The sequence below is a fragment of the Paucilactobacillus wasatchensis genome (genome assembly GCF_000876205.1).
Classification (GTDB): domain Bacteria; phylum Bacillota; class Bacilli; order Lactobacillales; family Lactobacillaceae; genus Paucilactobacillus; species Paucilactobacillus wasatchensis.
Genome location: NZ_AWTT01000003.1, coordinates 1 through 57,671 on the forward strand (window position 1 = coordinate 1; position 57,671 = coordinate 57,671).

General features: G+C 40.4%; 52 protein-coding genes and 1 pseudogene. 44 read left to right on the top strand and 9 right to left on the bottom strand.

Annotation, left to right across the window (positions count from 1 at the left end; all coding sequences use genetic code 11):
* Positions 1–509: 509 nt before the first annotated feature.
* The 3 genes from brnQ (at position 510) to WDC_RS00930 (ending at position 4,357) form a co-directional block, all read left to right on the top strand.
* A complete protein-coding gene (gene brnQ / locus WDC_RS00920; protein WP_044009935.1) occupies positions 510–1,877 on the top strand; it encodes a branched-chain amino acid transport system II carrier protein in 1,368 nt (455 codons plus the stop codon).
* Between the two features lie 161 nt (positions 1,878–2,038).
* Positions 2,039–3,238 carry a cation:proton antiporter gene (locus tag WDC_RS00925; protein WP_044009936.1) on the top strand — a complete coding sequence of 400 codons (1,200 nt, stop codon included), beginning with the start codon at positions 2,039–2,041 and terminating at the stop codon, positions 3,236–3,238.
* Positions 3,239–3,349: 111 nt separating this feature from the next.
* On the top strand, positions 3,350–4,357 hold the full coding sequence (locus WDC_RS00930; protein ID WP_044009937.1) for a nucleoid-associated protein: 1,008 nt from the start codon (positions 3,350–3,352) through the stop codon (positions 4,355–4,357).
* A 406-nt stretch (positions 4,358–4,763) separates the two neighbouring features.
* On the opposite strand, the gene helD is transcribed toward WDC_RS00930, so the two are convergent.
* Positions 4,764–7,064 carry an RNA polymerase recycling motor HelD gene (helD, locus tag WDC_RS00935; protein ID WP_044009938.1) on the bottom strand — a complete coding sequence of 767 codons (2,301 nt, stop codon included), beginning with the start codon at positions 7,062–7,064 and terminating at the stop codon, positions 4,764–4,766.
* 404 nt (positions 7,065–7,468) lie between these two features.
* On the opposite strand from helD, the gene trpS reads away from it, so the two are divergent.
* The 7 genes from trpS (at position 7,469) to WDC_RS00970 (ending at position 14,103) form a co-directional block, all read left to right on the top strand.
* Complete coding sequence (trpS, locus tag WDC_RS00940; protein WP_044009939.1) at positions 7,469–8,485, top strand: tryptophan--tRNA ligase; 1,017 nt, start codon at positions 7,469–7,471, stop codon at positions 8,483–8,485.
* Positions 8,486–8,983: 498 nt separating this feature from the next.
* A complete protein-coding gene (locus WDC_RS00945; protein ID WP_044009940.1) occupies positions 8,984–9,910 on the top strand; it encodes a Ppx/GppA family phosphatase in 927 nt (308 codons plus the stop codon).
* A gap of 15 nt (positions 9,911–9,925) precedes the next feature.
* Positions 9,926–11,197: a hydroxymethylglutaryl-CoA reductase, degradative gene (locus WDC_RS00950; RefSeq protein WP_044009941.1), complete on the top strand. Its 1,272-nt coding sequence runs from the start codon at positions 9,926–9,928 to the stop codon at positions 11,195–11,197.
* Entirely contained in the window at positions 11,184–12,137 is a 954-nt protein-coding gene (locus WDC_RS00955; protein ID WP_044009942.1) for a hypothetical protein, read from the top strand. Before WDC_RS00950 ends, WDC_RS00955 begins: the two co-directional genes overlap by 14 nt.
* 6 nt (positions 12,138–12,143) lie before the next feature.
* Positions 12,144–12,842, top strand: a complete 699-nt coding sequence (locus WDC_RS00960; protein ID WP_044009943.1) for an NAD-dependent protein deacylase — start codon at positions 12,144–12,146, stop codon at positions 12,840–12,842.
* Between the two features lie 54 nt (positions 12,843–12,896).
* Positions 12,897–13,220: a hypothetical protein gene (locus WDC_RS00965; RefSeq protein ID WP_044009944.1), complete on the top strand. Its 324-nt coding sequence runs from the start codon at positions 12,897–12,899 to the stop codon at positions 13,218–13,220.
* A gap of 22 nt (positions 13,221–13,242) precedes the next feature.
* Positions 13,243–14,103 (top strand): DUF72 domain-containing protein, encoded by an 861-nt coding sequence (locus WDC_RS00970; RefSeq protein WP_044009945.1) that lies wholly within the window; start codon positions 13,243–13,245, stop codon positions 14,101–14,103.
* Positions 14,104–14,166: 63 nt separating this feature from the next.
* Here WDC_RS00970 and WDC_RS00975 read toward each other — a convergent pair whose 3' ends face one another.
* Positions 14,167–14,754, bottom strand: coding sequence for a GNAT family N-acetyltransferase (locus tag WDC_RS00975; protein ID WP_044009946.1), 588 nt, complete (start codon positions 14,752–14,754; stop codon positions 14,167–14,169).
* Positions 14,755–15,213: 459 nt separating this feature from the next.
* Here WDC_RS00975 and metG point away from each other — a divergent pair, with 459 nt between their 5' ends.
* The 17 genes from metG to WDC_RS01060 all read left to right on the top strand — a co-directional run bounded on the left by metG (position 15,214) and on the right by WDC_RS01060 (position 31,943).
* Positions 15,214–17,229 (top strand): methionine--tRNA ligase, encoded by a 2,016-nt coding sequence (gene metG, locus WDC_RS00980; protein WP_044009947.1) that lies wholly within the window; start codon positions 15,214–15,216, stop codon positions 17,227–17,229.
* A 35-nt stretch (positions 17,230–17,264) separates the two neighbouring features.
* Complete coding sequence (locus tag WDC_RS00985; protein WP_044009988.1) at positions 17,265–18,050, top strand: TatD family hydrolase; 786 nt, start codon at positions 17,265–17,267, stop codon at positions 18,048–18,050.
* Positions 18,037–18,606 (top strand): ribonuclease M5, encoded by a 570-nt coding sequence (gene rnmV, locus WDC_RS00990; RefSeq protein ID WP_044009948.1) that lies wholly within the window; start codon positions 18,037–18,039, stop codon positions 18,604–18,606. The genes WDC_RS00985 and rnmV overlap by 14 nt, the downstream gene beginning before the upstream one ends.
* A complete protein-coding gene (gene rsmA, locus WDC_RS00995; RefSeq protein WP_044009949.1) occupies positions 18,599–19,492 on the top strand; it encodes a 16S rRNA (adenine(1518)-N(6)/adenine(1519)-N(6))-dimethyltransferase RsmA in 894 nt (297 codons plus the stop codon). Before rnmV ends, rsmA begins: the two co-directional genes overlap by 8 nt.
* Before the next feature lie 93 nt (positions 19,493–19,585).
* Complete coding sequence (locus WDC_RS01000) at positions 19,586–19,840, top strand: Veg family protein (protein ID WP_044009950.1); 255 nt, start codon at positions 19,586–19,588, stop codon at positions 19,838–19,840.
* 164 nt (positions 19,841–20,004) lie between these two features.
* Positions 20,005–20,856, top strand: coding sequence for a 4-(cytidine 5'-diphospho)-2-C-methyl-D-erythritol kinase (gene ispE, locus WDC_RS01005; protein ID WP_044009951.1), 852 nt, complete (start codon positions 20,005–20,007; stop codon positions 20,854–20,856).
* A 675-nt stretch (positions 20,857–21,531) separates the two neighbouring features.
* Positions 21,532–22,443 (top strand): PLP-dependent cysteine synthase family protein, encoded by a 912-nt coding sequence (locus WDC_RS01010; RefSeq protein WP_044009952.1) that lies wholly within the window; start codon positions 21,532–21,534, stop codon positions 22,441–22,443.
* Positions 22,444–22,458: 15 nt separating this feature from the next.
* A complete protein-coding gene (locus WDC_RS01015; RefSeq protein WP_044009953.1) occupies positions 22,459–23,598 on the top strand; it encodes a trans-sulfuration enzyme family protein in 1,140 nt (379 codons plus the stop codon).
* Between the two features lie 34 nt (positions 23,599–23,632).
* The gene (epsC, locus tag WDC_RS01020) at positions 23,633–24,163 is read left to right on the top strand and encodes a serine O-acetyltransferase EpsC (RefSeq protein ID WP_044009954.1); all 531 of its coding nucleotides are present in this window, start codon (positions 23,633–23,635) and stop codon (positions 24,161–24,163) included.
* 63 nt (positions 24,164–24,226) lie between these two features.
* Complete coding sequence (locus WDC_RS01025) at positions 24,227–25,162, top strand: alpha/beta hydrolase (protein WP_082040881.1); 936 nt, start codon at positions 24,227–24,229, stop codon at positions 25,160–25,162.
* A gap of 171 nt (positions 25,163–25,333) precedes the next feature.
* Positions 25,334–26,236, top strand: a complete 903-nt coding sequence (locus WDC_RS01030) for a metal ABC transporter solute-binding protein, Zn/Mn family (RefSeq protein ID WP_044009955.1) — start codon at positions 25,334–25,336, stop codon at positions 26,234–26,236.
* Complete coding sequence (locus WDC_RS01035) at positions 26,236–26,928, top strand: metal ABC transporter ATP-binding protein (RefSeq protein ID WP_044009990.1); 693 nt, start codon at positions 26,236–26,238, stop codon at positions 26,926–26,928. The genes WDC_RS01030 and WDC_RS01035 overlap by 1 nt, the downstream gene beginning before the upstream one ends.
* Positions 26,921–27,709, top strand: coding sequence for a metal ABC transporter permease (locus tag WDC_RS01040; RefSeq protein ID WP_044009956.1), 789 nt, complete (start codon positions 26,921–26,923; stop codon positions 27,707–27,709). Before WDC_RS01035 ends, WDC_RS01040 begins: the two co-directional genes overlap by 8 nt.
* 121 nt (positions 27,710–27,830) lie before the next feature.
* On the top strand, positions 27,831–28,676 hold the full coding sequence (gene purR / locus WDC_RS01045; protein ID WP_044009957.1) for a pur operon repressor: 846 nt from the start codon (positions 27,831–27,833) through the stop codon (positions 28,674–28,676).
* Positions 28,677–30,044 carry a bifunctional UDP-N-acetylglucosamine diphosphorylase/glucosamine-1-phosphate N-acetyltransferase GlmU gene (gene glmU, locus WDC_RS01050; protein WP_044009958.1) on the top strand — a complete coding sequence of 456 codons (1,368 nt, stop codon included), beginning with the start codon at positions 28,677–28,679 and terminating at the stop codon, positions 30,042–30,044.
* 75 nt (positions 30,045–30,119) lie between these two features.
* Positions 30,120–31,100, top strand: coding sequence for a ribose-phosphate diphosphokinase (locus WDC_RS01055; protein ID WP_044009959.1), 981 nt, complete (start codon positions 30,120–30,122; stop codon positions 31,098–31,100).
* 159 nt (positions 31,101–31,259) lie between these two features.
* The gene (locus tag WDC_RS01060) at positions 31,260–31,943 is read left to right on the top strand and encodes a hypothetical protein (protein WP_044009960.1); all 684 of its coding nucleotides are present in this window, start codon (positions 31,260–31,262) and stop codon (positions 31,941–31,943) included.
* 104 nt (positions 31,944–32,047) lie between these two features.
* On the opposite strand, the gene yidA is transcribed toward WDC_RS01060, so the two are convergent.
* From yidA to WDC_RS01075, 3 genes are read right to left on the bottom strand one after another with little or no spacing between them, the layout of a single operon-like run.
* Positions 32,048–32,869: a sugar-phosphatase gene (gene yidA, locus WDC_RS01065; protein WP_044009961.1), complete on the bottom strand. Its 822-nt coding sequence runs from the start codon at positions 32,867–32,869 to the stop codon at positions 32,048–32,050.
* A gap of 9 nt (positions 32,870–32,878) precedes the next feature.
* Positions 32,879–34,231 carry an HD domain-containing protein gene (locus tag WDC_RS01070; protein ID WP_044009962.1) on the bottom strand — a complete coding sequence of 451 codons (1,353 nt, stop codon included), beginning with the start codon at positions 34,229–34,231 and terminating at the stop codon, positions 32,879–32,881.
* Position 34,232: 1 nt separating this feature from the next.
* The gene (locus WDC_RS01075) at positions 34,233–35,066 is read right to left on the bottom strand and encodes a lipoate--protein ligase family protein (RefSeq protein ID WP_044009963.1); all 834 of its coding nucleotides are present in this window, start codon (positions 35,064–35,066) and stop codon (positions 34,233–34,235) included.
* A gap of 131 nt (positions 35,067–35,197) precedes the next feature.
* Here WDC_RS01075 and WDC_RS01080 point away from each other — a divergent pair, with 131 nt between their 5' ends.
* From WDC_RS01080 to WDC_RS01100, 5 genes are all read left to right on the top strand, one after another.
* Positions 35,198–35,641 carry a DUF1934 domain-containing protein gene (locus WDC_RS01080; RefSeq protein ID WP_052497760.1) on the top strand — a complete coding sequence of 148 codons (444 nt, stop codon included), beginning with the start codon at positions 35,198–35,200 and terminating at the stop codon, positions 35,639–35,641.
* Positions 35,642–35,686: 45 nt separating this feature from the next.
* Positions 35,687–36,280: a DNA-directed RNA polymerase subunit delta gene (gene rpoE / locus WDC_RS01085; protein ID WP_318238865.1), complete on the top strand. Its 594-nt coding sequence runs from the start codon at positions 35,687–35,689 to the stop codon at positions 36,278–36,280.
* 179 nt (positions 36,281–36,459) lie between these two features.
* Complete coding sequence (locus WDC_RS01090) at positions 36,460–38,058, top strand: CTP synthase (RefSeq protein ID WP_044009965.1); 1,599 nt, start codon at positions 36,460–36,462, stop codon at positions 38,056–38,058.
* Positions 38,059–38,243: 185 nt separating this feature from the next.
* On the top strand, positions 38,244–39,524 hold the full coding sequence (locus tag WDC_RS01095) for a UDP-N-acetylglucosamine 1-carboxyvinyltransferase (RefSeq protein WP_044009966.1): 1,281 nt from the start codon (positions 38,244–38,246) through the stop codon (positions 39,522–39,524).
* Positions 39,525–39,622: 98 nt separating this feature from the next.
* On the top strand, positions 39,623–39,871 hold the full coding sequence (locus WDC_RS01100; protein ID WP_044009967.1) for a type B 50S ribosomal protein L31: 249 nt from the start codon (positions 39,623–39,625) through the stop codon (positions 39,869–39,871).
* 77 nt (positions 39,872–39,948) lie between these two features.
* Here WDC_RS01100 and WDC_RS01105 read toward each other — a convergent pair.
* Positions 39,949–41,177, bottom strand: a pseudogene (locus WDC_RS01105) (MFS transporter).
* Between the two features lie 115 nt (positions 41,178–41,292).
* Here WDC_RS01105 and WDC_RS01110 point away from each other — a divergent pair.
* A complete protein-coding gene (locus WDC_RS01110) occupies positions 41,293–42,003 on the top strand; it encodes a class A sortase (protein WP_044009968.1) in 711 nt (236 codons plus the stop codon).
* Here the strand turns inward: WDC_RS01110 and WDC_RS01115 are convergent.
* Positions 42,000–42,467, bottom strand: coding sequence for a low molecular weight protein-tyrosine-phosphatase (locus tag WDC_RS01115; protein ID WP_044009969.1), 468 nt, complete (start codon positions 42,465–42,467; stop codon positions 42,000–42,002). The genes WDC_RS01110 and WDC_RS01115 overlap by 4 nt on opposite strands.
* Before the next feature lie 117 nt (positions 42,468–42,584).
* Here WDC_RS01115 and WDC_RS01120 point away from each other — a divergent pair, with 117 nt between their 5' ends.
* The 7 genes from WDC_RS01120 to WDC_RS01150 all read left to right on the top strand — a co-directional run bounded on the left by WDC_RS01120 (position 42,585) and on the right by WDC_RS01150 (position 49,467).
* On the top strand, positions 42,585–43,148 hold the full coding sequence (locus WDC_RS01120) for a LemA family protein (protein ID WP_044009970.1): 564 nt from the start codon (positions 42,585–42,587) through the stop codon (positions 43,146–43,148).
* Positions 43,149–43,169: 21 nt separating this feature from the next.
* Complete coding sequence (htpX, locus tag WDC_RS01125) at positions 43,170–44,069, top strand: zinc metalloprotease HtpX (protein ID WP_044009971.1); 900 nt, start codon at positions 43,170–43,172, stop codon at positions 44,067–44,069.
* Positions 44,070–44,261: 192 nt separating this feature from the next.
* A complete protein-coding gene (locus tag WDC_RS01130) occupies positions 44,262–45,638 on the top strand; it encodes a UDP-N-acetylmuramoyl-tripeptide--D-alanyl-D-alanine ligase (protein ID WP_044009972.1) in 1,377 nt (458 codons plus the stop codon).
* Positions 45,639–45,775: 137 nt separating this feature from the next.
* Positions 45,776–47,314, top strand: coding sequence for a DEAD/DEAH box helicase (locus tag WDC_RS01135; protein ID WP_044009973.1), 1,539 nt, complete (start codon positions 45,776–45,778; stop codon positions 47,312–47,314).
* Positions 47,315–47,448: 134 nt separating this feature from the next.
* On the top strand, positions 47,449–47,808 hold the full coding sequence (gene acpS, locus WDC_RS01140) for a holo-ACP synthase (protein WP_044009974.1): 360 nt from the start codon (positions 47,449–47,451) through the stop codon (positions 47,806–47,808).
* Positions 47,809–47,813: 5 nt separating this feature from the next.
* A complete protein-coding gene (gene alr, locus WDC_RS01145) occupies positions 47,814–48,932 on the top strand; it encodes an alanine racemase (RefSeq protein ID WP_044009975.1) in 1,119 nt (372 codons plus the stop codon).
* Positions 48,933–49,071: 139 nt separating this feature from the next.
* Entirely contained in the window at positions 49,072–49,467 is a 396-nt protein-coding gene (locus WDC_RS01150) for a type II toxin-antitoxin system PemK/MazF family toxin (protein WP_044009976.1), read from the top strand.
* 101 nt (positions 49,468–49,568) lie between these two features.
* Here WDC_RS01150 and cbpA read toward each other — a convergent pair whose 3' ends face one another.
* Positions 49,569–50,210, bottom strand: coding sequence for a cyclic di-AMP binding protein CbpA (cbpA, locus tag WDC_RS01155; protein WP_044009977.1), 642 nt, complete (start codon positions 50,208–50,210; stop codon positions 49,569–49,571).
* A gap of 263 nt (positions 50,211–50,473) precedes the next feature.
* A complete protein-coding gene (locus WDC_RS01160; RefSeq protein WP_318238866.1) occupies positions 50,474–51,427 on the bottom strand; it encodes an L-lactate dehydrogenase in 954 nt (317 codons plus the stop codon).
* 242 nt (positions 51,428–51,669) lie between these two features.
* Here WDC_RS01160 and pth point away from each other — a divergent pair, with 242 nt between their 5' ends.
* From pth to WDC_RS01180, 4 genes are read left to right on the top strand one after another with little or no spacing between them, the layout of a single operon-like run.
* Positions 51,670–52,227: an aminoacyl-tRNA hydrolase gene (gene pth, locus WDC_RS01165; RefSeq protein WP_044009979.1), complete on the top strand. Its 558-nt coding sequence runs from the start codon at positions 51,670–51,672 to the stop codon at positions 52,225–52,227.
* A gap of 47 nt (positions 52,228–52,274) precedes the next feature.
* Positions 52,275–55,793: a transcription-repair coupling factor gene (mfd, locus tag WDC_RS01170; RefSeq protein WP_044009992.1), complete on the top strand. Its 3,519-nt coding sequence runs from the start codon at positions 52,275–52,277 to the stop codon at positions 55,791–55,793.
* On the top strand, positions 55,768–57,351 hold the full coding sequence (locus WDC_RS01175; RefSeq protein ID WP_044009980.1) for a putative polysaccharide biosynthesis protein: 1,584 nt from the start codon (positions 55,768–55,770) through the stop codon (positions 57,349–57,351). Before mfd ends, WDC_RS01175 begins: the two co-directional genes overlap by 26 nt.
* Positions 57,352–57,367: 16 nt before the next feature.
* Positions 57,368–57,646, top strand: coding sequence for an RNA-binding S4 domain-containing protein (locus WDC_RS01180; protein ID WP_044009981.1), 279 nt, complete (start codon positions 57,368–57,370; stop codon positions 57,644–57,646).
* Positions 57,647–57,671 lie beyond the last annotated feature (25 nt).

Below are 57,671 nucleotides of genomic sequence, written 5' to 3' on the forward strand. Positions count from 1 at the left end.
TGTCTAGGGCTAAGCCAGAAATGATAATCAAACAATCCAAGTTCGATTGTTCAATTATCAGTTTCTAACTTAGCCTACGAACATCTGAACGCCTCCACTCACACTCTGGTTTTCTGAAACGTGTTCGCGGAGGCAAATGTCTAGGGCTAAGCCAGAAATGATAATCAAACAATCCAAGTTCAATTGTTCAATTACCATTTCTAACTTAGCCTACGACATCTGAACGCCTCTGATCACACTCTGGTTTTCTGAAACGTGTTCGCGGAGGCAAATGTCTAGGGCTAAGCCAGAAATGATAATCAAACAATCCAAGTTCAATTGTTCAATTACCATTTCTAACTTAGCCTACGACATCTGAACGCCTCCACTCACACTCTATTCTTAATGATTTTAAATTAGAAAGAAGGCTTGAACATGCAAAATAATTATGCGAGTAGCAACGGCGGTATTATTCGAGTCAGTATCTCTTAATAGTCGCAGCCACTGGATTAAACAAAGGAGATACAAATATGAAAACAGAAAAATTAACCACCAAAAACTATATTTTTATTGGATCAATGTTGTTCGGCATGTTCTTTGGGGCCGGTAATCTTATTTTTCCAATTCACCTAGGTCAATTAGCGAGTAGCAACTGGTTTCCATCCGCAATCGGGTTGCTCATCACCGGAACTTTATTGCCACTGTTAGCAATTATTGCAATCAGTATTACCAAAGCAGGCGGAATTTATGATTTAGCTAAGCCGATTGGTCAAAAGTACGCCACTATTTTTATGATTTTAATGTGTGCAACGCTGGGACCGCTGTTTGCGACGCCACGGACAGCAACAACACCATTTCAAATTGCTTTTGGCCAACATTTAACTGCTAGTCAAACTCCAATTGCACTGTTCATCTACTCATTAATTTTCTTTGGGATCACCTGGTGGTTTTCGCGGAAACCCACGGGGATTATTGATTCAATTGGTAAATTATTGAATCCGGCATTTTTAATCTTACTAGCCATTATTTTTGGATTTGCCTTCACCTTGCCAATGGGTCATGCCGCTAGCCAAGCTACTACCAGTCTCTATCAACACGATGCATTTTTAAATGGATTCCTGCAAGGCTACAACACAATGGATGCATTAGCCGGATTGTTATTTGGAATTGCTATTGTTACGATTATCAAGAGTTTAGGCGTTAAACGGCCAGGTAACATTGCCAAAGCAGCTGCCAAATCAAGTTTAATTAGTATTTCGTTAGAAGCACTGATTTACTTAATCTTAATTTGGATTGGTGCAACCAGCTTACAGTACTTCAAACTGTCAGCAGATGGTGGCATTGCCTTTAGTCAAATTGCTAATCATTTCATGGGCTTACCCGGAGAAATTATTTTAGGCATTATGGCAACATTGACCTGCTTGACAACTGCAATTGGATTATCAACTTCATTTGCAGAGGCCTTGCACACGAAGTTCCCCAAAATTAGCTATGCGCTTTGGAATGGCCTAACTTGTGGCTTATCGTTGATGATTGCGAACATCGGTCTTGATCAAATTATTGCTTGGTCAACGCCAATGCTGATGTTCTTGTATCCACTAGCCATCACTCTAATTGCACTATCGATTTTGTCACCACTCTTTAAACAAGCACGGATTGTTTATATAATGACAACGATTTTCACTATTATTCCAGCCATCATTGATGGAATTGCTTCAGCGCCTGCAATTATTTCTGGCAGCGCCTGGGCAAAAGCAATCTTAAATTTAGATCAAGCAATTTTACCATTTGCAGGTTATGGGATGGATTGGGCAATTCCAGCATTAATTGGTTTGATTTTAGGCTTAGCAATTTATGGTCTACAAATGTTAAAGCAACGTAAACTAGTAACGCAGTAATATCAAGTTGGTGGGCGACTTGAAATAATTAACACATATAAATAAGTACTCCGACAAAACGAACACATAGACTAAATTTGACAACACATAGAAAAAAGATTAACACATAGAATAACGCACATATTACGTATTTAACACATAGAAGGAAAGGAGCTGCCATCATGATATTTATTGCCACACTTGCCGGATTATTATTGTTAACCCAACTAGTCGCACATCTCTGCCATCGAATTGGCATTCCAGGTGTGATTGGCGAAATTTTGATTGGTGTATTAGTGGGACCAGCAATGTTAAATTGGGTGCACTTAAACGCCATGATGAACGAATTTCAAACAATCGGTGTGATTTTATTAATGTTCATTGGTGGACTGGAAAGTGACTTAGGGTTACTACGAAAATATTTAAAACCAGCAATTATTGTGGCAGTCATTGGTGTGTTGTTTCCAGTTACCATTATGGGAGCGACCAGCTATCTATTTGGTTTTACCGTGATGGAAGCTCTGTTTATTGGCGTTATCTTTTCCGCGACTTCGGTCAGTATTTCAGTAGCGGTGTTGAAAGAATTTCACTACTTAAATACTAAGGAGGGGGCCACCATTTTAGGGGCTGCCGTGGCTGATGATATCATTGGTGTGATTTTACTCAGTATCATGATTAGTTTGATGCATGGCACAGGTGCTGCGGCTGGTAATGCCAATAATTTAGGCATTATTTTGCTTGAACAATTAGCCTTCTTTGGCGGTGTTTACTGTCTGGTAAAATGGTTGGCGCCATATTTAATGCAACTTAGCGAGAAACTACTAACAATTGCGGCGCCGACCGTGATGTCGATGGTGATTTGTATGAGTATGGCTGCAGCCGCAGATCTTGTTGGCCTAAGTGGTGCTGTTGGAGCATTTTTCGCCGGAATTGCCGTGGCACACACCAAAGAGAGAAAAACCGTGGATCAGAGTGTTGAACCGATTGGTTACGCCATTTTTATCCCGTTGTTCTTTGTTAGTGTCGGGTTAAATATGAATTTTGCGCATTTGAATCAGTCACTGTTGTTTGTGGTTGTGATGACGGTATTGGCTTGTATCACGAAACTATTGGGATGTGGGCTGGGTGCTGCATTGAATGGGTTTAGTTTGAATAGTGATTACATCGTTGGCGCGGGGATGATTTCCCGTGGTGAAATGGCGTTAATCACGGCTCAAATAGGATTTGATGCTCATCTATTGTCTGGCACGTACTATTCAGATATTATTCTGGTGATTATTCTCGCAACAATAATTGCACCATTCTTGTTGAAACATGCGATTAGACATCAGCAGGTGGACAAGGCAGCGGTCCGGCAACATAATCTGCAGATGAATAATTAAAAAAGTTTCCTGGTAAATATATCAGGAAAACTTTTTTTGTTAGAGCCGCCTGACATTAAAAATAGTATAATAAATAATCGACGGCAGAGACAGCAAAGGATAGGTTTAAAAATGGATATTCGATTAAAACAAGCAATTTTACATGTGGTTGACCGTGAACTTGGTGACCCGGTCGTTTCACAAGTTGGGTTAGATTTAACGAGTGTTTTTGTACGAGATTATTTAACTAAAAAAATTGAAAAATTATCATCAGAAAAAGCTAAAACGGGAACACTTGTACCAACATCAACAATGGCAACCCTTGTTAAAACAAGTGAAGACAATTTCACAACGATGAGCCAAGAAATGGTTGCTAAGTGGTACGAAGTTTATCAAACCAGTGAAGATGCCCCGAGTGCTGATGTGATTGTGGCCTTATTTGAACAAGATGAACAACTCAATGTTGCATTTTTGAAGTTGAATTACCATCAAGCTTATACGCATCTCGTGAATACCGATGGCCAAGGACAGTTGGCCAATGAATTAATTGTGCATAAGTCGATTTTGGCTGGTAAAACGCAAAAAGCAGACGAGGGTTTTAGAATCAATGTTACTGACTTGAGTTTTGAATTAGATGAGAAAAAGTATACTTTCTCGGGTGACCGTGCATTTTATTTATCAACTAAAGTGATTGAAAGCGAGCCATTACCGTCATTAGAAGAAAATGTTAAATTAGTGACGAAAACAGCCAAAAAAATCGGGAAAAATTTTGATGTCCCAGATCGCGAAATTGTGGCGAATGTCAAAGAAGCGATTCAAGAAAATATTGAGGAACATAGTAGCCTAGACACACAACAAATTGCGCAAAAGGTATTCAAAGACAATCCGACAGCTCAAACTGATTTTAAAGAAACCGTAGTAGAGAAGGGGTATATTGACCAAGGCCCGATGTCTAATGAAATTAAAGAAATTGCCACTAAAAAATATGGTAAGCAAAAGCTAAAATTATCCAATGGCATTGAATTAATTGTCCCGCTGGACGTTTATCAGGATTCAAATTTGATTGAATTCATTAATAATCCTGATGGGACTATCTCAGTGACGATTAAGAATGTGGAAGATGTGATTAGTAAGTTGTAGGTTTCGTTGGTGTTTTAGATTGTTTAAATGTGTTCACAGTCACAGAAGTTTTCTTGTGACAACAAAAAACTTAGCACCTTTCCAAAACCGAAGGATGCTACGTTTTTTATCGTTACACTCCAACTTCTATACGTGGCTGTTCACATTCTGTTTTGAAACGTGTTCACAGCCACAGAAGTTTCCATGTAACAACAAAAACGTAGCACCCTTCCAAAAACGAAGGATACTACTTTTTTTATCGTTACACTCCAACTTCTGAACGTGGCTGTTCACATTCTGTTTTGAAACGTGTTCACAGCCACAGAAGTTTCCATGTAACAACAAAAGCCATAGCACCCTTCCAAAAGCGAAGGATACTATGGCTTTTATCGTTACACTCCAACTTCTGAACGTGGCTGTTCACACTCTAAATACTATGTTCAATCTGCAACAACTTTTCCTGTTCATCAGAAATCATTGGGCAGGTCGCTCCAATACTTAAAAGAATTAACTGGTGCATTGCCCGCGATGCAATAGTATATAAAATCCCAGTAGAGCGGGGATCTGAATAATTGTTAACTGACACGTCATATGCAATCACAGTGTCAAACTCAAGCCCTTTTGCCAGATAAATGGGCATAACTAGAATACCGGTTGGTAAGGTGCGGTCTGTATCTGTTAACAATGTTATATCTGTTGATTGACGTAGTTGTTGATAGACTTCATGTGCCTGAGTTGCATTTTTAGTGAGAATGGCAACTGTTTCAGATGATTTTGCCTGGTTATCAACTTCTTCAAGCAAAGCACGGATAGCATCTGGCATTGAATAACGCAAAATAATCCGAGGCAAATCACCATGCCGATTGAATGGTAGAATTTGATCTCCATCTGGCAAGAGTGATTTGGCAAAATTAGTAATTTCCGTAGTAGAACGGTAGCTGCGATTAAGTGTAATTAAGTTCGGTCTTTTCGATTCTAACGCGGTGCTTAGCCGTTCAAGCAGTTGCTGGGGGGCTTCAATTTCTTTGAATAAGGCTTGTTCACTATCTCCTAAAATGGTGAATTTGGCTTTTGGGAAAACGTGTTTCAGATAAATCAAGGCAGCGGTTGAATAATCCTGCATTTCATCAATAAAAACATATTCCAACTGGCGGTTTTGTCCTGAACCAGAAACCAAGTCCCGCAGATACAGCAATGATGAACAATACATTAGTGAAATTCGATGGTATTCAATTTCCTGCTTAAAATTAGCTACAATCTGGTTCCATGAATCGATTGGGACAATGGCAGGACGATTTTGCGTCAAAAAATCAGCGTATTGTGCATATGGGTCAAAAAAGTAATTGTTGTAGATTGCATCATAAACAATTCGTAAGCGCTTAGTTGCCAGTCGATCCGAAACATAATCAAGTTGTTCATCTTCAGTTTCGAAATCTTCACTTTTTTTCTCGCCCAGCAGGCTATGAAGGTCCTCACCATTTAGTTGACTGACTGCTTCTGACACCCAGTCAGATTTAGCCTCTTCTTTAACTCGTTGCTTGAGTTCTTTGATTAGCCCATTTTTAGTTGCTAAAATTTTATCTGCAATTGCCATCTTTTGTGGTAATTTTGCAAAAATATCACGTACATGGGTTGCTGTAAAAAAGATTCGACCATCAAACATTATATTCGAAAATTTTAGTTGTTCAGTGGTCAGAGATTGACAATAGTCATTAACAGCTTTCATACAAGCGGCACTTTCTAAGTATGTTTGTGCGGCTTGATTGGCAATGCCATGAGTCTGCTCGACTTCGTAACGTTCGAACAATGTCTGTACATCTAGTCCTTCAAAACGCCGTGATAAAAATTCGGCCAATGTAACCTGACGCATATTACGCTCACCTAGGCTTGGCAGAACTTCAGAAATATAGTGGCTAAACAAGCGATTGGGTGAGAACAGTACAATTTGATCAGCATTGAGAGACGCACGACTGTGGTATAGCAAATATGCGATGCGCTGCAAAATTGCTGAAGTTTTGCCACTACCTGCAACTCCTTGCACAAGTAGTAAATCACTAGTCGTATCACGAATAATATCGTTTTGTTCTTTTTGAATCGTAGCCACGATGTTTTGCATATACTGGTCATTTTGTTCGCCCAGCGCTGCCTGCAACATTTCGTCACCAACCGTTTCGTTAGTATCAAACATGTTGGTGATGTGGCCATCTTTGATGGTAAATTGACGTTTCTTGACTAATTCAGTCGTTTGAGTGCCAGCAGGAGTCGGATAGGTGACATTGCCGAGATTACCATTGTAGTAAATCCCAGCAATTGGCGCACGCCAATCGTAAATAATAAAGTCTGACTTATCCTCATTCATTAAGGAAGCAACACCGATATAAAGTGACTCAGGAGTGGTTTCACCAGGATCTTTGATATCAATTCGGCCAAAATATGGAGATTTTTTGAGGTTTGATAAAGTATCTAATTGGTGCTTTAAAATGGTTTCACTTTCGTAAGACCGGGCAACTAATTGACGTTGCTGCTCGATCATCGCGTTAGTTTCCATGGCATCATCAACTTCATACAAGTTGACAGAAGCGTTATCGCTGTAATTTTGGTCAACCATTCTGGTTTCGTGGTGCGCCTGTTCAAACAATTGTTGATTAGTTTTAATTTGATCGGCGACCTGTTTGGTAACATAATCAACCCGTTTTTGTTCAGTTTGCCGTTCGTTTTGTTCAGTCAACTGTGATCCTCCCGCTTAAAATTGTCTATCTATTGTAAATCCATACCATATTAATGACAAGTAATTAGTGTTTACAATTGGATTAATTTCAATTTCACTATTTACATTCTCAATTTTGCTGGTTACACTAGAGTCTATACGAGTAGCGCAAGTTAAGCGAGAAGTGTAGTTGGTGCAAGGACTTCCAAACCGCGAACTGGATTAAAGGACTACCCCGCCTTAAGGGATTTAAAGGGACAGTGATAACTGTAATTTAGGTGGTACCGCGCAATTAGAGTGTGCCAAAAGATGTTAGGTTCTAAGCATTAACAAAAACCAGTCTTTTGAAACACGTTTCAATGATGGCGTCCTATTGTATTTCAATACAATAGGACGCTTTATTTTTTAGCAATGGAGGAATTAACATGACAAAGAAGGTAATTTTGACTGGTGATCGTCCCACAGGCAAGCTACATATCGGTCATTACGTTGGTTCATTAAAGAATCGAGTAGAGCTACAAAATTCTGGCGACTATGACACGTTTATCATGATTGCTGATCAGCAGGCTTTAACGGACAATGCCCGTGATCCAGAAAAAATTCGACATAGCTTAATTCAAGTTGCTTTGGATTATCTGGCAGTGGGCATTGATCCGGCCAAGTCGACTATTTTAATTCAGTCACAAATTCCAGCTCTAAATGAATTGACAATGCATTATTTGAACATTGTTTCAGTAGCACGATTAAACCGTAATCCAACCGTCAAAACTGAAATAAAGCAAAAAGCGTTTGGCGAAAGTGTGCCGGCTGGGTTCTTTATTTATCCAGTAAGTCAGGCAGCCGACATTACAGCATTTAAGGCTGATACAGTCCCGGTTGGGGATGACCAAGAGCCAATGTTGGAACAGACACGAGAAATTGTGCGTTCATTTAATCATATTTATAATCAAGATATTTTAGTGGAACCGACTGGTTATTTTCCTCCAAAGGGAATGGGTCGTATTCCTGGGTTAGATGGTAATGCTAAAATGAGTAAATCATTGAATAATGCAATTTATTTATCCGATGATGCCGATACAGTCGCTAAGAAAGTCATGTCAATGTACACTGACCCTGAGCATATTCAGGTAAGTGATCCAGGGCATGTCGAAGGCAATACTGTTTTTACCTATCTTGATATTTTTGATCCAGATAAAAAACAAGTGGCACAATTAAAGGAACAGTACCAGGCGGGCGGCTTAGGCGATGTCAAAATCAAACGCTATTTGAATGAGGTACTGGAATCAGTATTAGCACCAATTAGAGAACGACGCACAAAATATGCGCAAAACCTAGACTACGTATATCAAGTACTGCAGGAAGGCTCACAAAAAGCAAATCAAGTCGCTAACCAAACCTTGGATGAGGTTAGGGGAGCAATCGGGATTAATTACTTCAAATAGAGCACGAACGACCACGGTTTGACTCCGTGGTATAAGCACACAAAACCCCAGGTCAACTGAAAGTTGACCTGGGGTTTTTGTGTGCTTATACAATAGGAGTCAGTGGTCGTTCGTGCGTTTCATCAATCAAACAAATTTATAACTTAAGATAAGAAGTTGGCCTGGGGTTTTTGTGCGTTTATGCAATAGGAGTCAGTGGTCGTTCGTGCGTTTCGGCAATCAAATTAGGAAGCGATCCTGACCGACTTCAGCCTTAAATATAGCAGTAGAAGTCGCAATTCCAAATTCAAAAATAAGTAAAATGGTCTCAATTGATTTCAGTAACTAAAATTTTGACCTAAACATCACTTTTCCTACGATAAAACCAACTCAATTCATTAAATTTTCAGTGATAGCACCGTGTTAAAATGGTATGATAAAAAGGAATAAATTTTAATGATTAAGTCATCTGACCCCTTAGATGATAAATAAGAAAAAACTAGGATTGGAGGTACAATAATGGAGAACCTGGCAATCGTCGATTTAGGTTCTAATTCAGTCCGGATGGCCATCACTGAGATTCAAACAGATGGCAGTTTCAAAGAAGTGAAACGAGTAAAGGAAGATTCACGAATTTCTGAGGGAATGGGCCGCGAAAAAATATTGCAGCCGGTCGCAATGGACCGTACCATCGCGGCGCTAAAACGATTTAAGAAGCTATATGTTGGGTTGCCAAATCTAAAAGTACGCGCTATTACCACAGCGGCAGTGCGGCAAGCCAAAAATCAACAAGAATTTTTACAACGAGTCAAACAAGAATTAAATTTAGATTTGCAAGTACTGACAGGTTCAAAGGAAGCGTATTATGACTATCTTGGTGTGGTGCGGTCGTTGGATCTGGACCACTGCTTGATTTTAGATACTGGTGGGGCAAGTTGTGAAATTATTTTGGTACAGCATAAAAAGGCACGCAATTTAATTTCAATTCCGATTGGCGCCGTCAATTTGTCTGAACAATTCCACCTGGGCGGTTACGTTAAGGCGGTCGATTTGTTTAAGGCACAAGTATCAATTAACGAACGTCTAAATAAGATTCCGTGGTTACGGTATGCTGAACATGTGCCCATTGTTTTGTTAGGCGGGGCCAACCGCACTTTGGCACGAATGAGCCGTAATTATCGTCACAGGGGGCGTGGTAGCATCCATGGTTACCATTTATTAGCACGAGCTGTTTACGCCACGTTTCGCGAATTAATTAGTCGCAATCTAATGCAACGAAAAAAAATTTCTGGACTGGAACCCGAGCGAGCAGATATTATTGTGGGTGGGATGTTGCCATTATTGGCATTATTACAAAAAACAGATGATGGCCGTGTGATCTTTTCGGAAAGTGGAGTTCGTGAGGGCATTATTGCTGAGTACGTTCAGGAACGCAAGCACAATTAAATTTCGAGGTTTAACATGGAAGACTGGCAACATGGGTTTTACAAATTAAAGCGAGCAAAACGGCAGCAATTAATTGCGCAACAATTTGATTTATCCAAAAAACAAGAAGAATTGTTGGATACTCAGCAAGATCCCATCAACGAACAAATGGTGGAGAACTATTTGACTAGTTTTCATTTGCCCCAGGGGTTAGCTGTAAATCTGGTTGTTGATCATCAATCCTACGTGGTTCCAATGGTCACAGAAGAACCATCCGTGATTGCAGCGGCAAGCAATGGCGCTAAACTGGTGGCAGCAAATGGTGGTTTTAAAGTTTCACAATCACGGGCAATGAGAACTGGTCAGATTGTGCTGACTGGTATTAGTGATTTTAACAAAACTAGTGAGTGGCTTACACAGCGAGAAAATCAAATTCTGTCAATTGCAAATCAAGCAAAGCCGTCAATGCAGCGGCATGGTGGTGGTGCTACAAAAGTAACAATGCGCCTGTTGAAAAATGGCTGGCTCTCGGTAGATTTATTAATTGATACAGCTGCAGCAATGGGCGCTAATACCATTAATACAATGTGTGAAGCTGTTGGTGAATGGTTGACGACACAACATTTCCATGTTTTGACCGCAATTTTAAGCAACCTAGCAACGGACAGCTTACAAACGGCTAGTTGTACCATCGATGTGGCTGATCTAGCCAGCACAACGAGTTCTGGGCCAGAGGTAGCACAAAAAATTGCCCAGTTAAGTGATTTGGCGCAGTTAGATCCATATCGTGCTACCACACATAATAAGGGCATCATGAATGGAATTGATGCTGTTTTAATTGCCACGGGTAACGACTGGAGAGCAATTGAGAGTGGCGCACATGCATATGCGGCTAGCGACGGGAATTACAAGGGGCTTAGTACCTGGAGCGTTGCTGGGACAAAATTGATCGGTTCACTGACATTACCACTACCAGTGGGAATTGTTGGCGGCTCAATCGATATCGTTGGATTAGTACAGCTTAATCAGCAAATCATGAAAATTAAATCAGCCCAACAATTAGCACAAATAATTGCTAGCATCGGATTAGCACAAAATTTGGCTGCAATGAAAGCATTAGCGACAGATGGGATTCAAGCCGGGCATATGCAGTTGCAGTATCGCGCCCTAGCTTTGTCGATCGGAGCTACTACGGCAGAGATCGAAACTCTGATTGCCAAGTTAAATCAGCTACCGCATGTGGATCGACAAAGTGCAAGGACGGCATTGAAACAATTACGAAAGGAATCACCTCATGGAAAAAATTAAACTAAATGACACCACGCAAAGCCTGTTGAACCAAGTTAACCAGCTCTACCCAGGGCCGGTGCTGGTGCGTTTTGGTGAAGCCAAAGCTGGTTATTTGCGCCATGATCAAGCAAAACAAGAGGCCTTACCAGATGGATTAATCATTACAGTGACGGATGTGACCGCACCTGATTACACGGCATCGCATGAGTTATTGCATTTATTAATGTTACTCCAGGGCTTTCCACAGATCTTTTTCAATGTTTCGTTTGGGGATCCAAAATTGGACGAACAACTAATGGTAATGTCAACTGATTTGTATGATATTGCCATGCATTTAGTTGTGGTGACAGAACAACGCAAACACGGTTTGATTGACGAACAAATTGAGCAATTATATCTTAAAGGAATTGATGAAACAATCTCAGTTGAGAGTGACAAAGATGACGATGAACGGACCTTGCGGTTGCTGACATTGCTAGATGCATTAGTGTTCTACGGTGAGCACGGTGAGCAAGTGGTAGATCATTTGACTAAACGTTATCCCAAGGCGATGCAAGCTGCGCGACAGCTGTACCAACAGTTAATTTTAAAGCCAATTGATTCACCATTTGCCATGCGCCGCACAATTGTGAAGTTGTTCCAACAATTTGACGAACAGCTTTCAGTTTGGGGGCTACCAGAGTTGCATAACACTGAATTTACCACATTATCTAGTGTCTTAAGTGAGCGACAATTACGCCTTGAAGTCCGGCAAATGTTTGAAATTTTTCATTCGGATATGGATGACCGTGAGACACATGATAAGGCGTACGTGGGACTTAATCGTAATGACCGGCAAAACTCATTTGTTCTAACACCACCGCAAAAAGATTCAGCTAATTTCTTTAAAGATATTTATGGTAAAACCGTCCAAGAATTATTTGACCAATTGAAGATGCCCTACATTGTGAGGAAGTGATTTAAAATGGAACCACAAATTCAAACACAGTTTGATCAGGCTAAGCATATCGTGTTTTTGACGGGTGCAGGCGTTTCAACTGCATCTGGTATTCCGGATTTTAGATCGGCTAACGGGTTATATACACAAAATAAAAATGCTGAGTACTATTTAAGCCACGCCTATTTTGCTTCTGATCCGGTTGGCTTTTATCAATTTTGTAAGCAAAATTTGTATTTTCCAGATGCCAAGCCAAATGTGATTCACGAAAAGCAAGCGGCATTGACCAATGCCGGCCGTGGTGCGGTCATCACGCAAAATATTGATAACTTGTATGAAGCAGCTCACACGACTAATTTAGTCGATTTTCATGGCAACTTATTTAATGTGTATTGTACTAAATGTGGTCAAACGGTTGATTGGCATGAGTATTTAGCGAATCGAATTCACCAAAATTGTGGTGGTGCGCTTCGCCCAGATGTCGTGCTATATGATGAAGGAATCAAACTAGATTCAATTTCACGGGCAATCAACTACATGGCGCAAGCCGATTTAGTAGTAATTGTAGGCTCATCGATGCGCGTGTATCCATTTGCTGGTTTGTTAGATTATCGTAATCCACAGGCTAAAGTTATTGCGATTAACCAAGAAAAATTACAATTTGGTTTTAAATTTGAAATGGTGCAGGAAGATGCTGTTCATTTTTTCAACGAGCTAACTGTGTAAATCAGTGTTAATTCTCATCTCGATCGTTTACAATTAAGGTAAGAGGTGAGAGTTATGACACGCGAAGAAATTATTCAACAACTAACGCAAACCGTTAAGTCCATGCGCCGATTACGCATGATTCAAGCGTTCTTTGATTTTGCAATGATTTATGGTGTCATTCGGATCCTAATGAGCGGCTCAATGGTGACAATGTTTAACGCGACCTTTACACAAAATAATGCTATGACAGTGGTTTTTTTGATTTCACTAATTGATTTGTGTTTTGCGTTTATTCGTCGTAATCATCGTCGTGATGGCATGAATTTAATTGCAGGATTGACTGGTCAGCTCAACGATCAAGAAGCTCGTTTGGTTCAGTTATTACACCGATTCTAGAATTAATATTGGAGTGAATTAGATGATTACAATTGGGTTAACAACGTGGAGTGATCATCCAAGTTTAATTAAACAACAGCGGCCGGTTCAGTTAACTGAATACGCCGCTTTTTTTCCGGTTGTAGAAATTGATAATCCATTTTATGGTTTACCAACAAAAGCAACGATAGCAAATTGGCAAAGTCAGGTACCGGACAAGTTTCAATTTATTTTGAAGGCAAATCGTGAAATGACCAAACATCCAGCTGACGATAAATTGGCACCCCCGGTAACTGATGCAAAACGACGGGAAATATTCAATCGATATCGTCAAATGGTGACACCATTAATAAAGCAGCACCAACTTAAAACTGTTTTATTTCAGTTTCCACCATTTTTTAATGCGACGACTGAAAATATTGAGTATCTACAACAAGTGCGGGCGTTGCTACCAGATTTGCCAATTGCAGTAGAGTTTCGCAATCAAACTTGGTTTGATGATGCCATTTTTAAGGTGACGAGAAATTTTTTGCAAGAACTGGCGATGACACTGGTGATCGTTGATGAACCGCAGCAAGGTGCTAACTCTGCACCACTTAAATTAGCAGTGACTAACCCCAATTTGGTCATGTTCCGTCTCCATGGGCAAAATACAAAGGGGTGGGCAAATCCTGATAAAAGCTGGCGTAAGACCAGAACGCTCTACCGGTACGATGAAGCAGAATTGCAACAATTTAGCGAACTGATTACTCAAGTAAAATCGCGTGCAGAAGAAGTATGTGTGATTTTTAATAATAATTCTGGCGGAGATGCAGCCGACAATGCATTACAGTTGCAGGATATGTTAGGGATAAAATTTACGGGACTGAGTCAACGGCCACCACAACAACTGAACTTGTTCTAAGACAGGCTGATGTAAGTAATTTGCTTCAGCTTTTTGATTGGTCGCATAGATAATATAATATTTTTATTTTGTGTATTTCATATATAAATAAAAGTTAATACCACTTTGTCGTTGATGCTTTTCTGGCACTTTTTTGAACACTCGGTAGCCTAGCTTTTCGTACAACTTAACAGCTGCAATATTTGTATCCGCTACTTCCAGCACGTAATCTCGAAATGGCGTGTTATTGTGGAGATAATTTAATAATTTTGTAGCGACACCACGACCGCGAAACTCGCGGCCAGTGGCGACAAATTCGATGGCGCCCATGTGTGGCCCGATAGCAAATGGGTACGGTTTTTCTTCAAACTCTTTCCGCAAAATTTGATAGGCCATTGTGCCCCGAACAAAGCCTAAATAATGGCGGAATTCATGTTGCTTTAGTTTGACCGAGGGAACACTTCCGTCTGTACATGCCGCAAACCCCTGTACAATCCCGTTTTCTATTGCAATGTAGAAAACGTCTGGATTAAAGGTATGGGTAAATGCACGCGTTAATTTGAATTTATCTTTGGAAAAAAATTTGATCCATTCATAAAATCCATCAACAAAAATTGCACTAACATCTGGTCGTAGGTCACGGTGGGCTTGGTTCAGTTTAATGATTTCCATCGGTGGTCTCCTTTTTTGGGTGACATTTTTTCTGATTGGTTAGTATTTAGCGTAGCATTTTAGGTAAATAGATGACAATTTTAAAGCACTTTTTAAGTAGATGAAACGTGCGAGCAGCCACAAAAGCCGCCGTATAACAATATATTAAAACTGTGGTTTAGCGCGTCCGTGATTTAAATAGATAAAACGTGCGAACAGCCACAAAAGCCGCCGTATAACAATATATTAAAACTGTGGTTCAACGAGTCCGTGATTTAAATAGTTGAAACGTGCGAACAGCCACAAAAGCCGCCGTATAACAATATAATTATTACCATGGTTCACACTGCGAACCATGGTAATAATTATACCGTTATACTACGGCTTTTTAGCGTGGCTGTTCGCACTCTGCTGTGCTATACTGTCAATTAATGTATTTGTTAAACAATACTAATTTTATGCAAGAAGGGAAGGCCTCATATGGCTGATCAAAAACCAACATTTTATATTACTTCACCAATTTATTATCCATCCGGGAAATTACATATTGGTAATTCATACACTACCATTGCCTGTGATGCAGAGGCACGCTTCAAGCGGCTCATGGGATACGATGTATTCTATCTCACAGGAACTGACGAACATGGGCTTAAAATTGAAGAAAAAGCCGAAAAGCTTAACATGCAACCCAAGGAATACGTTGACCAAATGGCCGATGGCATTAAAAAATTGTGGAAATTGTTAGATATTTCCAACACAAAATTCATCCGAACAACGGACGACTATCATGAAGCCGCAGTACAAAAGATTTTTCAAAAGTTACTCGATCAAGGTGACATTTACCTTGGCGAATACGAAGGTTGGTATTCAGTTTCTGATGAAGAGTACTTTACTGAAACACAACTGGCTGAAGTCTATCGTGATGATAATGGCAAAGTGATTGGTGGTAAGGCGCCTTCTGGTCACGAAGTCGAATTAGTCAAAGAAGAATCATACTTCTTTAAAATGAGTAAATACGCTGATTGGCTGTTGGATTACTACCATGCACATCCAGAATTCATTCAGCCCGCTGCACGCATGAACGAAATGATTAATAACTTTATCAAACCTGGTCTAGAAGACTTGGCTGTCTCACGAACTACATTCAACTGGGGTGTCAAAGTTAAAAATAATCCAAAGCATGTTGTGTATGTTTGGATTGATGCTTTAACCAACTATATTACCGCCCTAGGTTATGGCAGTGATGATGATGGTAATTTTAAAAAATATTGGCCAGCCGATGTACACATGGTTGGAAAGGAAATTGTCCGATTTCACACAATTTATTGGCCAATTATTTTGCATGCACTAGGATTGGAATTGCCTAAAGAAGTCTTTGGCCACGGGTGGTTATTGATGAAAGACGGCAAGATGTCTAAATCTAAGGGCAACGTTATCTATCCAGAAACACTAGTTGAACGTTATGGTCTAGATGCATTGCGTTACTATTTGTTGCGGGCAATGCCATATGGCAACGACGGTATTTTTACTCCCGAAGACTTTGTGGCCAAGGTTAATTTTGATCTGGCTAACGATCTAGGTAACTTGCTCAATCGAACTGTTGCAATGATTAACAAGTATGAAGGCGGTCATGTGGCAACGAATACTACCGCAACCACTGAATTCGATGCCGATTTACAACAGGTTGCTACAAGTGCAATTAATGAATTCACAGCCTTAATGAATCAAATGCATTTTAGTGATGCGCTCCAAGCAGTTTGGAAATTGGTTTCACGTGCCAATAAATATATTGACGAAACTCAGCCGTGGGTACTAGCTAAAGACGAGAGCAAGCATGCCGAATTATCAGCAGTAATGGGCAATTTGGCCAAAAGCTTACGGGTAATTGCTGTGCTGTTACAGCCAATTATGACTAAAGCACCAACAGAAATTTTACGTCAATTAGGTGTTAGTGGTGACAAACCAGCAATTAATGAGTTACGATTTGATGATTTTCCTGCTGGCGCCCAGGTTGTAGCTAAGGGAACGCCTATTTTTCCACGGCTAGACGTCGACCAAGAAGTCCAGTTTATCCAAAATAAAATGACCAAAGATGAAAAGAAAAAAGGTCGCGCTGCAATGGAGGATGCCAAAAAAGAAGCACAATCAACGGTTAATGAAGGTAAAAAACCAATCAGAATTGAAGCTTTCGACAAGGTGGAACTTAAAGTGGCTCAAATTAAGGCGGCTGCACACGTTGAGGGTGCCGATAAATTACTAAAATTCACCCTCGATGATGGGACTAAAGATGGTCGGCAAATCTTATCAGGCGTTGCACAGTGGTACCCCGAACCAGACCAATTAGTTGGCAAAAAGGTATTAATTGTTGCTAATTTAAAGCCACGCAAAATGCGCGGTGAACTCAGTCAGGGGATGTTATTGTCAGCTGAACATGAGGGGAAAGTTGAATTAGTCATTGTTCCTGACGCCTTGGTCAATGGTTCTGGGGTCGAATAAGGAGAAAAAGTGTGGCAATTTATAATCACGAAGAAATGTTAAATATTTTTGATTCGCATACTCATTTAAATGACGATGCCTTTTTTGATGAAGTGCCAGCCTATATGGCTCGGGCAAAACATTTTGGTGTTAATCAAATGAATATTGTTGGGTCTAATTCAATCTTAAATGAGCGTGCAATCCAATTGGCGCATCAATATGATAATTTGCATGCACTCGTTGGTTGGCACCCAGAAGATGCGAAGGACTATGATGCAGATGTCGAAAAAAAACTAATTGAGCAGTTAGCTGATCCCAAAGTGGTGGCCATGGGCGAGATGGGCTTGGATTATCATTGGGATAGTTCGCCTAAAGACGTTCAAAAAAAGGTGTTTGCTCGTCAGGTGGCAATTGCAAAGGAACTACACTTGCCAATTTCCGTTCACGATCGCGATGCTTTTGAAGACACTTATGCAATTTTGAAAGCTGCAGACGTTCGTGATATTGGTGGTGCCATGCACAGCTTTAATGGTAATTCTGAATGGTTAAAAAAGTTTTTAGATCTGGGAATGCTCATTTCTTATAGTGGTGTTGCTAGTTTTAAAAATGCCAAAGAAGTCCATGAGTCTGTGCTTCAAACGCCGCTGGACAAGATGTTAGTTGAAACGGATGCACCATATTTGACCCCTGTACCATATCGCGGTAAGCAAAACGAACCCGGATTCACTAAATTTGTGGTCGAAGCGATTGCCGATCTGCGTGATGTAGCTGCTAAAGAAATTGCTGAACACACATATCAAAATGCAATGCAGCTATTTGGAATTAAACATGAAGAAAATTAAAGAAATTATCGTGGTTGAAGGTAAGGATGATACCAAGAGAATTGCACAGGCAGTTAATGCAGACACGTTTGAGACAAACGGGTCTGCTTTGTCGTCTGCTGATATTGCGCGGCTAAAACAACTGCAGCAAAAACGAGGTCTGATTGTATTTACGGATCCCGATTTTAATGGAGAACGGATTCGCAAGATGATTGCAGACGCAATTCCAGGCGTGAAACATGCGTTTATCAAACGCAGGGAAGGTGTACCAGATGTTGCCGGTGGTAGTTTAGGAGTTGAACATGCCTCTGCCACTGTAATTTTGGCCGCGTTACAAAATGTTTATACTCAGGAATTAATTCCACATGAGCAAACATTTTCTGCGTTGGATTTACGGACGGCACAGTTGATCAATGATAATCATGCCCGATTAAGACGGGAACGTTTGGGTGAAATTTTAGGTATTGGTTATGGCAATGGAAAACAGTTATTGAAACGGTTGAATTTATTTCAAATCTCACAAACACAATTTGCTGATGCAATTAAGCAATTAGATCAGGAGGAAAACAATGAGTGAACATTTAGAAGTTGCTAATCCGTTACGGACTAAGGCAATTATGGAACGATATGGATTGCACGCTAAAAAAAGTTTGGGTCAAAATTTTCTGACAGATTTAAATGTGCTCAAAAACATTGTTAGCGCGGCTAAAATTACTAAACAAGACAATGTAATCGAGATTGGTCCAGGTATTGGGGCCTTGACCGAACAATTAGCTTTAGCGGCCAACCAAGTCGTGGCGCTGGAGTTAGATGATAATCTAATCCGAGTACTTGATGAAGTTTTGATTGGTTATTCCAATGTAAAAATTATCAATCAGGATGTATTGAAAGCTAATTTGCCTCAAATAGTGGCGGAAAAATTTGATGATAATAGTCGTCCCGTAAAGGTGGTCGCTAATCTGCCTTATTACATTACTACGCCAATTTTAATGCAGTTACTGAGTTCAACGGTTAAGTGGGACTCAATCGTAGTGATGATGCAAAAAGAAGTTGCTCAGCGGCTAGCAGCTGTACCTGGCACGAAAGCATATGGATCGTTGTCGTTGGCAGTTCAATACCAAATGGATACACATGTTGCGTTTGATGTTTCGCGCAAGGTGTTTATTCCTTCACCTAACGTAGATTCAGCAATTGTCGTATTAGAACCGCGTCAGCAGGAACTAGTAGTGAAACCATTTGATGAACGGAGTCTATTTCGGTTGATTAAAGGCTGTTTTAGTCACCGGCGCAAGAGCCTTTATAATAATTTACAGGCAGTTTTTGGTAAAGCACCGGAAATTAGAGCACAAATTAATTCCGTGCTAACTAAAATTAATATTGATGCCCAGATTCGACCGGAACAATTATCGTTGGAACAATTTATCCAGTTAACCAATGCATTTCATACACAAAAGTTAATTTAATAGATTTGCTTGCGCTTTCAGGACAAGTGTGGTAGAAACGTTGAATTTTTCGTGAAAAGGGCGTATAATACTCGCTATAGTGAGGTGAATTGGATGCCAGTAACGTTAGCTAGCATCAAGGCGAAACTTGATCAAAGAATTGGTGAAAACCTATTAGTAATTGCACAAGCTGGACGTAAGAAAATCACTAAGCGTCATGGTGTTTTGAGTGAAACTTATCCAGCAGTCTTTGTGGTTGAATTGAACCAAGACGAAAATTCGTTTGAACGTGTTTCGTATAGTTACACCGACGTTCTAACCAAAAATATCGAAATTGATTTCGAAGAAGAAACTGAGCAATCAGTTTAACTAAAAAAGTGCTAATGGCAATTGTGTCATTAGCTTTTTTTGTGACAAGGTAAAATGACGGCTGCTAGTTACTGATGTTGCTAAATATATAATATTGCCGGATACTGTGTAAATTAGTATAATTACAATAATTCGGTAAATATTCGTGCGAGGAGGCGTGGCAGTTGAAAATATTGGAAAAAGCACCAGCTAAAATAAATTTGGGCTTAGACACGTCTTTTCGTTATCCGGATGGTTCGCCACAATGGAATATGGTGATGACTTCAGTTGATTTAGCAGATTATGTTAGCATTCAGACATATGCTAATTCTAATAAAGTTTCCGTTGCAACTGATAGCGGTTTTTTACCGAATGATCAACGAAATCTGGCCTATCAGGCTGTACATATATTAAAAAGTCGATTTCATCAAACTGATGGTGTCAATGTGACAATTAAGAAACAAATTCCAGTGGCCGCAGGTTTAGGCGGTGGTTCAGCGGACGCAGCGGCTGTATTGCGCGGTCTCAATCAAATGTGGTCACTTGGTTTATCACTGGAAGAACTAGCGAAAATTTCGCTTACGATTGATTCGGACGTACCATATTGTATTTATAATCAAACCGCACACGTAACCGGGCACGGCGAAAAAATAAAGCTAATCGATTCTTCTCCACACTATCCAATTGTCATTGCCAAACCCAAAGTGAGCGTCTCAACGCCAGTTATTTTGCGTCAAATTGATTATGATTCACTAAACCATTTGAATATTAATCAGCTAATTAATAGTTTAACGCATCGTGATACAGATGTGATGTTTGCTTCGATGGGCAATGTCCTAGAGCCAATTACTGCTAAAGCCTACCCAGAAATAGATGAGTTAAAACGTAAAATGCTCTCGCTCGGTGCCGATGTGGCTCAAATGAGTGGCACAGGGCCATCTGTATTTGCCATCTGTCGCAAGCTATCACGCGCAAAACGATTGCAAAATAGCTTACGCGGATTTTGTCATGAGGTTTACTTGGTACGTGCGTTGTAGTTTTTTTGTTTACACCTTTAGATGTGGTTGTTCACACTTTTACTTAGACGTGTTCTCAACCACAAAAGTCTGCATATAACCATAAAACAGACAACATGATTCAAAATGCGAATCATATTGTCTGTTTTACCGTTATATTCCGACTTTTACCCGTGGTTGTTCACACTTTTGCTTAGATGTGTTCTCAACCACAAAAGTCTGCATATAACCATAAAACAGACAACATGCTTCAAAATGCGAATCATATTGTCTGTTTTACCGTTATATTCCGACTTTTACCCGTGGTTGTTCACACTTTTGCTTAGACGTGTTCCCAATCACAAGAACTTCCGTATAACCATAAAAATAGCAACATGATTCATAATTCGAATCATATTACTATTTTTACCGTTATACTCCAGTTCTTACCCGTGGTTGTTCACACTTTTGCTATTGACATCTCTAAGTAAATTAGGTATTCTTAACTCAATCAAATTGGAGGTTTTAGTTGAAATGATTTTAGCACGCACATATGCCAATGTATGTTGCTGTGGATCGCGTCTTATGCGACCCACTAGTTGGTGTGCCTAAAATTAATTAAACTTTGGCCACAATTAAATCGGGATAAATCGCAAAAGGCGCAGATTCTAAAAAGGAATCTGGGCCTTTTTGTTTACCCACGAAAGGATGAATGTGATGTTAGTAAATAATGTGTATGAACTAATTGGACAGACACCGTTGTTAAAATTAAATGTGCCTACTCCCAATCAAAGTCAAATCTACGCCAAACTAGAAATGAATAATCCAGGTGGTAGCGTCAAGGACCGTCTTGGAATGGCGTTAATTGAACGAGGAATTGAGATTGGCGCAATTAAAAAGCAAACGACCATCATTGAACCAACTGCAGGTAATACAGGCATTGGGCTGGCGCTGGCAGCTCAAAAATATCATTTACCAGTTAAATTGGTTGTACCAGAAAAATTTAGTTTTGAAAAGCAAACCTTGATGCGAGCGCTAGGAGCAGAAATTATTAACACCCCATCAGAACAGGGGATTAAAGGAGCAATTGCAACAGCAAAAGAGTTAGCTGCTGGCATTGAAAATTCGTATGTTCCGCTCCAATTTGAAAATTCAGCTAATCCAGCGGTATATCAACGAACACTGGGACCTGAAATCCTGGCAGATTTACATAATCAACGCATTGATGCTTTCGTAGCTGGTGCCGGTAGCGGAGGCACGTTTGTTGGGACTGCCAAAGCGTTGGAGGCAGCCTATCCGCAAATCAGTAAAGTCGTAGTTGAACCAGAGGGCTCAATTTTGAATGGCGGTCAGCCTCACGCACATAAAACGGAGGGGATTGGCGTTGAATTTATTCCACCATTTTTTGATGATTTGACAATTACAGCAATTAAAACGATTAGCGACGACGATGCATTTCATTATGTTAAGTGGTTGGCAAAAAATGAGGGCTTATTTGTTGGTAGTTCCAGTGGCTCAGCCTTAGCTGCTAGCATTCAGTTAGCAGCAAACTTACCAGCAAAATCGACGATTGTTACTATTTTTCCAGATTCAAGTGAACGATATCTCAGTGAAGGAATTTATGACTAATAGGAGGAAACAATAATGAAATTCAATACAAAATTAATCCATGCAGGCATTAGCGAAGATCAAACTACCGGGGCCGTTTCAATCCCCATTTACCGAGCTTCAACCTTTCATCAAAAGCGGGTTGGTGGCCAGCCACAATGGGAATATTCACGTAGTGGCAACCCCACTCGAGCAGCGGTTGAAAAATTAATTGCTGATTTAGAAGAAGGAACAGCTGGCTTCGCCTTTTCGTCCGGCTCAGCTGCGATTCACGCTGTGTTATCAGCTTTTTCAGCAGGTGATCACATTATTGTTGGCAACGACGTTTATGGTGGAACATTCCGCTTGATTAACCAAGTGCTAAAACGATTTGGCCTCACTTTCACCACTGTTGACATGCAAGATTTAGAACAGGTTGAGCAGGCAATTAATGAACATACCGTTGCAATTTATTTTGAAACACCCACTAATCCACTATTAAAAATTACAGATATCAAAACCGTCACGACATTGGCAAAAGCTCATAATATTAAGACAATTGTGGATAATACATTTGCTACGCCGTACAATCAAACGCCACTCACCCTGGGTGCTGATGTTGTGGTGCATTCAGCTACCAAGTATTTGGGTGGTCACAGTGATTTAGTTGCTGGCCTTGCAGTGACTAATGATGAAGAACTGGCTCAACAAATTGGCTTCTTACAAAATTCAATTGGAGCTGTGCTGGGACCTGATGATAGCTGGTTATTACAACGCGGGATTAAAACGTTGGGTGCACGGATGCGGGTCCATCATGAAAATACCGCTGCGATTGTTGATTTATTAAAACAAGATTCACATGTTGCTAAGGTTTATTATCCTGGCGATCCAGATTTTTCTGGTTATGATGTTGCTAAGAAACAGATGACTCATTTTGGCGCCATGATTTCATTTGAATTGCAGGATGGTTTAGATCCAAAGCAATTTGTTGAGCAATTACACTTTATTGATTTAGCAGAGAGTCTCGGTGGTATCGAAAGTTTAATTGAAATTCCAGCAGTGATGACACACGGTTCTATTCCACGAGATGTTCGGTTGGCTAGTGGGATTAAAGATGAACTCATCCGTCTGTCAGTTGGAATTGAGGATGAAGAAGATTTGGTTGAAGATGTGCAACAAAGTTTGAACCAACTTTAGTAAGTTGCTTTGGTGCCTTAAAGGGTTAAGATAAATGTTTTCTGCTGCTAAATATATTTTTAACAATGATCCGGCTGCAAAGAGTGTTTGGGAAGTTATCTTCACTTACTCAGGTTTTCATGCGCTAGGATTTTACCGTGTCAGTCACCGATTATATCGCGCCAAACGCTATTTTTTAGCTGCTCTGATAGCCCACTGGGGTAAACAAATTACGAAAGTTGAGATTCATCCAGGGGCTAAAATCGGACAACATTGTTTTATCGATCATGGTACGGGGGTGGTGATTGGCGAAACAGCGATAATTGGTGATTTTGTGACGATTTTGCACGGTGTCACGTTAGGCTCGCGCTATAATGGCGATGGGCCTCGCCACCCGCACGTTGCCGATCATGTTTTAATTGGTGCTAATGCACTTTTATTGGGAGCAATTAAAATTGGTGCGCATGCCAAAGTCGGGGCTGGTAGTGTGGTCCTAGACAATGTACCACGCTATGCGACGGTGGTTGGTAATCCTGGTAGAATTGTGGCGCAACAAGTTAAGTTAGCAGTAAGAAGCTCGCTTTAGTCTTGGCGAAAATTACGGTTCACATGTATAATAATGCCTGAATTGATTAGGGAGTGAGCGGTGATGAAACAAATAACAAAAAGACAACTGAAATTAATGCGTCGAGCCACGGAATTAGTCGGGTTTAGCGTGCTGGCCAGTTCAGCGATGGTATATAAAATGGCCACTGGGTTTAGTGACAAGCAAAAAATGAATGGTCAACAAGCGGCCATTCAACAAAACCACGAGAGCGATAATGACTGGTATCAGAATTTGCCTGAAGAGCAGTGGCAAATTACGACTGAGGATGGACTTCATTTAGTTGCTAGTTATGTGCACAATCCTGCTGCTAATGGCAAGGTGGTCATTTTAGCACACGGACTTCATCATTCGCGTGAACAGGTACGCCCGTATGCACGTCTGTTTTGTCAGTTAGGCTATAGCTTATTGATGCCGGATGCAAGGGCCCATGGGTTAAGCGAAGGTAACGTCATTGGGCTGGGGTGGTTAGACCGCAGTGATTATCTGGGCTGGATTGATGAATTAATTCGGCGGCGTGGGGCAACCATTAAAATAGTTTTATTTGGCATCAGCATGGGTGCTACTACGGTCATGGCAGTCAGCGGTGAGCAACTGCCAACTAATGTCGCTGCAATCATTGAAGACAGCGGCTATAGTAATGTGTATGTGGAGGGAAAATACCGCTTAGGTCATAAATATCATTTTCCGACAGTGCCGATGGTTTCGATTGCCAGTCGAATCTCTAAATTACGCGACGGGTATGCATTTGAAGATGGTGATATTATTCGTCAAGTGCAGCACAATCATTTACCAATTTTGATGATTCATGGCGCCCGGGATCAAACTGTGCCTGTCAAAAATGTCTTTCAACTGTACCATGAAGCTAATCAGCCCAAGAAGTTGTACGTTGAACCAGAGGCGGGGCATATTGAAACAATTTATGTTAATCCAACAAAGTATCGCAACGTAGTCACTGAATTTTTGGCTCAGATAAATTGATTCTAGGGGGGACTTTAGCAACTTTGATTAGTTGCTGGTCCTTTTTTGTTTAGCATCAGCCATTAATAATTGTTCATTTCGACTAATTTTTGGTTGATTGTTGCCATTTTGGCTGTAGTCTAGTAAACTACTAAATAGTAATTATTACAATTTAGGCAAAAGGAAGTTCACATGCAGCGTAAAATAAAGTTAATTCTGGTAGCTATCTGCGGTAGCTTTTTGTTAGTCCTGGGCGGCTGTCAAACACAGACCAAGCAGGCAAATCAAAAACCAATTAGAATCGTTAGCAGTATCGATTTTTATGGCGATGTTGCTAAACAAGTGGCAGGTAAATATGGTCAGGTAAATTCTGTGATTCAAAGCTCGGCGGTTGATCCACATGATTTTGAGCCTACCACTAAAAATGCAAAAATGGTGTCAAAGGCAAATATGGTTATTCAAAACGGTGCTGGCTATGATCAGTGGATGAGCAAGCTAGTTGGCGCCAATGATAAAAAAATTATTGATTTGAGAGTTAGCGAGGATTTACTTCATATAAGCTCGGAAAGTAATGAACATGTGTGGTATAAGCCAAGCACGATGCCTAAACTAGCAACTAAATTAGCTCAGCAATTTAGCAAGTTAGATCCAAGCCATGCCACGTATTATCAAAAAAATGCTACTAAGTATCGCCAATCGTTGGCACCATTAAACAAGATAATCAGTACCTTGAAGCGCAATGTAGATCAGAAAAATAAATTGGTCGACGTCAGCGAGCCGGTCTTTAATTACGCGCTAACTAATTTAGGTTATCAGATTAATAATGAGCACTTTGCCAAGGCAATTGAGGATGGTAACGATCCAGCACCTGCTGACATTGCTAAAATGCAAGCAGATATTAAGCAACACAAGATTGCATTTTTAGTGGTTAACACGCAAGAAAGTGATCACGTGATTGATAACATGATCAAGCTAGCTCGCAAACATAATGTGCCAATTTTGAAAGTAACGGAATCGTTGCCAAAGGGGTTGAACTACGAACAATGGATGGCGAAACAGTATCGACAATTAAGGAAAATCCAACAGGGGATGTAATTATTAACGAAATTTTGACAATTAAACATTTGGCATTATCATATGGGGCCAAATCAGTTATTAAAGATTTGAACTTTTCACTGCAGAAGGGATCGTTTACGGTTATTTTAGGTGAGAATGGCGTTGGTAAAACAACGTTGGTGCGTTCGCTCCTAGGTCAGTTGACACCTAAAGCAGGTTCAATTAATTTTTTTAATCAGGAACGGGATATCAAATTGGGCTATGTCCCACAATTTAGGAATCTTGATGAGGAATATCCGCTGACCATTAGAGAATTTGTGGCGTTAAATTTATATCACGGATGGATGCCTTGGTTAAATGCGACTGAAAAAAAACGAGTTGATCGGGCAATCAAGCAGACAAACTTAGTCGCGATTCAAGATCGGCCGTTAGGTCAAGCTTCGGGTGGTGAAAAGCAACGTGCTTATCTAGCCCAAGCACTGATTGAACATCCCAATTTATTGATTTTAGATGAGTCAACGGCCAGCTTAGATGTCGGGATGAAGTATGAATTGCTGGCGTTGGTGGCGCAACTACAGGAGCAACAGCAATTAAGCGTGTTATTTGTGACTCATGATTTACCGTTAGCGCGTCAGTTTGCCGATCACTTTTTATTGATGGAACATGATCGTTATCAAACGGGAACAATGGACCAATTAAAGGTGTCAAGAGTGGGGGAAGCACATGTTTAGTTTTGATTTTATGCGGCATGCTTTTATGGCCGGGACGTTTATTGGATTAATTTGTGGCATCATTGGTGTCTTCGTCATCGCTCGGAGTATGTCCTTTTTGACCCATACTTTGTCAGAAATTGGCTTTGCGGGAGCGGCGTTTGGTGTTTTTGCCGGCTGGGCTGCCATCAACGGTATGTTGTTATTTACCATTGTCAGTTCAGTAATTGTGGGTCAGATGAGTGTTAAAGAATCTCGCCGTGAATCGGCAATTACAGCAGTATCAGCATTATTCATTGGTTTAGGAATTTTATTTTTATCACTATCAAATCAAAACGCTAGTTCGGCTACCAGTATTTTATTTGGGAGCGTGATTGGGATTAGCTTGGCTGAAGTCTGGCAAATTATTATGTTATCAGTTGTTGTATTGATTGTTATCTTTCTTTTTTACCGATCATTAAAGTTTGATTCATTTGATGCGGTTGGGGCACGGGTTAATGGGGTTAAATCAAATTTAATTTCAGTAATCTTTTTAGTGCTTCTTGCCTTGAGTGTCAGTGTCGCCGCTCAAATTGTTGGGTCGTTGTTAATTTTTATTTTGCTCACGCTGCCAGCGGCTAGCGCCAAGTATTATGTACATAGCGTTGCAAAAATGATGGCGTTGTCGGTTGTCTTTGCCCTTGTGGGGACTTGGTGTGGCCTCTATTTAGGTTATTTGACCAATTGGCCAGTCAGTTTTTTTATTGCTGCATTGGAAGTTTTAATATATTGTGGTGCCTTGGTGCATGCTAAACGAGCATAGACTAAGGCTTTTTTATTACCTGGATTGATTTTTGAAATATTTTTGGCTGAAATGAATAAAACCCGAACAATTATGTTATTATTTTTAAGGAAGAAAAAATGACGATGAAGAGGTAACGGTGATGAAAGTCAAACGAAGCAACCGGGTTGTAGATATGACCAGATACCTACTTGAACGGCCACGAACGCTCATATCTTTGAAATTTTTCGCACAGCGTTATGATTCTGCGAAGTCTTCAATTAGCGAAGATCTTGGTATCTTAAAGCAAACTTTTCAGGAGCGGGGCACGGGGATTTTAGAAACAATTCCCGGAGCAACTGGTGGTGTGCGTTTTATCCCTTACATTTTACGTGAGGAAGCACAGGAATTTATTGATAGTATTGTTGACGAGGTCAATGATGAAAGTCGACTTTTACCTGGCGGATATGTATATTTATCAGACTTACTTAGTCGACCAGATATTTTACGTCAGGTTGGCCGATTAATTGCGACCCAGTATCTGAATCAAGATGTTAACGTAGTAATGACTGTTGCTACTAAAGGAATTCCAATTGCACAAAGCGTTGCTAACTACCTTAATGTTCCATTTGTCATTGTGCGCAATGATTCGCATATTACTGAGGGCTCCACAGTTAGTGTCAATTATGTTTCTGGTTCATCCAAACGAATTGAGAAAATGGAGTTGTCTCGTCGCAGCCTCCAACAAGGTGCTCGGGTACTAGTAGTGGATGATTTCATGAAGGGTGGCGGCACGCTGAACGGCATGGCGTCACTAATCAAAGAATTTGATGCCACTTTGATTGGAATGACGGTCTTTGCAGAAGGCGAATTTAGTGGCGATCGATTGGTTAAACAATACACGTCACTGATCAAGGTGAATGCAGTAAATCCGAACGATCAGACAATTGAAGCTCAACCTGGTAATTATTTATCAACAGTGTTTGGCACGGAAATGGGGAATAAATAAATGGCAACACGTAATACAATCATTTTGGCAGCTGGTAAGGGAACTCGAATGAAATCCAAACTTTACAAAGTTCTCCATCAAGTATGTGGCAAGGCGATGGTTGACCACGTATTAACACAAATTGAAAAAAATAAAATGGACAATGTGGTCACAGTAGTAGGCTACGGAGCACAGGACGTTGAAGAAGCACTTGGCGATCGGACTAAATATGTGCTCCAAAAGCAACAGTTAGGAACAGGTCATGCTGTACTGCAGACAGAAGATTTGCTTGGTAATCTAGATGGAGAAACACTGATTGTTAGCGGTGATACACCATTATTTACAGCAGAAACTTTGGCGCACTTGTTAGAATATCACGAAGCAAAGCAGGCAGCGGCCACTGTTCTGACATCGATTGCCCCTGATCCAACTGGTTACGGCAGAATTGTCCGCAATGAAATTGGAATCGTTGAAAAAATTGTGGAGCAAAAGGACGCGAGTGCCAAGGAACAAGCAATCTCAGAAATTAACACAGGTGTCTATTGTTTTGATAACAAAACATTGTTTGATGCCTTACATCTACTCACCAATGACAATGCGCAAGGAGAATATTATTTAACCGATGTGATTGGTATTTTAAAACAGCGTGGTGATATTGTTGCGGCTTACCAGATGGATGATTTTGATGAATCCATGGGTGTTAATGATCGTATTGCACTAGCTAAGGCCAACCAAGTGATGCGTAACCGAATTAATACACAATTGATGAAAAGTGGGGTGACCCTACTTGATCCCGAAAATACGTATATTGATGCCGATGTTAAAATTGGCTCAGATACTGTGGTTGAAGGCGGTGTTTCAATTAAAGGAAACACCACGATCGGTTCTGATTGCTTTATTGGTGCTCATTCAGAAATTATTGATTCTGTCATTCATGACAGCGTTAAGGTACTGGCTTCATACATTGAAAAATCAGAAATGCATACTGGCAGTGATATTGGCCCATATAGTCATTTGCGACCGGAAGCAGAGATTGGTGAACGAGCCCACCTAGGTAATTTTGTGGAAATTAAGAAGTCACTGATTGGCAACGGCACTAAAGTGGGACATTTAACCTATGTTGGGGATGCCACCCTTGGTGAAAATATCAATGTCGGTTGTGGAGTCGTATTTGTCAATTATGATGGCACGGCTAAGCATCATACTAACGTTGGTAATCATGCTTTTATTGGTAGTAATTCAAATTTAATTGCACCACTAGAAATAGCTGAAGATTCGTTTATTGCTGCGGGTTCGACGATCACGGATGGCACTGAAAAGTTTGATATGGCCATTGCACGAGCTCGGCAAGTAAACAAACCTGGATATGCCAAAAAATTACCCTGGTGATTGCGGCAGCAAACTTGCATTTTGATGACTAAATCCATATTATTAAATCATAAAGTATGATCATCGGAGGGCCTAATGGAACAATATTTTGATCCCAAATTAAAGATTTTTGCACTTAACTCAAATTTGCCATTAGCTAAAAAAATAGCTGATACGGTTGGGGTTGAATTGGGCAAACTATCTGTTGACCGGTTTAGCGATGGTGAAATCCGGATTAACATTGAAGAAAGTATTCGCGGGGATAATGTTTACGTTATTCAATCGACATCTGCACCTGTCAACGATAATTTGATGGAATTGTTGATTATGATCGATGCACTGCGGCGGGCTAGCGCCAATACCATTAACGTTGTGATTCCATATTATGGGTATGCGCGGCAAGACCGCAAGGCACGCTCGCGTGAGCCGATCACGGCAAAGTTAGTGGCCAATATGCTTGAAAAGGCTGGCGCAACCAGGATTGTGGCACTGGATTTACATGCAGCTCAAATTCAAGGATTTTTTGATATTCCGTTAGATCATTTAATGGGGGCACCATTATTAGCTGATTATTTCATTAATCATGGCATTGCCGACAATGCAGTTGTGGTTTCACCAGATCATGGTGGGGTGACGCGTGCGCGTGCTTTAGCAGAATTTTTGAAAGCACCAATTGCCATCATTGATAAACGGCGACCGAAAGCCAATGTGGCTGAAGTTATGAATATTATTGGAAATGTTGCAGGTAAACGTTGTATCTTGATTGATGATATGATCGATACAGCGGGCACAATTACGTTAGGCTCACAAGCGTTGATTGATGCTGGTGCCACAGAAGTATATGCATCATGTACTCATCCAGTGTTATCAGATCCAGCGATCGAGTTACTGGAACAATCACCAATTAAGCAGGTGGTCGTGACCGATTCAATTAATCTACCCGTTGAAAAACGAATTGATAAGTTGGTTCAGGTTTCAGTTGGTCCTTTAATGGGCGCTGCAATCAAACGAATCAATGAAAATCGTCCGGTCAGCCCACTTTTTAAGAATCGGTTTCGTGCTGATGAAGCACTGTAATTAATCAAATTTTGCCAAGTAATCAGTTTTATTGCTGATTACTTTTTTGATCTGGTACAAGTTATTAAATATTACAAAAGTATTACAAAAAAATGGGGCTGAGAGCTTTATTTTATCCGGATCATGATATAATGAGATTCGTTAAGGGAGGATATATGTATGCAAAAATCTGTGATTAGTAAAAAAATCATGCTGGGTACGTTAACGTTGTTGTCAATTGGGGTTTTGGCAGGCTGTGGTAGTAAAAATACCTCCAATAATGCCAGCTCGAGTAGCTCGTCTGTTGCCAAAGTTAGTGCGGCAACTAAAGCTTATAATGCAGCCAACAAATTAATCAAGGCTGGAAAGTATCAGCAAGCGTTGAATAAACTGCAAGCTGCCACGCACCAAACAAGTAAAATTAAAGGTTTAATTGCCAATCTCAAGACGCTCATTGCTGCAAAGGAAGACTATGGTAATAGTAACTATGCAGATGCTCAAAGTGGCATTGCTACTCTCAAGAGTAACGAATCTGCTTCCAGCACAGAGCTAAAGCAAGAGGCTGCTACCTTAGCCACTAAAGTAACACAAGCCCAAAAAATGCAAAGTTCATCGTCTAGTTCAGCGGTGGCTTCCAGTGGTAGTAGTAGCACAGCCTCTTCGACAGCTGATAGTGTTATTCCTAATTTTGCCAAGGCGGCTGGTTATTATGGCAAATCAGGCTATCAGTTTGATGTAACTGGTCAAACGGGTTCAACGTATACAATCGAAGTACGTCAAAATAATCAGGCAGGTGATGTTGCCAATTTGGTCGGAATTTATCAGTATAATTCAACCACTGGTGGGGTCACCAAGACGTTTTAAGGTGTGACAAGATTGTCCATGTTTAAAAAATATTCGAAAAATAAATAGAGGCTGTCGCAAAAATGTAGTTTTACGGCAGCCTCTATTTTTTTGTTTGATAAATACTATAAATTTAGGGCGAATTTTCTAATCGCGGCAGCGACACCATTTTCTGTATTTGATAACGTGATTTCATTGGCACTTGCCTTAATCTCAGGGATAGCATTACCCATGGCAACCCCTAACCCAGCGTACTCAATCATGGTGAGGTCGTTGCCTTGGTCACCGACGGCCATCACTTCAGCTGGGGTTAGCTGTAATTGCTTGCTCAGTTCGTTCAAAGCGTTCCCCTTGCTGGCATTTCGATTCATAAATTCCAGAAAATAGGGCTCACTTCTGACAACCTGAAAGCGATCTTTTATTGCAGTTGGAATTAGATTTTCCTGCTCAATTCGATCAATAATAGCTGGTTCGTCAATCATCATGCCTTCAGAAATAGACATTGATGCGGTCATTTCTTCCACCTCACGATACCGAACTGGAAGTCTGACAACGTAAGATTCACCAATTGTGTACGGACTTAAATTTTTATTGGCAGTGTAAATATATTGATCCGTTTCGCAATGGAAATGGACGCCAATTTTACGACTCAGTGCCTCTAAATCGATGTAATCAGCGAAATTGAGAGTGTGTCGAATTAAGACGTTGCCATTGGTTGACTGTGCTAATGAACCGTTGAAAGTGATAACATAACTATCATCTTGGGCATCAAGCCCCAACTGCTTAAGATATGAATGGGCGCCAGTTAACGGCCGACCGGTGCAAAGGACGACTTTAATATTTGCCTGCGTTGCTTGCGTTACAGCATCAATTGTTTCTTGGGTTAACTCGTCTTTTTCGTTTAATAAAGTGCCGTCAATATCAAGTGCGATTAATTTGATTGCCATTGTAATCTCCTAGTGGTGGTTGATAATGTGATTATTATTGATGTAATGCTGAAATTCTTCGTAAATGGGTTCAAATATTTCGATACTTTGGTTACGCGATAGCATTTCTTGTGGAAAGAAAAAACGTTGATCACCGGCGGTTTTGCCAGAAACTGCTGCCACCAGTGTGCTCAACTGAGATAATTCAACCAGATCTCCATTTGGCTGCATTAATTCAATTTGCGTTTGCGATTTAGCTACTTGTGGATTGTACGTGTCGTATGGCAGATTATAACTGTCGTTAACTGCAGTGTAATAATCTTGATTGAAACCAGCAGTTTGAATTAAATCACGTAATTTAGGTAATAACGATTCAGTATCGACTGAGTAGATGACTGATTTAAGTGGGCGCCGATCCAAAAAACGTGCTGCCAGATCAGACAAAATTTTATCCGAATTATTGCGCCACTGGGCAAAATAGGTAGTCAGTACACCGTCATCTAATGCCAGATACTGTTTTAGGTTGAACGAATGGTTGAAAAACGGTAATAACATGAATGGAGTGGCACTATCATCAGGTTGGTCATTTTTATATAAGACGTTGGCCCGTTTAAGCAAGTGCTCTAAGATCGCTTCCATTGCTCGTGAGACTGGATGAAAATAGATTTGAAGATACATTTGAAAGCGACTTAAAATGTAGTCTTCGACGGCGTGCATCCCAGAAATTTCAAATGTGATTCCGTTTTTGTATGGCCGCATCACTCGCAAAATTCGTTCCAAATCGAATTTACCGTAATTGGTGCCGGTGTAGTAGGCGTCCCGTTGTAAATAATCCATGCGATCAGCGTCAATCTGGCTGGAAATTAGTTGAACAACCTGTTGATTGGGATACGTGTGGTCAATCACACTGGCGACTTGCTTGGGAAAATCAGGAGAAACTCGTTTCAGTATTTTGTTGATATTTGTGTCTGGCGAGGTAATGATCTGGGTTGTAATTTGTTCGTGGTTAGTGTGGAAAATGTGTTCAAACGTATGAGAATACGGGCCATGACCAATATCGTGTAACAGAGCGGCGCATAACGCTACCGGGCGTTGATTGTCATTCCACAGGCCATCATCGGGTCGTTTGGAAGGATAGTTTCGTTGAAATAAATTGCAAATTCTACGCGTAATTTCATACACGCCAAGACTGTGACCAAAGCGCGTATGTTCTGCACCATGGAAAATCAGCGAAGTCGTTCCTAATTGCTTAATGCGACGTAGCCGTTGAAATTCCGGTGTATCAATTAGATCCAAAATGATTTTATTTTCAACATAAATATAGTTATGCACGGGATCACGGAAAACTTTTTCCTTAGTTAACTCTTCATCAGCGAAACTCATATTATTCACGACCTTTCAATTTAGTTTGGCGTTGGTGCATTTGGCCGGTTTCATAATCTAAGTAAGTTTGAAATTCTGGCTGCTGCATTGTTTGCTGTAATGTTAGGGACCCGGTCACAATGTTTTGTTTTTTTAGCACTGTCAAAATTCTATTTTTAGCCGCTGTCACAGAAAGTGGTTGATTCAACAAATCCTCTAGATTAACCATTGTTTCTGGCCAAACCTCTGGAAAATTCCACTTATTTTCGTCATCCTTTAAACCATGTTGGTAAAAATTAGCAACAAGTTGACCACGGGCATTTTGGTCGCCAGTAATACTTAAATACAGCATAATGACGACACCATTTTGATTCCGGCGTTGTGACATACCGCCAATTTTTTGACCATTAACGCTCAAATCAAATTTGCCAGGGCAATAAGAATGTTCGATTTCAAAGGCGTTTAAATTGAGTTCTGGGAAGGCATCATTAATTAAATCGGTCATTTCTTGATATGATTCGTCGACACTAATGGCTTCGTTTACTTGTGGTAAGAATAAGGAAACGTTTAAAATGCCCTCGTTACTAATCACGGCTAAGCCACCAGAATTGCGAATGAAATAATGGTAATTTGCTCGTTGAAGCACGGCTAATGCGGTGGCTAAATGCGGTAGCCGTTGGTCGGCTAAACCTAAAATCAAGGTTTGTTCTAGCGTCCAAAAATGAATAATCGGATAATCAATATGAGCCAGTAAGCGCAGCAAAGCATTGGTGTACGCAAAGGAAGCAACATTATCGGTGGGTTGAAAATGTTGGTCAAGCACTTCAATATGGTGATAATCAATTGTATTTTTCATTTAACTCTTCTTTTCATAATAAAGACTACTCTGATGTTATTATACAAAAAAGATGAGGCAAAGTCATAAAAGTAGGCAAATCAACACGATTTTAGGTAATAATCTGGTAAAATATCAATGGAACAAAAAAAGTGCAAAGATTGAAGGTGACGCCGATCGGTAATCAAATAGCGGTTGCAGTCAAGCTGCAGACCAGTATCCTGCAAAATGATGAAACAGAACAATTTAAATTTAATGAAACTGGTCAGTTAGTACAAATGAAAGATGTATATTATTTGCGTTACCAAGAAGGAGCACAAAAAATTCCAGTGACATTTAAATTTGATCAAAGTGGGACTGTATTGCTAACTAGAAATGCTAGTAACCGGACACGGTTTTGTTTCCAGGCCAACCATACTTTTGCAACACATTATCAAAGTGAATATGGTTTAATTAAGATGGATGTCAAAACAATTCGTTTGTTACAAGAAACTGATTTTACCGCGGGTCACGGAAAAGTGGCAATCGATTATGAGCTCTGGGCGCAAGCTCAATTGATCGGTAAGTATCAAATAAGATTGCAATTTAGCAAATAACATTGTATTATGTAGGTTAGACTTTTTGAAGGGATGTGCACCAATTTGGATTTAAAAGTTTTTAAGGGCCAAGACAAATCAGAGCTTTCAATGATTGAAGTCGCACACGCCATTTTAGCACAACATGGTGATGCTATGGCTTTTGTTGATCTGGCAAATGAAGTTCAACAGTATTTAGGTAAAAGCGACGAGGAAATCAGAGAACGGCTGTCTCAATTTTATACTGATTTAAACGTCGACGGCAGTTTTATCTCCCTTGGTGACAATACATGGGGCCTGCGGGCATGGTATCCATTCGAATCAATTAATGAGGCAACGATTCATGAAGACGAAGAGGACCAACCAAAGCGTAAGAAGCGCAAGAAAGTTAATGCTTTTCTGGTTGACGCCGGTGATGACGATGATGTTATTGACTACGATGATGATGATCCTGAGGATCAAGATTTGACTGGCGACGAAGACGATGATGATAGCTTTGACAAAGATGATGACTTTGATGACAGTGATGATACTGAAAATCCAGACGTTGAAGATGATGTGCCAGAAGACGGGATTGAAGGCCAATTAGCAGAATTGGCTGACGATGAAGACTTTGGTACTAATGATGATGACGAAGATGATGATGAGGATGACAATTAGTAAATTTTTTGCTTGACGAGTTTCGTTAAACCTTGTATCATCTATTTTGGGCTCCCAACTACTAATTGGGACATCTTAGTTCAGATAAAATGCTCCCTATTCAAGTGAATAGGGATTTTTTTGTTTTTTGGATTAGAAATGCACTGTGGCCTTCAAATTTTCCCAAAAGGAGTTAAACAATGACAAAATATATTTTTGTAACTGGTGGTGTTGTTTCATCACTTGGAAAAGGAATCGTAGCAGCCTCACTTGGCCGGCTATTGAAAAATCGAGGTTTGAAGATCACAATTCAAAAATTCGATCCGTACATCAATGTTGATCCTGGCACGATGAGTCCATATCAACATGGAGAAGTTTTTGTCACTGATGATGGCACAGAAACAGATTTAGACTTGGGCCATTATGAACGGTTCATTGATATTAATTTAAACAAGTATTCAAATGTTACAACTGGGAAAATTTATTCAGAAGTGCTACAAAAAGAACGACATGGCGATTATTTGGGTGCAACAGTTCAAGTAATTCCACATATCACCGATGCAATTAAGGCTAAAATTTTGCGTGCTGGTACTAGTACCGACGCTGATATTGTTATCACAGAAATTGGTGGAACAGTTGGCGATATTGAATCATTGCCATTTATGGAAGCACTACGCCAGATGAAAAGTGATGTCGGGGCTGAGAATGTTTTATATATTCACACAACTTTAATTCCAATTTTACATGCGGCCGGGGAAATGAAGACTAAACCAACACAACATAGTGTGAAGGAACTCCGAGGACTTGGTATTCAGCCCAATATTTTGGTCGTTCGGACTGAAAAAGCAATTACGGAAGATATGCGTAAAAAGATTGCCCTATTTTGTGACGTAGCACCAGAAGCGGTAATTGAATCGCGCGACGTTGATGTTTTATATCAAATTCCATTGAATTTGCAAAAACAGCATATGGATCAAATTGTTTGTGACCAATTGCATGTGACTGCGCCACAGGCTAATATGGCTGAGTGGAGCCAGATGGTTGATCAGATTCGCCATTTGAGTAAAACAATTAAAATTGCGATGGTGGGTAAGTATACAGATTTGCAAGATGCTTATATTTCGGTAAACGAAGCGCTGCGGCATGCTGGGTATCCAGTTGATGCGCATGTTGAAATTAATCATCTGAATTCCGAAGATGTAACTGCGGACAATGTGGCAAAATTGTTGCAGGATGCTGATGGTATTTTAGTTCCTGGTGGCTTTGGTACCCGTGGCATCGAAGGCAAAATTACTGCCATTCAATACGCCCGTGAGCACGACGTTCCTTACCTAGGCATTTGCCTAGGAATGCAAATGGCGTGCGTCGAATTTGCCCGCCACGTTGTCGGCTTGCAGGATGCCAACTCAGCTGAGATCGATCCGCATACACCTGATAACATTATTGACTTAATGCCAGATCAAAAGGACGTTGAAGACTTAGGTGGCACGCAAAGACTAGGCTCGTTTCCGTGCAAGCTTGTTCCAGGAACAGTTGCGGCGGCAGCATATGATAATGAAAAATTAATTCATGAACGTCATCGGCACCGCTTTGAATTTAATAATAAATTTAAAGAGCAATTGGCTGGCCATGGAATGGTATTTTCAGGAATGTCACCTGACGATCGGTTGGTGGAAATAATCGAACTACCAAAGCAAAAATTCTTTGTCGCAGCACAATACCATCCTGAATTCTTGTCACGACCAAATCGACCAGAGGGACTTTTTAAAGCGTTCATCCAAGCAGCAAGTGAAAAATAAAACAAGAAAAATTATTTTATTTGGTTAAAATATATTATTTACGAGAATAAATTGGTGTCACGATAAAATTTATGATAATAAATTAAACGAATCGACTGAAACGGTTGTAATTCAGTACAGATTTCTTTATTATTACAGGTGATTGTTTTAAACAATGAACTAGTTTTATAGTGAGGAAATTAATAATGAAAAGTATGATCATTCAAGGGGGAAACCGACTTTCGGGCGAGATCACGATTGGCGGTGCCAAAAATAGTACGGTTGCTCTAATCCCGGCTGCTATTCTGGCTGATACCCCTGTACAATTTGATACGGTGCCAGATATTTTGGATGTTCATAACTTAATGATCATTTTGGAATCAATGAACGTGCACTCGAATTTTACCCATGGTGTTTTGGATATTGACCCAACTCAAATTATCGAAAGTAAGTTGCCGAGTAAAGCAATTAAAAGTTTACGGGCCTCTTATTATTTTATGGGCGCTTTGCTTGGCCGCTTTCATCGGGCTGTCTTGACCTTTCCAGGTGGTGACAATATTGGCCCACGTCCCATCGATCAGCATATTAAAGCCTTCAAAGCGATGGGGGCAAAGGTAGTTGAGGATCATGGAACTGTCAATATTACTGCTGAAAACGGGCTTCATGGTGCTAGAATTTTTATGGACATGGTATCAGTCGGCGCAACGATTAACAGTATTTTAGCTGCTGTTCGTGCTGAAGGGACAACCATTATTGAAAATGCCGCACGTGAACCTGAGATTATTGATGTGGCCACGTTCTTAAACAATATGGGCGCTAAAATTAGAGGCGTCGGGACTGATGTTATTCGAGTCGAAGGGGTAGATTCTTTACGTTCGATGAACACCCACACGATTATCCCTGATCGGATTGAAGCGGGAACTTATTTATCATTAGCCGCTGCTGTGGGTGATGGAATTACACTTCATAACATCATTCCTGAACATTTGGAATCATTTACAAGCAAATTGATTGAAATGGGAGTGCAACTTGAAATTGGTGAGGATAGTATTTTTGTTCCTCACAGCGGCCCACTACAGGCGATCAATATCAAAACACTACCGTTTCCAGGCTTCGCTACTGATTTACAGCAACCAATTACGCCACTGCTGGCTTGTGCACGAGGTGTTAGTGTGATTGTTGATACAATTTATCCGCAGCGAATTAAACATATTCCAGAACTCCAGAAGATGGGACTGGAAGTTTCCACGCAAAAAGATGTGATCTTAGTTGAACACACCAGACAATTACATGGCGCAAAAGTTCAAGCTGGTGAAATTCGTGCCGGGGCATCTCTGATGATTGCCGGATTAATGGCTGAAGGCCAGACAGTTATTTCACACGCGGATAATATTTTGCGTGGCTATGATAGAATTGTCTGGAAACTTAATCGGCTCAAGGCTAATGTTCACATTGAAGATGAATCTGGCGTCGAAGTTACAGAATAATGTGTTGCGAAAAATAGCGATTCATGGTAATCTATTGTGGTTAACGATAAATAACTATGTTTCAGTCAATGATTCATGGCAAAGGAGCGTATTAAACTATGAAACAAGGAATTCATCCAGATTATCACTTGGTTGTGTTTGAAGATTCATCGACAGGCTTCAAGTTTGTCTCTGGTTCGACAGCCACTTCTAAGGAAACAGTTAAATGGGAAGATGGTAACGAATATCCATTAATCCGGGTTGAAGTTACATCAGATTCACATCCATTCTATACTGGTAAGCAAAAGTTTACCCAGGCCGATGGTGCCGTGGATCGTTTCAACAAAAAATATGGTCTCAAAAACTAATTATGTTGAAATTAAAAAAGAGTTTAACGGTATGTTTAATACCGCTAAACTCTTTTTTTGTTTGGATGAATTATTGATTAATTTGTCTTGGCTTTATTGGCTACGTTGACTCTAAATAATAAAAAGTTTGCAAAAACTAGTAACGCGGTGGATAAAAAGACACCGCCATAGTCGAACCAACCTGAAACAAAGGCACCAATTAGTGGACCGATAACGTTACCAACTGCCTGAAAACTCTGGTTCCAACTAAAAACACGCCCAGTAACCATCACAGGAGTGTTCTTAGCTAACAGGGTTTGAACCTGTGGAATCATTGTTGCATCCGAAATGCCGACCAAAAATCTTAAAATTCCCAATTGCCAGACGTTAGTGACAAACGCGGTTGGGATGAAGAAACAAATTGCTAGGATAAAGCCGATTGATAAAATTCGCTCGGTTCCGACTCTGTCACCCAAAGCACCTAATGTTGGTGCAGCTGCCATGGTGGCAATCCCTGGAATGGCGGCAATAATCCACTGACAAAAGTGACGTTACCGGTATGGTGCATTAATTCGCGCACATACAACGAAATAATTGGTGTGATGGAATTGTTGGATGCCTGAATAATTAGAGTGGTGAGGAGCATGCCAAATATCATTTGTGGATCCTTTAGTACCTTTAACACACCACGGGTACTAAACAAATCCTTGCTTTTGGCTGGCTTGAAGTCTGTTTCGTGGACAAATAGTAAACTCATGACAAAAACGATTCCAAGCAAACCACCGGTAATGAAGAATGTAATGCGATAACTAAAAATGGAAGCAAGCGTACCACCAAGCAGTGGACCAAGTAAATTGCCACCGGTTGTTCCGGCCATCAAAGTGCCTAATGCACGCCCACTTTTTTCCTTAGGCGTTTCAGTTGCAATTAGGGCGTTAGCATTGCTAATATAACCGGAGAAGATTCCTTGGATAAATCGTAATGCCATTAGTTGCCAAACATTAGTTACTAATCCCATTAATGCCAAGACAATTGCCATCCCAGCTGATGCACGGAGAATCATTATTTTTCGGCCATGGCGATCAGCTAATTTTCCCCATAGTGGCGAAACAATTGCTGTTACTAGATAGGTAACGGCAAATACCAATCCTGAGTAAAAGTTGAGTTCACTTTTGGTGAAGGTTCCTAATGTGTCGACATATAGTGACATAAATGGCATAATTTCTGAGAAGGCCATTCCTGCCATGAAAACACTGAACCATAAAACAATCAGATTCTTTTCCCAGGTTGCTCGGGGACGAAACATTTTTTGCTTGATTGTTTTCATGAAACCAAGCTCTCCTTTCATTTATTTTCAATTGCGGTATACTCGTATTTGAAATAATTCATATTATGTATAGTACCACTCATCAACTATTAACCAGCTTATTTTGGAGGAAAAAATGAAAAAAAAGCAAGATGGAAAAGTTAAACGTTGGCTCATCCGAATTGGATTTACACTATTAATTCTAATCTCACTTGGGTTAATTTTTAATGAGCAAATTAAAAACTATTTAGTTGGGTCTTATAGTCCGACAATTAGTAAAAAGAGCGTTGCCGAAAACGAAAAAAAGAAAGCCAATTTTAATTTTTCTAAAGTTAAATCGCTGGATTTTCAAACGGTGGCTAAAGCCCGTGCTAGTAAACAAAAGATTAATATCATTGGGTCAATTACGATCCCTGGCGCCAAAGTCAATTTACCAATTGCCAAAGGTGTTGATAATGTTACATTAGCACTAGCTGCAGGTACGTTACGATCGGACATGAAAATGGGCGAGGGCAATTATGCCGTTGCTGCTCATAATATGCACCATAACCGTAAAATTCTTTTTACGCCGCTGTATAAAAAAGCCAAGGTTGGACAAAAGATTTATTTGTCAGATTTGAAGTACATTTACGAATATAAGACTTACAAGCGCGTTTTTATCAAGGCAACGCGAGTTGATGTGGTTAAAAACACACCTGGTAAGAAAATTGTTACGTTGATTACTTGTGATGCAACTGGAACCAATCGATTAATGGTGCGCGGCAAGTTTGTCAAAAAAATGAAGTTTAAAAAAGCACCTAAAAAGGTGCAAAAAGAAGTTAGTGCTAAATTTAATAACAACTATTAATCACCGAGTTGTTGCTTTAAATAAGTTAACCAGGCTGGTAATGCTTGAGCTAGACTATCGTACGTTTCTTGAAAACGATGTGTGTACCAAGGGTCAGGAATTGCCTGCCCTTTTTTTGTTGGAATCATATCGAAAATCGCATAAATTTTGTGTTGTGCCGCCGCTGGGGCCCGGTGCTTTACATCTGCTAAATTCATATCATCCATACAAATAATGTAATCAGCGTGTTTGAAATCGGCCAATGTGAGTGGTCGTGAAATTAAATTATCAAACGGTAAACCGTATTTTGATAATATCTGCCGTGTGCCAGGGTGCGCCGGATTACCTTGTTCTTCACTGCTTGTGCCGGCAGAATCAATCTTAATTTGGTCCGTCAAACCAGCATCGTTAACCATTTTTGTAAACATTGATTCAGCCATTGGTGAACGACAAATATTGCCAAGACAGACAAACAATATATTCATAATAATAAACACCTTTCAAACTCTTTATTTTTTGTTAATACAAGTAATATCGCTTTCATCACTAAGTGTAATAGGGTACCATTGATAGTAACTAATATAAGAAACGAGGAAATTAAAATGTGGACAACAATTATTGTAATTGTCATTATCGTGTTATTAATCGCCATCTATGCTGGAATTTATAACGGACTTGTCCGTGCCCGGACGCATACGCAAGAATCATGGAGCCAAATTGACGTGCAGCTAAAGCGGCGAAATGATTTGATTCCTAACTTACTAGAAACTGTTAAAGGTTATGGTAAGTATGAAGCCGGAACCTTGGAAAAGGTGGTTGCACTGCGCAACCAGTTAACCCAAATTCCTGCAGATGATCACCAACAAACAATGGAAGTTTCCAATCAACTATCGCAATCGCTTAAAAGTATTTTTGCACTATCAGAAAACTATCCAGACTTAAAGGCGAGTCAAGAATATACCAAGTTGATGGAAGAACTTACTAATACAGAAAATAAAATTGCCTACTCGCGCCAATTATTCAACTCAACAGCTGCCAATTTGAATATGAAGATTCAATCGTTTCCAACTAACATTGTAGCGAAACTACAACACTTTGTGCAAATAGATTACCTTCAAGTACCTGAAGAAGAGAAAGCTGTTCCAAAAGTTTCTTTTGATAACTAATTTTGATGAGGTGAAGAATAAATGCTTTATCAGCAAATTGCACAAAATAAACGGCGAACAGTTTATGTCATGATCGGCTTTTTATTACTAGTGCTCGCAATTGGAGCAGCCATTGGTTACGTTTTTTATGACAGCTATATTGCCGGTATTTTGATGGCCACCGTAATTGGTGTGATATATATGATCATGATGATTTCACGTTCAACCTCGGTCATCATGAGCATGAATCATGGTCATGAAATTAAAAATGAAGATGAAGCTCCTGAATTGTGGCACGTGGTTGAAGATATGGCATTAGTTGCTCAGGTGCCGATGCCTCGGGTTTTTATTATTGATGATGCCAGTCCAAATGCTTTTGCGACTGGCAATAATCCTGAACATGCGGCAGTAGCTGCTACGAGTGGAATTTTGAAACAGCTAAATCGCGAAGAGTTGGAAGGTGTCATTGGTCATGAAATGACACACGTGCGAAACTATGACATCCGGCTATCCACGATTGCGTTGGCTTTATCTGCCGTGGTTGCGATGTTGGTCAATATTGGGATGCATTCGTTTTGGTGGGGTGGTGGCCGTCGCTCTCGTAATGATAGTGAGGGCGGTGGGTATATTCAAATTATCCTGATGGTTTTTTCAATATTGATTGTGATTTTAGGGCCGTTGGCGGCATCGATTGCCCAGATGGCATTGTCACGGAACCGAGAATATTTAGCGGATGCAGGTAGTGTGGAGTTAACTCGTAATCCACAGGGCTTGATTTCAGCGCTAAAGAAGATTTCAACGGCGCAACCGATGAAGGAAGCTGATCCAAGTAGTGCAGCGCTATATATAAGTGATCCAATGAAAAAGAAGAAGTCATTTGCCCACTTGTTCGATACCCATCCACCAATGGCAGATCGAATTGAACGACTAGAAAAAATATAAGTTTAAATTTTGGCTTCAACAAGGTCCTCACGTGTTAGTATCGTGCGGACCTTTTTGTGTGAAAGCAAAATTAGGCCCCTTGGGGTGCAGAATCGTGGTATATTCTTACTATTCATGTGTCGATCCATGCTATAATAGGTGAGTTGTAAGCAGGGTAATTATTACCCTTACAAGAAAGAGGAGCAGCATTTTATGAAAATGAAATTAGCAGAGGTAGCTAAAGCAATCTCTGTCGAAAATGACATCAGTAAATGGCAAGACGTTGAAATTTCCAGCGTCGCGTTTGATAGTCGCCAGATTGCTAATGGGGCATTGTTTGTGCCGTTAAGCGGTCAACAAGACGGTCATAAGTTCGTACAAGATGCATTTGCTCATGGCGCTAGTGCCACACTTTGGGCCAGTGATCATGCAGCCGAAGAAAATAATCATCCCGTTTTAGTAGTCAAAGATCCCTTAACTGCGTTGCAAGAACTCGGTAAATATTATTTAGGAAAAATTAATCCCAAGGTGATCGCAGTGACTGGTAGTAATGGTAAAACAACTACTAAAGACATGATTGCTTCTATCTTGAGTACTCAAATGAACGTCACTAAAACATACGAAAATTTCAATAATCAAATTGGTGTGCCAGTGACTTTGCTCAATATGGAATCCAACACTGAGGCAGTGGTGGTTGAAATGGGCATGGATCACTTCAGTGAGCTCGATTTTCTGACTAACATGGTTCATCCGGACATTGCGGTGATTACTATGATTGGTGAAGCTCACATTGAGTTTTTTGGAACGCGCGATAAAATTGCAGATGCAAAGATGGAAATTACACATGGTTTGCAAGAAGATGGTACGTTTGTTTTCAATGGCGATGAACCGTTGCTCACACAACGTGCCAGTCAAGTTGACCAAGAACAACGAACGTTTGGTCGTCAGTTGGAAAATGATCTCTATGCCACCAGTGTCAATTTAACTAGCCATGAAATTAAATTTACGACTAACATGTGGCCAGAGACTGAATTTACCATTCCAATGATGGGGGAATATAACGTCAATAATGCATTGGCTGCACTCAGCGTGGCATATTTGATGCGCATAGAACCAGGACACGTGCAATCTGGATTAGAACACGTTGAGTTAACCCAAAATCGAACTGCATGGCTGCAGGGCCAGGCAGGCGAACAAATACTAAGCGATGTGTATAATTCTAATCCGACAGCGGCCAAACAAGTGTTACATGCATTTGCACGAACAGAAGTTACCGGACAAAGAGTTGCTGTTTTGGGTGATATGCTGGAATTAGGGGATGCGGCACCAGAATTGCACGCATCTTTGGCAACGGAATTAGATCCAAGCAAGATTCAATCAGTTTATTTAATCGGTCCCCACATGCGTGCATTGCGAGACAAATTAGCAGACAAATATCCGGCTGAAGCATTACATTATTACTCGATCGAGCAAAAAGAAACAATGACCAGTGAGGTACAAGCAATGCTCACCAAAGATGATGTTGTTTTATTAAAGGGTAGTCATGGGATTCATCTAGAGACTGTCTTGGCCAGCCTACAAAAAAGTTAACCACGCATTATAGTTGCGGTTTGCAAATAAAACTAGTATACTGGCAAGGTTGTATATTTTTAACTTTAGTTATTGATCGGTTTGGGCAACGGATTTTGTCTTGATGAATAACTCGTAACTAACAGGAGGAAACATATTTGAATTTTAGCGAATTAGGCTTATCAGAAAGCCTATTAAAAGCAGTTAAGCGTAGCGGCTATGAGGAAGCAACTCCCATTCAAGCTGAAACGATTCCAATGGTGCTGAAAGGCCAAGATGTAATTGGTCAGGCTCAAACTGGAACAGGAAAGACAGCAGCATTTGGGTTACCCATTATTGAACATGTGGATACAAGTAATCCTGAGATTCAAGCACTTATCATTTCACCAACTCGTGAATTAGCCATTCAAACTCAAGAGGAATTATATCGTTTGGGTAAAGATAAGAAAGCTAAAGTGCAAGTGGTTTACGGTGGTGCAGATATTCGCCGCCAAATTAATAATTTAAAAAATCACCCACAAATCTTGGTTGGGACGCCTGGTCGATTGTTAGACCACATTAATCGGCGTACCGTTAAATTGGGTCATATCAAAACATTGGTTTTGGATGAAGCTGATGAAATGCTTAATATGGGATTTTTAGATGATATCGAATCAATCCTTAAACAAACACCGGATACTCGGCAAACATTGCTCTTTTCTGCAACGATGCCAACGGCCATTAAAAAAATTGGGGTTCAGTTTATGACTGACCCACAACAAGTCAAGATCAAAGCTAAGGAATTAACAACGGAACTAATCGATCAGTACTATGTCCGTTCACGTGATTTCGAAAAATTTGATACAATGACGCGTTTGATTGATGTACAAGATCCGGATTTAACCATTGTGTTTGGGCGGACAAAACGCCGTGTTGACGAATTAGCTAAGGGCCTTGAAGCCCGCGGATACAATGCTGCCGGGATTCACGGTGACTTAACTCAACAACGACGAACTCAGATTATGAATCGATTTAAGGCCGGGAAATTGGATATTTTAGTTGCAACTGATGTGGCTGCTCGTGGCCTTGATATTTCAGGCGTAACGCACGTGTACAACTACGATATTCCACAAGATCCTGACAGTTATGTCCATCGCATTGGCCGTACAGGTCGAGCCGGACATCATGGAGTGTCATTAACATTTGTGACACCAAATGAAATGGACTACTTGCGTGAAATTGAGAAATTAACCAAGGTGCGCATGTTACCATTGAAGCCACCAACACAAGAAGAAGCATTTAAGGGACAACTTGCGAATGCCTTGAGTGAAGTGGAAAATTTAATTTCTTCGACTGATACAGATAAGTTTTCAGCACAAGCTGAAGAATTGTTGAATCAACATGAACCAGTTGAACTAGTGGCAGCGTTACTAAATGACATCACTAAAAATGATGCCAGTGCCACTCCGGTTAAAATTACGCCAGAACGACCATTACCAAGCCACAAGCATGGTGGCAATGGTGGTGGACGTCGTAGCGGTGGCCGCAGTCGCAACAGCGGTCATGGTGGTGGCTATCGGGGTAACTCAAATCACCATCGTGGTGGAGGGTATCACAGCGATAGTCGCGGTGGCGGTAACCACTCAGGCAACCGGTCCAACAGTCATTCTGGCGGACACTCAAGTCGCCATTCATACAGTATCCACAAAAAAGATTAATTATCAAAAGATTGAGCAAATTGCTCAATCTTTTTTATTATGGAAATTGGAACAACAAAGAGATTAATTGAACGTCGTGAGTGGATTTGCTATAATTAGTATTCTTACAAGTCGGATAAAAAGAAGGTTTTATTATGATCTTTGGAACGGGCATCGATCTCACTGAAATTAAACGAATTGATCAAATGCAGACCAAACACCCTCATTTTGTCGAAAAAGTTCTGACAAAAAAGGAATTTTTGCAATATGATCAATTGACTGGCCAAAATAGAAGAGAGTTTTTGGCAGGTCGATTTTCTTTAAAAGAAGCTTTCTCGAAGGCTTATGGTACTGGGATCGGGGCAAAACTAGCTTTTCATGATATTGAAATTTTGAATAATTCAGTTGGGCGGCCAATGGTCACACAGTCAATTTTTCCTGGCATTGCACATGTGTCTGTTTCGCATACAAACGATTTAGTGATTACTCAAGTAATTCTAGAAAAGGAGCCTTGATTTATATGATAGTTGGGAAAAATCGTGCTACTAAGTTAGTGGTGGACTTACATGCACTGCAACAAAATATCAAAAACGAAAAAAAATTACTTCAATCACAAACTGAAATTTTTGCTGTGGTTAAAGCCAATGGCTATGGTCACGGATTGATTGAGGTAGCGAAAGCAGCGGTCGGAGCAGGTGCCACTGGATTGTGTGTTGCAATTTTGGATGAAGCATTAGCGTTGCGTGAGGCCGCTATTACTGTGCCGATTCTTGTGCTTGGAATCACTGAAACTGCTAATGCAAAGTTAGCCCAAGAAAATAATATTTCATTGACTGTTGGTTCTTTGGAGTGGTTGCACCAATATCAACAAATAAATGGGGATGCTACAGCACAAGAAAATTTAAAAGTTCACCTAGTTGTTGATACTGGAATGGGACGGATTGGTTTCAGGGATGTAGATCAGTTAGCTCAAGCTGTTTTGTTGGTTAGAAATGCACCATTTGAATTTGAAGGTATTTTTACCCATTTTGCCACGGCGGATGAAACTGACGAAAGTTATTTTAAACAGCAGTTGAACACTTGGCACCTGTTAACCGATCAGATTGATAAAATGCCACGCTATGTTCATGTTGCTAATTCTGCGACTAGTTTGTGGCATTTACCGGTAACTGGTAATATGATCCGACTCGGGATTACAATGTACGGTTTAAATCCCGCGGGTACGGCGATTGCAGCTCCTTTTGCATTACAGCCGGTTTTAAGATTAGAAAGCCATCTTAATTTTGTGAAACAAATTAAAGCAGGCTCGTTTGTTAGCTATGGTGCAACTTACCAAGCAAGCTCAGATGAGTGGATTGGTACTATTCCAATAGGATATGCGGACGGATATCCACGTAGAATGCAAGGCTTTCATGTGTTGATCAATGGACAGTTTTGTGAAATTGTGGGGCGGGTTTGCATGGACCAAATGATGATCAAACTGCCTGCAAAATTGTCAGTTGGAACCAGGGTGACTTTAATTGGCCAGCAAAACGGCCAACAAATTTCCTGTGATGATGTAGCACAATATGCAGAAACTATTAATTACGAAATTTTGACCAGTATGGCGCCACGTTTGCAGCGCGAGTATTTGAACTGATAATTATAAGAAATCGATTGGAAAGCTCTAATTTAAGGTTATAAATATCGATGGTATGGTATAATGAGCCAAATATCAGAGTTTTCATTATAAATATGACGGTTGTTAGTTGTATGTTTCATAAAGAGGAGGTGGTGGAATGGCCAAAGTCGAAATAAAACGTGGGGATATTTTTTATGCAGATTTATCGCCCGTCGTTGGTTCAGAGCAGGGAGGCATGCGGCCGGTGGTGATTATCCAAAATGATATTGGTAATCACTATAGTCCGACGGTAATTGTCGCAGCCATCACCGCACGAATTCAAAAGCCCAAAATGCCAACGCATGTTCCAATTAATTCTGAGTATGTAGGGATTGAAAAAGATTCAGTTATTTTACTAGAGCAAGTTCGAACAATTGATAAGCAGCGCTTGCGGGACCGCGTGACACACTTAGAGGATAGTACAATGAAACGAGTTGACCATGCACTTCAGGTTAGCATCGGATTACTTAGTCAAACCACTAAAACACCTGCTCCAGCGAGTAGTACATACTAAGAATAATAAAAAGCAACACGGCTCTCACCAACAAATCAGTTAAAAAGGCTCGTTTCGACATCTTTTCGATGCTCGAAGCGAGTCTTTTTTGTAGCTATTCATTATAATTTAGCATGTAAATTTTCAATTTCTGGTACTTCAAAGCCTTTTCGTTCTAAATTGTGGACTATTTTTTGTAATAGGGCCTCAGAAACACCAGCTGGCAATGTAAATAAAATTCGCCGAACGACGTTAGGCTCTTGCAGATCTAGTGAAATACAATTGGCGATCGGAGTGTATTTAGTGATGGCTTTAGCCATGCTAACCAATGAGCCACGTTCATCACGTGTAGTTACGGTCAAAACGTAGCTACCTGCATGGATATTCCATCCTTCGGCTAGCATACTAAGTAATTTAGTGTGGGTTAAAATACCGTAAAATCGACTTTGTTCATCTAGCACTGCGATGTAAGGCAAATCTTTGATTGAAAAAAAGATATTAAAGAATGCAGCGTTGACTGAAATAAATTTAGTGGAATTTTTTAATAGATTAGTTACGGGCAATGACATATCACCACCTCGTGATTTATGCCGATAAATATGCATCTTGTAAATGTTACCTCGAAAAATTTGTCCCGTATTATCCAATACAGGAACGCAACGAAAATCAGATTCTTCCAGAATTTCAAGTGCCTCTGCCAGCGTTGTATCTTCTTGCAGTGTGGTTAAATTCTCTTTTGTTTTTACTAATGACTTGATTAACATATGGTTAAAACCTCATTTAACTTTCTCTGTAAAGTGCCCTATTAATAATAGCATAGATATTGTAATTATGAGAAAAACATTAGAAATTAGGAATTTATTTTTAAATAAAGTGGGTTTAAGTGTGAAATGTTGCATACATTTCTCGCATAAGTCTTGGCTGCTTACTTTTGCAAATAGCGGCGGATGTCAATATAAAAAGGAAATCGGGTCATAAAGCTAACCCGGTTTCCTTTTTATATCGTTATACGATGGTATTTAAATGTTTATTTTAGAGCATTCAATCCATCAGTTGTCACCTGGCGTAAGGTTTCAGCTGATTTTGCCATTAAGTCTTTTTCACGGTCATCTAATGGAACTTCGATAACTTTAGCTAAACCTTGACCGTTGATAACGGCTGGGGTACCAATGAAAATATCTTTCAAACCATATTCGCCTTCAAGTGAAGCGCCAACAGGTAAGATTGCATTTTCATCGCGCAAGATCGCTTTTGAAATTCGCATCAGTGTTGTGGCAACACCGTAGAAAGTTGCCCCTTTGAGATTGATGATATCATAAGCTTTATTACGAGTTTCGTCTTCGACTTTTAGTAAATCATCAAATGATAATCCAGCTTCCTTAGCAAGTTCAACGACTGGCTTACCACCAGCAGTTGCGGCTGAGAAGGCAGCAAATTCAGAGTCACCATGTTCGCCCATAATGTAAGCATTAATGTCGCGAGGATCGAGTTGTAATTTTTTAGCCAAGCCAACACGGAGCCGAGCAGTATCCAGCGAAGTACCTGAACCGATTACCTTGTTCTTAGGGAAGCCAGATAGCTTCCAAGTAGCATATGTTAAAACGTCAACAGGGTTGGCAGCAACGACGAAGATTCCGTTAAAGCCGGAATCAACAACTGGTTTAACAATTGATGATAAGATTTTTAGGTTTTTGTTAACCAAGTCCAAGCGTGATTCGCCTGGCTTTTGTGGTGCACCAGCTGTAATAACAACTAGGTCGGCATCCGCACAATCGGAATATTCACCGGAGTAAATATTCTTCGGTGCTGTAACAGCAGTAACATCCTCAAGGTCTAATGCATCTCCTTGAGTCCGTTCCTTGACAACATCGACGATGACGAATTCTTCAGCGATTCCTTGTTGGGCCATTGCAAATGCATAGCTAGAACCCACGGCACCGTCTCCGACGAGCACTACTTTTTGATGATTATTTGTATTCAATTTCAATCTCCCTTTCAAAATACAATTTATTACCAGAACTATTATAGCATTCTTGTGAAAAAATTTGACCAAAAGAACTAAATTATTGTTATAACTAATAATTTACTGTAATTTAAGCTGCGAAAAAGGGTTTCTTGTTGTGTTGTGATTAACGACTGGTTTATAATGATACCTGGCATTGCTGACCGGATTAGTATCCGTTCGGCCTTTTTTGCATCAGATTGGGAAGGAATTTTAGAATAATGAAAATGATTGTTGGATTAGGTAATATTGGACCGCAATATGATCATACGCGACATAACACTGGCTTCATGGCAATTGACCACTTCTGTCATGAACATGAGTTGACTTTTAAACGTTCCAAAATGGAAGCAATGGTTGCAACTGGTGTCGTCTTGGATCAAAAGGTGATTGTGGTAAAGCCGACAACTTATATGAATGAATCAGGACGGGCAGTTAAACCACTGATGGATTATTACGATGTTGATATCACCGATTTGGTCATCATTCATGATGATATGGATTTACCAGTTGGCAAGATTCGGTTAAAAACACACGGCTCAGCTGGTGGTCACAATGGGCTTAAAAGCTTAATTAGCCATTTAGGAACACAGCAATTTAATCGCATTAAAGTGGGTATCGATCACCCACAAAAAGTTCGAGTGGTAGATTATGTGCTGGGTAAATTTAAAACAGAGCAAATAAAATCATTTAATGATAGTTTAATTCAAGCAGTAAGTGCCATTGATGACTGGCTTGAGGGTGAAACATTCGATCAATTAATGAACCAATTTAATTAGTTTCTTAAAGGAGAACAACGGTGCAGTTAGAACATTTATTAGAACAAATGCCTGAGTTTGACCAAATTCTAGGTAAAATTAACGCTCACGAACGCCAATTAATTACCGGTATCTCCGGCTCTGCGCGGACACTTTTATTGAGCGCATTAACAAAAAAATTAACGCATCCACAAATTATCGTGACTGATTCTTTATTCCACATGGACCAAGTGGCTGCTGATTTGATGAATCGATTACCGGAAGCAAAAGTCCTCGAGTTTCCGGCTGAAGAAATGATTGCGGCAGAAGTAGCTACTAGCTCACCCAATTATCGGTTGCAGCGGGTACAAGCACTCCACGCCTTAATTGCGGACGAAAATTGTATCATTGTCACTTCAACTTCTGGGGTTAATCGGCTGTTACCAGCGCCAACTGTGTTTGAACAAGCTGTGATTAATGTCAAAGTTGGTGGTGAATTGGACCCTGAACAAACAAAAATTTTGCTGAGTTCAATGGGCTATCGTCATGAAAAAATGGTGTTACGACCAGGTGACTTCGCAGTTCGAGGTTCAATTATTGATATTTACCCATTAAATACGGATTATCCAGTACGAATTGATTTGTTTGACACTGAAATTGACTCACTGCGTTATTTTGACGCCAGTGATCAACGGAGCGTTAAAAATATTGACCAAGTGTCTATCTTACCGGCAACCGATTTTGTGGTCGCACCCGCAGATTTTGAATCGATTGAAGCGCGCCTACAGGCTGAATTTAAGAAAGCACAAGGTAAACTAAGTGATGATAATGCAAGCACGCACTTGGAACAATCCATTTCACCATTATTAAAAGCGTTAGCACATCAGCAATTAGTGCCAGAAATGCTTGAACTCGCTAATTTGGTGTATCCGGAAAAAAATTCGATTTTGGATTATTTATCACCGGAGGGTGGACTATTCATTGATGATTACCCGCGCATTGTGGATGCACAAAAACAGTTGCAGACTGATGAAAGCAACTGGCTGACAGATAAGGTGGAACAACAACAATTGTTTTCAACTGCATCTCTGGGCAATGATTTTACAAATCAGATTCGTACAGATAAACATGCTCAAGTTCTGTTTGCTTTATTTCAAAAAGGATTGGGGCAACTACGATTTAGTCAGTTGACCAACTTAATTACACGTAATATGCAGCAATTTTTCGGCCAACTACCGATCTTGAAAACTGAAATTCAGCGTTGGAATAAGCAAAAGCAAACTGTTGTCATTATGGTTAATGGTCAAGATCGAATGCAGAAAATCAATTCGACGCTGCATGACTTTGGGATCGCGGTGACAGAAACGAAACCAGATGACATTCAACCGAAAACAGTCCAGTTAATTGCAGCAGGGTTGCAAAACGGGTTTGAATTTCCAGGTGCGAATTTAGTCGTGATCACCGAAGCCGAAATGTTTAAGCAAGTAAAAAAGAAACGAGTTCGGCAACAGACACTTGCGAATGCTGAACGAATTAAAAGCTATACTGATCTCAAACCTGGTGACTATGTGGTACATGTTAACCATGGAATTGGGCAGTTTACAGGCATTCAAACACTCGAAGTTGATGGCGTCAAACAAGACTATATGACGATTGATTATCAAAAAAATGCTCAAATTTTTGTACCAATTACGCAACTTAATTTAGTACAAAAGTATGTGTCGTCAGAAGCAAAAACACCCCACATTAATAAGCTTGGCGGTAGTGAATGGGCTAAAACTAAGCGTAAAGTGGCAGCTAAAATTGAAGATATTGCTGATGAATTAGTTGAGTTATATGCAGCACGCGAGGCTGAAAAAGGGTATGCGTATCCTAAAGATGATAACTACCAAGACCAGTTTGAAGGAGATTTTCCTTATACAGAAACACGCGATCAACTCCGCAGTTCAGAAGAGATAAAAAAAGATATGGAACGTATTAAGCCGATGGATCGCTTGCTGGTCGGCGATGTTGGCTATGGCAAAACAGAGGTAGCACTGCGAGCTGCTTTTAAGGCAATTGAAGCTGGTAAACAGGTGGCATTTTTGGTGCCCACGACTATTTTGGCCCAACAACACTATGATACAATGCAAAACCGGTTCGAAGGCTATCCTGTTAATATCGGACTGATGTCTCGCTTTAGGACAACTAAACAGGTTCATGAGACTGAAGACGACCTGCGCAGCGGTAAATGCGACATTGTGGTTGGCACACACAGATTGTTATCAAAAGACATCAAATTTAAGGATCTTGGCTTACTTATTATTGATGAGGAACAGCGATTTGGAGTCAAACACAAGGAAAAATTAAAGCAGTTAAAATCAAATGTTGATGTCTTAACATTAACAGCTACTCCGATACCCCGAACGCTTCACATGTCGATGCTTGGTGTACGAGACTTATCAGTAATTGAAACGCCACCAGCCGGCCGATTTCCAATTCAAACCTATGTCATGGAACAAAATGCTGGGGCGCTGCGCGACGGGATCATGCGTGAAATGCAACGCGGTGGTCAAGTCTATTACCTGCATAATCGGGTGGCGGACATTGAAAAAACCGTTAGTGAGATACAAACTTTGGTACCAGAGGCGCGCGTGGGTTACATTCACGGGCAGATGAACGAGTCACAGCTAGAAGGGGTTTTGTATGATTTCGTTCGTGGTGAGTACGATGTGTTGGTGACTACCTCAATTATTGAAACTGGAGTGGATATACCTAATGTGAATACTCTTTTCGTTGAAAATGCCGACCGAATGGGGTTAGCCCAACTATATCAAATTCGCGGTCGAATTGGTCGCAGTAACCGAGTGGCTTATGCGTACTTTATGTACCAGGCCAATAAGGTATTGACAGAAGTCAGTGAAAAACGGTTGGCAGCAATTCGTGATTTTACCGAATTGGGTTCTGGCTTCAAAATTGCGATGCGTGATTTATCTATTCGTGGTGCAGGTAACTTGTTAGGCAAACAGCAACATGGCTTTATTGACTCAGTTGGCTATGATTTATATTCGCAAATGTTAGCTGATGCAGTTGCTCAAAAGCAAGGCAAGCAGGTAGCTGAGAAATCTGATAGTGAAATTGAACTGGGTGTTGAAGCATATTTGCCTACAGACTACATCGAAGATCAGCGTCAGAAAATTGAAATTTACAAAGAAATTAGAAAAGCTGAAAATGAAGATCAACTGGTTGAAACGCAGGGTGATTTGATTGACCGTTTTGGTGACTATCCAGTGCAGGTTGGAAACTTGCTCATCATTGGTAAAATTAAATTATTTAGTGATTTAGCGTTACTACAAAAGGTTAGAAAACAAAATGATTTAATTTTTATTTCGCTCTCAAAGCGAGCCAGTGAGATTGTTGCACCAAAAATAATTTTACAGCAGCTCGCTAAAACGGATTTTAAATCGACAATTGGGGAGACAGAGCAAAAACTACAAATTAAACTTGTTATTCAACCAAAAATGAGTCAGTCAACGTGGCTGGCCCAGTTAACTGATTTCGTTGGTTCGTTAGCACAGGCAGTTCACGATAGCGAGGATAAACGTGAAGCAAAAGTCACATCTTCATAATATATTTCAAGGCGCTCTAATTTTGACGGCTTCTAATTTAATCGCCAAAATTCTAAGTGCAGGCTATCGAATTCCATTACAAAACTTAGTGGGAAATACTGGCTTTTACGTCTATCAGCAAGTGTACCCGTTATATGGGATTGGGGTTACCTTGGCACTGAGTGGATTGCCAGTTTTTATTTCTAAGCTGGTGGCTGAACAAAACTCGCAACTTGAAAAGGAGCTACTCGTTCGTCAGTTATTGAAAATTTTGGGTGTTTTAGCCTTGATTTTAGTGATTGGTGGTTGGTTAAGTGCGCCGTTGATCGCTGAAATGATGGGTGATCGAATGTTGACCTCGGTAATTCGCAGTGTGGTTTTGATGTTTTGCGTGATGCCGATCTTAGCGGTTGGGCGTGGTTACTGGCAAGGTAAGTACAATATGGTGCCCACCGCCACGTCTCAGTTAGTTGAGCAAGTTGTGCGGGTGACAATTGTGATTAGCGCTGCAGTGGTGGCCCACCAGTTTCATTGGGATGTGTACAAAATGGGCTCAGCCGCAATGATAAGTGCCATTATTGCAGGTGTTTTTGCGAGCTTTATTTTAGGGCCATCTTTATGGCAAATAATTAGCCGACCACACAACACTCAACTTACACGTAGTCCAATTCTTCCATTAATCAAGCGGTTAGTGGTGGAAGGCGGGATTGTGTGTCTATTTGCGGCATTAATTGTTCTATTTCAATTAATTGATTCATTTACAGTTAAACGAGGATTGGTCGGGTCTGGTCTATCAGCAACACATGCCAAAGCACTAAAAGGAGTGTTTGATCGAGGCCAACCATTGGTCCAATTGGGGCTGGTTATCGCAACTTCTTTTTCGACAATGTTACTGCCAGCGCTGACAGCTAGCCATGTTGCAGGCAAACTAGTTGAATTTAGGCGCTCGTTTCGTTTTGCCTTGCACATGTGCATTACGATGTCACTGTTCGCAGCAGGGGGCTTGATTGTGTTGATGCCCCAAATTAATCTGTTACTCTTTGCCAGTCGAGCTGGTAGTCTCGCGCTAGCAGTAAGCATGTTGAACATTGTTTTGGTTGCCGTGATTACCACGTATAGTGGTGCTTTGCAAAGTTTAAATCAATTCTCAGTGACAGCGGTGGGACTCATCGGTGGTCTGGGAGTTAAAGCGGTGCTTAATTTTTATTTAGTGAAACATTTCGAAATTGTGGGCGCTGCTGTTGGCACAGTTCTAGGCTTATTGGTGACAGTGCTAATCATCAGATCAGCGTTTCCTACACAATTGCGACGATTAACTAGTGATTGGTCGTTTCGACTTAAATTAGTTGGGATCTGTGCCATAATGATGGTGGCTGTCAAAGTCACTTGTATCATTAGTATGCAAATATTTGGGGTCACAAGAATGGCAATGTTGCCAACAGTATTTTTGTCAGTCCTTGTTGGCTGTTTGGTAGCATTGGGTACCGTTTTTTGGTGGCACCTATTTTCACTCAAAGAACTAGTCACGTTTCCGGGTGGCAAGCGGTTGTTAATATTAATGCGTCAATTAAAAAAGTAAATTGGAGGATTCAGACATGCGATTAGATAAATTTCTTAAGGTATCTCGAATTATTAAGCGACGGTCAGTGGCCAAGGAGATTGCCGATCAAGGCCGTATTACAGTGAATGGTAATAGTGCCAAATCTTCAAGCAACGTGAGTGTGAATGACCAACTGATAATTAAGTTCGGGAATAAAACAGAAACAATCAAAATTTTACAAATTATTGAAACAACCAAAAAAGATGAAGCAGAACACATGTATGAGATTGTTGACGAGAGTTATAAAGAAGACTTTCGTAAGGGGTCCCGCTAGGCCAATTAAATCGGTTTCAATCCTA

Bases quoted from the DNA above. Each gene is read 5' to 3' on its own strand.
- WDC_RS01025 (WP_082040881.1), top strand. From the start codon at position 24,227: ATGAAACAAATAACAAAAAGACAACTGAAATTAATGCGTCGAGCCACG.
- WDC_RS00960 (WP_044009943.1), top strand. From the start codon at position 12,144: ATGGAACCACAAATTCAAACACAGTTTGATCAGGCTAAGCATATCGTG.
- acpS (WP_044009974.1), top strand. From the start codon at position 47,449: ATGATCTTTGGAACGGGCATCGATCTCACTGAAATTAAACGAATTGAT.
- WDC_RS01090 (WP_044009965.1), top strand. From the start codon at position 36,460: ATGACAAAATATATTTTTGTAACTGGTGGTGTTGTTTCATCACTTGGA.
- alr (WP_044009975.1), top strand. From the start codon at position 47,814: ATGATAGTTGGGAAAAATCGTGCTACTAAGTTAGTGGTGGACTTACAT.
- WDC_RS01130 (WP_044009972.1), top strand. From the start codon at position 44,262: ATGAAAATGAAATTAGCAGAGGTAGCTAAAGCAATCTCTGTCGAAAAT.
- WDC_RS01095 (WP_044009966.1), top strand. From the start codon at position 38,244: ATGAAAAGTATGATCATTCAAGGGGGAAACCGACTTTCGGGCGAGATC.
- WDC_RS01055 (WP_044009959.1), top strand. From the start codon at position 30,120: ATGGAACAATATTTTGATCCCAAATTAAAGATTTTTGCACTTAACTCA.
- WDC_RS01115 (WP_044009969.1), bottom strand. From the start codon at position 42,467: ATGAATATATTGTTTGTCTGTCTTGGCAATATTTGTCGTTCACCAATG.
- epsC (WP_044009954.1), top strand. From the start codon at position 23,633: ATGTTTTCTGCTGCTAAATATATTTTTAACAATGATCCGGCTGCAAAG.
- WDC_RS01000 (WP_044009950.1), top strand. From the start codon at position 19,586: ATGCCAGTAACGTTAGCTAGCATCAAGGCGAAACTTGATCAAAGAATT.
- trpS (WP_044009939.1), top strand. From the start codon at position 7,469: ATGACAAAGAAGGTAATTTTGACTGGTGATCGTCCCACAGGCAAGCTA.
- purR (WP_044009957.1), top strand. From the start codon at position 27,831: ATGAAAGTCAAACGAAGCAACCGGGTTGTAGATATGACCAGATACCTA.
- htpX (WP_044009971.1), top strand. From the start codon at position 43,170: ATGCTTTATCAGCAAATTGCACAAAATAAACGGCGAACAGTTTATGTC.
- WDC_RS00985 (WP_044009988.1), top strand. From the start codon at position 17,265: ATGTTAAATATTTTTGATTCGCATACTCATTTAAATGACGATGCCTTT.
- WDC_RS01100 (WP_044009967.1), top strand. From the start codon at position 39,623: ATGAAACAAGGAATTCATCCAGATTATCACTTGGTTGTGTTTGAAGAT.
- cbpA (WP_044009977.1), bottom strand. From the start codon at position 50,210: ATGTTAATCAAGTCATTAGTAAAAACAAAAGAGAATTTAACCACACTG.
- yidA (WP_044009961.1), bottom strand. From the start codon at position 32,869: ATGGCAATCAAATTAATCGCACTTGATATTGACGGCACTTTATTAAAC.
- brnQ (WP_044009935.1), top strand. From the start codon at position 510: ATGAAAACAGAAAAATTAACCACCAAAAACTATATTTTTATTGGATCA.
- WDC_RS01180 (WP_044009981.1), top strand. From the start codon at position 57,368: ATGCGATTAGATAAATTTCTTAAGGTATCTCGAATTATTAAGCGACGG.
- WDC_RS00975 (WP_044009946.1), bottom strand. From the start codon at position 14,754: ATGGAAATCATTAAACTGAACCAAGCCCACCGTGACCTACGACCAGAT.
- WDC_RS01150 (WP_044009976.1), top strand. From the start codon at position 49,072: ATGGCCAAAGTCGAAATAAAACGTGGGGATATTTTTTATGCAGATTTA.
- WDC_RS00950 (WP_044009941.1), top strand. From the start codon at position 9,926: ATGGAAGACTGGCAACATGGGTTTTACAAATTAAAGCGAGCAAAACGG.
- WDC_RS01015 (WP_044009953.1), top strand. From the start codon at position 22,459: ATGAAATTCAATACAAAATTAATCCATGCAGGCATTAGCGAAGATCAA.
- WDC_RS00970 (WP_044009945.1), top strand. From the start codon at position 13,243: ATGATTACAATTGGGTTAACAACGTGGAGTGATCATCCAAGTTTAATT.
- rsmA (WP_044009949.1), top strand. From the start codon at position 18,599: ATGAGTGAACATTTAGAAGTTGCTAATCCGTTACGGACTAAGGCAATT.
- WDC_RS01010 (WP_044009952.1), top strand. From the start codon at position 21,532: ATGTTAGTAAATAATGTGTATGAACTAATTGGACAGACACCGTTGTTA.
- WDC_RS01070 (WP_044009962.1), bottom strand. From the start codon at position 34,231: ATGAGTTTCGCTGATGAAGAGTTAACTAAGGAAAAAGTTTTCCGTGAT.
- WDC_RS01110 (WP_044009968.1), top strand. From the start codon at position 41,293: ATGAAAAAAAAGCAAGATGGAAAAGTTAAACGTTGGCTCATCCGAATT.
- rnmV (WP_044009948.1), top strand. From the start codon at position 18,037: ATGAAGAAAATTAAAGAAATTATCGTGGTTGAAGGTAAGGATGATACC.
- mfd (WP_044009992.1), top strand. From the start codon at position 52,275: ATGCCTGAGTTTGACCAAATTCTAGGTAAAATTAACGCTCACGAACGC.
- WDC_RS00925 (WP_044009936.1), top strand. From the start codon at position 2,039: ATGATATTTATTGCCACACTTGCCGGATTATTATTGTTAACCCAACTA.
- WDC_RS01040 (WP_044009956.1), top strand. From the start codon at position 26,921: ATGTTTAGTTTTGATTTTATGCGGCATGCTTTTATGGCCGGGACGTTT.
- metG (WP_044009947.1), top strand. From the start codon at position 15,214: ATGGCTGATCAAAAACCAACATTTTATATTACTTCACCAATTTATTAT.
- glmU (WP_044009958.1), top strand. From the start codon at position 28,677: ATGGCAACACGTAATACAATCATTTTGGCAGCTGGTAAGGGAACTCGA.
- WDC_RS01075 (WP_044009963.1), bottom strand. From the start codon at position 35,066: ATGAAAAATACAATTGATTATCACCATATTGAAGTGCTTGACCAACAT.
- WDC_RS00930 (WP_044009937.1), top strand. From the start codon at position 3,350: ATGGATATTCGATTAAAACAAGCAATTTTACATGTGGTTGACCGTGAA.
- WDC_RS00965 (WP_044009944.1), top strand. From the start codon at position 12,897: ATGACACGCGAAGAAATTATTCAACAACTAACGCAAACCGTTAAGTCC.
- WDC_RS01030 (WP_044009955.1), top strand. From the start codon at position 25,334: ATGCAGCGTAAAATAAAGTTAATTCTGGTAGCTATCTGCGGTAGCTTT.
- WDC_RS00955 (WP_044009942.1), top strand. From the start codon at position 11,184: ATGGAAAAAATTAAACTAAATGACACCACGCAAAGCCTGTTGAACCAA.
- WDC_RS00945 (WP_044009940.1), top strand. From the start codon at position 8,984: ATGGAGAACCTGGCAATCGTCGATTTAGGTTCTAATTCAGTCCGGATG.
- pth (WP_044009979.1), top strand. From the start codon at position 51,670: ATGAAAATGATTGTTGGATTAGGTAATATTGGACCGCAATATGATCAT.
- WDC_RS01120 (WP_044009970.1), top strand. From the start codon at position 42,585: ATGTGGACAACAATTATTGTAATTGTCATTATCGTGTTATTAATCGCC.
- WDC_RS01060 (WP_044009960.1), top strand. From the start codon at position 31,260: ATGCAAAAATCTGTGATTAGTAAAAAAATCATGCTGGGTACGTTAACG.